The sequence below is a fragment of the Stutzerimonas nosocomialis genome, from assembly GCF_005876855.1.
Taxonomy (GTDB): Bacteria; Pseudomonadota; Gammaproteobacteria; order Pseudomonadales; family Pseudomonadaceae; genus Stutzerimonas; species Stutzerimonas nosocomialis.
The window spans coordinates 1-56,113 of sequence record NZ_QLAE01000011.1 but is presented as its reverse complement, the minus strand read 5'-3'; the positions used below and the strand labels follow the sequence as shown (position 1 = coordinate 56,113).

Genomic DNA, 56,113 nt, shown 5'->3' with positions numbered 1-56,113 from the left:
CTTCGTGTCCTTGAGCTTGTCGAGCATGAACTCGATCGCGGCGATTTCGTCCATCGGATGCAGCAGTTTGCGCAGGATCCAGATGCGCTGCAGCTCTTCCTCGCTGGTCAGCAGCTCTTCGCGACGGGTGCCGGAACGGTTGATGTTGATTGCCGGGAACACGCGCTTTTCCGCGATACGACGGTCCAGTTGCAGTTCCAGGTTGCCGGTGCCCTTGAATTCCTCGTAGATCACCTCGTCCATCTTCGAGCCGGTTTCAACCAGCGCGGTGGCGATGATGGTCAGCGAACCGCCTTCCTCGATGTTGCGCGCGGCGCCGAAGAAGCGCTTGGGCTTTTCCAGGGCATGGGCGTCGACACCACCGGTGAGCACCTTGCCGGAGCTCGGGATCACGGTGTTGTAGGCACGCGCCAGGCGGGTGATGGAATCGAGCAGGATGACCACGTCCTTCTTGTGCTCGACCAGGCGCTTGGCCTTCTCGATCACCATCTCGGCGACCTGCACGTGGCGGGTCGGCGGCTCGTCGAAGGTGGAGGCGACCACTTCGCCGCGCACGGTGCGCTGCATTTCGGTCACTTCTTCCGGGCGCTCGTCGATCAGCAGGACGATCAGATGGCACTCGGGGTTGTTGCGGGTGATGTTGCTGGCGATGTTCTGCAGCATGATGGTCTTGCCCGCTTTCGGCGGGGCGACGATCAGGCCGCGCTGGCCCTTGCCGATCGGCGCGCAGAGGTCGATCACCCGTCCGGTGAGGTCCTCGGTGGAGCCGTTGCCGGCTTCCATGGTCAGGCGCTTGTTGGCGAACAGCGGGGTCAGGTTCTCGAAGAGGATCTTGTTCTTCGCGTTCTCCGGCCGATCGTAGTTGATCGAGTCGACCTTGAGCAGGGCGAAGTAACGCTCGCCTTCCTTCGGCGGGCGGATCTTGCCGACGATGGTGTCGCCGGTGCGCAGGTTGAAGCGGCGGATCTGGCTCGGCGAGACGTAGATGTCGTCCGGGCCGGCCAGGTAGGAAGAGTCCGCCGAGCGCAGGAAACCGAAGCCGTCCTGGAGGATCTCGAGGACGCCGTCACCGGAAATCTCTTCACCGCTCTTCGCGTGCTTTTTCAGCAGCGAGAAAATGACGTCCTGCTTGCGCGAACGGGCCATGTTTTCGATGCCCATCTGTTCGGCCATTTCCAGCAGTTCGGTGATGGGCTTTTGCTTGAGTTCGGTCAGATTCATAGAGAGAGATCAGGAAGGATGAAGAAAGCGTTTAGCTTGAGAAGCCGCGCAGCAGGCAGCGAACAGGTTCGCTGTACTCAGTCGGGCAGGAGTGCGTCGGCGACGGCATGCAGGGGGCGACGAAAGAAGCGCCGCAGTGCCGAATCTATCACCGCACAATCGGAGCGTCTAGCCATGGAATAGAAAAAAGGCCCCGCCTTGCGCAGGGCCTTTGGGATGACGCGTCGAACCCGGGCGGGCTCAGATGTTGCTGTCGAGGAAAGCCGCCAGTTGCGACTTCGACAGCGCGCCGACCTTGGTCGCCTCGACGCTGCCGTTCTTGAACAGCATCAGGGTCGGGATGCCCCGTACGCCGTACTTGGGCGGGGTTTCCTGGTTCTCGTCGATGTTCAGCTTGCACACCTTCAGCTTGCCCTGATAGTCCTTGGCGATCTCGTCCAGAACCGGGGCGATCATCTTGCACGGGCCGCACCATTCGGCCCAATAGTCCACCAGGACGGGGCCTTCAGCCTGGAGAACATCCTGTTCGAAACTGCTGTCGCTGACTTTGGTGATGTATTCGCTCATGGATTTTCTCCGGGGTCGGAAACCAAAAAGTGTCGGCCATCATAGCCCGGCTTCATTCCTACCGGAAGCAGCAAGCCATTGAGCCTTCCAATGAGTCAAGCGCAAAAAATCAATGAACGGGACGGCTCAGCGAGGATCGAAATGCCCGATCACCATGCCGATCTGGCCGGTGGAGGGCTGCGACAAGATGGCCGTTCGCGTTGGCGACAGCCGCCTATCGTGTCAGGATGTCAGCGTTTTGCATCGAGAAATGTCCATGCTCCGACTCCCCGCCGAGACTTCGCCTCTGATCGCCGCGATCGACCTGGGCTCGAACAGCTTTCACATGGTGCTCGCTCGCACCAGCAACGACGAGATGCGGATTCTCGAGCGTCTCGGCGAGAAGGTGCAGCTGGCGGCGGGCATCACCGAAGACCGCCAGCTCACCGAGGAAGCGATGCAGCGTGGCCTGGACTGCCTGCGGCGCTTCGCCCAGCTGGTCAATCACCTACCCGATGGCGCGGTCCGCATCGTCGGCACCAACGCCCTGCGCGAGGCGCGCAACCGGGACGAGTTCATCCGCCGGGCCGAGAAAATCCTGAACCACCAGGTCGAGGTGATTTCCGGACGCGAGGAAGCGCGGCTGATCTATCTGGGCGTTTCCCACACCTTTCCCGGCGCGCCGGGCAAGCGCCTGGTGGTCGACATCGGCGGCGGCAGCACCGAATTCATCATCGGCCAGCATTTCGAGTCGCTGCTGCGCGAGAGCCTGCAGATGGGCTGCGTCAGCTTCACCCAGCGTTATTTCCGCGACGGCAAGATCACCGCGGCGCGCTACGCCCAGGCCTACACCGCCGCGCGCCTGGAACTGATGGGCATCGAGCACGGCCTGCGCCGCCTCGGCTGGCAGGAGGCGGTGGGCGCCTCGGGGACCATCCGTGCCGTGGGCCTGGCGATCAAGGGCGGCGGCCATGGCAGCGGCGAGGTCAACGCCGAAGGCCTGGCCTGGCTCAAACGCCGGCTGATCAAGCTCGGCGAGGTCGAGCGCATCGACCTGGAAGGGGTCAAGCCGGACCGCCGCAGCATTTTCCCGGCGGGTCTGGCGATCCTCGAAGCGGTGTTCGACGCCCTCGAGCTGACCCGCATGACCCACTCCGAAGGCGCGCTGCGCGAAGGCGTGCTCTACGACCTGGTGGGCCGCCACCATCACGAGGATGTCCGCGAGCGCACCCTGGGCTCGCTGATGGAGCGCTATCACGTCGACACCGAGCAGGCGGCGCGCGTCGAAGCCAAGGCGCTGGAGGCCTTCGACCAGGTCGCAGAAGCCTGGGGACTGGATCAGGACTGGCATCGCGAGCTGCTCGCCTGGGCCGCGCGGGTGCATGAAGTCGGCCTGGACATCGCCCACTATCACTACCACAAGCACGGCGCCTACCTGATCGAGCATTCGGATCTGCCCGGCTTCTCGCGTCAGGACCAGCAGATGCTGGCGTTGCTGGTACGCGGCCATCGCCGCAACATCCCCAAGCAGAAGTTCGAGGAACTCACCAGCGACGGCATCCAGCTCACGCGCCTGTGCGTGCTGCTGCGTTTCGCGATCCTCTTCCACCACATCCGCGGCCCGCAGCAGGCGCCGACCTGCCAGCTGAGCGCCGGCGACGACAGCCTGGACATCGCCTTCCCCGAAGGCTGGCTGGCCAACAACCCGCTGACCCAGGCCGATTTCGACCAGGAAGCGGAGTGGCTCAAGCGCATCGACTTCACCCTCAGCGTTCGCTGAGGGCCTGCCTGGCGTCGATCAGCGGGCGCTGACCTGCGGCGTCGTGAGCTTGTCCAGCAAGGTCGCCTGGGCCACCCGCGGGTTGGCATTGCCACTCGGTGTATTGCGCACGTAACTGCCGTCGGGCTGCAGTACCCAGCTCTGGGTGTTGTCGCTCAGATAGGTTTCCAGCTCGCGCTTGACCCGCGTGACCAGCTTCTTGCCTTCGACCGGGAAGCAGGTCTCCACGCGCCGGTCGAGGTTGCGCTCCATCCAGTCGGCGCTGGAGAGATAGAGCTTCTCGTCGCCGTCGTTGAGGAAATAGAACACCCGGCTGTGCTCGAGGAAGCGGCCGATGATCGAACGCACGTAGATGTTGTGCGAGACGCCGGCGATCCCGGGACGCAGGCAGCACATGCCGCGCACCACCAGGTCGACGCGCACCCCGGCCTGGCTGGCCTTGTAGAGGGCGCGGATGATCTTCGGATCGGTCAGCGAGTTGACCTTGGCCATGATGTGCGCGGCCTTGCCTTCGCTGGCGTGCTGGGTCTCGCGGGCGATCATGTCCAGCAACGTCTTCTTCAGGGTGAAGGGCGCGTGCAGCAGCTTCTTCATGCGCATGGTCTTGCCCATGCCGATCAGCTGGCTGAACAGCTTGGAGACGTCCTCGCAGAGCGCCTCGTCGGAGGTCAGCAGGCTGTAGTCGGTGTACAGCCGTGCGTTGCCTGCGTGGTAGTTGCCGGTGCCGAGGTGGGCGTAGCGGCGCAGCTCGCCGTTCTCGCGACGCAGGATGAGCATCATCTTGGCGTGGGTCTTGTAGCCCACCACCCCGTAGATCACCACCGCGCCGGCCGCCTGCAGGCGGCTGGCCAGCTGCAGGTTGGACTCCTCGTCGAACCGCGCGCGCAGCTCGATGACCGCGGTCACCTCCTTGCCGTTGCGCGCCGCCTCGACCAGCGCATCGACGATCTCCGAGTTGGCCCCGGAGCGGTACAGCGTCTGCTTGACGGCCAGCACGCAAGGGTCCTTGGCCGCTTCGCGCAGCAGGTCGACCACCGGGGTGAACGACTCGAAGGGATGCATCAGCAGGATGTCCTGCTTGCCGACCACGCTGAAGATGTTCTGGCTGTTCTGCAGCAGCCTGGGGATCGCCGGGGTGAACGGCGCGTATTGCAGCTCCGGATGGCTGTCCAGCCCGGTGATGCTGAACAGCCGGGTGAGGTTGACCGGGCCGTTGACCTGATACAGCTCGCTCTCGCCGAGGTTGAACTGCCGGAGCAGGAAGTCCGACAGGTGCTTGGGGCAGGTGTCGGCGACTTCCAGGCGCACCGCGTCACCGTAGCGGCGCGAGAACAGCTCGCCACGCAGCGCGCGCGCCAGGTCCTCGACGTCCTCGGTGTCCACCGAAAGGTCGGCGTTGCGGGTCAGGCGGAACTGATAGCAGCCCTTGACCTTCATGCCGTGGAACAGGTCGTCGGCGTGGGCGTGGATCATCGAGGAGAGGAAGATGTAGTTCGCCCCCGGCCCACCGACGTCTTCCGGCACCCGGATCACCCGCGGCAGCGAGCGCGGCGCAGGAATGATCGCCAGGCCCGAGTCGCGCCCGAAAGCGTCGATGCCCTCGAGCTCGACGATGAAGTTCAGGCTCTTGTTGACCAGCAGCGGGAAGGGGTGCGTCGGATCGAGGCCGATGGGCGTGATGATCGGCGCGATTTCGTCGCGGAAGAACCGCCGCACCCAGGCCTTGTGCTTGGTGGTCCAGTGACGACGACGGATGAAGCTGATCTGGTGCTTGGCCAGCGCCGGGAACACCACGTCGTTGAGGATCGCGTACTGCCGGTCGACCTGCTCGTGGACCAGCTCGGAGATCCGCGCCAGCGCCTGGTGCGGCTGCAGGCCGTCGGCGCCGGCCTGCTCGCGGGCGAAGTTGATCTGCTTCTTCAGCCCGGCCACGCGAATCTCGAAGAACTCGTCGAGGTTGCTGGAGAAGATCAGCAGGAACTTGAGCCGCTCGAGCAACGGGTAGGACTCGTCGAGCGCCTGCTCGAGCACGCGGATGTTGAACTGCAGCTGCGACAGCTCGCGGTGGATGTACAGGCTGCTGTCATCCACCCCGGGAACCGGCGCAGGGGCCGGCGGCGGCGCCTCGAGCACCGGCTCGGGCTCGATCGCCGGCACGGCGGCCGGCGTCTCCAGGTCCGGAGGCGTGGTTTCGCGCAGTTCGGCTTCGCTGAGTCCTTCGTTCGTCATCGTCTCGCCTCGGAGGGCTTAGTGGCCCTGTCTCAATTGTTGTGCCGCCTGTTTGGCGAAATAGGTGAGGATGCCATCGGCCCCGCCCCGCTTGAAGGCGGTCAGCGATTCGAGGATCACCGCCTCGCTGAGCCAGCCGTTCTGGATCGCCGCCATGTGCATCGCGTATTCGCCACTGACCTGGTAGACGAATGTCGGCACGCGATAGGCATCCTTGACCCGCCAGAGGATGTCCAGGTACGGCATGCCGGGTTTCACCATGACCATATCAGCGCCTTCTGACAAATCCGCGGCAACCTCGTGCAGGGCCTCGTCGCCGTTGGCCGGGTCCATCTGGTAGGTGTTCTTGTTGCTCTTGCCGAGGTTCGCCGCCGAGCCCACCGCATCGCGGAACGGCCCGTAGTAGGCGCTGGCGTACTTGGCCGAGTAGGCCATGATCCTGACGTTGCTGTGGTCGGCCAGCTCAAGCGCCTCGCGGATCGCCTGGATGCGCCCGTCCATCATGTCCGAGGGCGCGACCACCTGGGCACCGGCCTCGGCGTGGGAAAGCGCCTGCTTGACCAGCGCGTCGACGGTCACGTCGTTCTGCACGTAGCCGTGCTCGTCGAGGATGCCGTCCTGCCCGTGGGTGGTGAAGGGATCGAGGGCCACGTCGGTGATCACGCCGAGCTCCGGGAAGCGCGCCCTCAAGGCCCGGGTGGCGCGCTGGGCGATGCCCTCGGGATTCCACGCCTCGGCCGCGTCGAGGGATTTCTTCTCCAGCGGGGTGACCGGGAACAGCGCCAGGGCCGGAATGCCCAGCGCCACCAGCTCCTCGGCCTCCTCGAGCAGCAGGTCGATCGACAGCCGCTCCACGCCCGGCATGGACGGCACCGGCTCGCGACGGTTCTCGCCGTCGAGGACGAACACCGGCAGGATCAGATCGTCGACGGTCAGCACGTTTTCCCGCACCAGACGACGGGAGAAGTCGTCACGGCGATTGCGACGCAGGCGAGTGGCGGGAAACATCCGGTTGGCGGCAACGATACTCACGACAGACTCCAGGCCCGCGGAACGGGCGAATGTGACAGTTATAGGCCGCGCAGATGACCATTGGATGACAACCCAGGCCAGCGGCGATCGGCAAGCCGGCCCATTGTGGCCAGCCTGGCCTGGCTCTGCCAGTGCTTTGCGCGCCCCCGCCGGGCGACCGAAAAGCGCAGCCGAACGCGGTGACAGGCTGAACACCGGCCCGCCGTGCGACTCCAACGGACAGGACCATCATGGGCTTACCTGAGCGGTCGCCAGGCATTAGCATCGCCGACATGGCCGTAGGCCCCTTTTCGCTGAGGAGTACCCGCATGAATAAAAAAGTCGCCGTGATTCTTTCCGGGTGTGGTGTGTATGACGGTTCGGAAATCTACGAGAGCGTGGCCACCCTGCTGCGCCTGGATCAGCGTGGTGCGCAGGTCCAGTGCTTCGCGCCCAACATCGCGCAGATGCACGTGGTCAACCACCTGACCGGCGAGGAAATGCCCGAGACGCGCAACGTGCTGGTCGAGGCCGCACGCCTGGCGCGCGGCAACATCAAGGACCTGCGCGAGGCCAACGCCGAGGACTTCGACGCGCTGATCGTGCCCGGGGGCTTCGGCGCCGCCAAGAACCTCTCCGACTTCGCCAAGAACGGTGCCGCCTGCAGCGTGCTGCCCGATGTGCTGTCGGTGGCCCAGGCCTTCGCCAAGGCCGGCAAGCCGGTCGGCCTGATCTGCATCGCGCCGACCATGGCGGTGCAGATCTTCGGGCCGGGGGTGGTCTGCACCCTGGGCCACGACGACGATCCGGCCGCCGCGGCGGTGCGCGAGATGGGTGCCGAACACAAGGCCTGCGAGGTCACCGACATCATCGAGGACAGCGAGCGCAAGCTGGTCACCACCCCGGCCTACATGCTCGCCCAGTCGATCAGCGATGCCGCCTCGGGCATCTACAAGCTGGTCGACCGCGTGCTGGAGATGACCGCCGAAGCCTGAGCCAGGCCGTCCGCGCCGGCCGCCCGGGCCGGCGCTTCAGGGCGATCCTGCCAATCGCCGCGCCGCTCCCGCCTCCCGGCTGGTCAAGCGGCGTCGGTTGCGTCAGCGTGCAGGCTCCCGATACGGCCTGCGGACCCTTCACCATGACCAGCGCTCCGTTCATCCTCTCCGACGAGGAACGTCTCGCCGTGCGCAACCTTTTCGAGCGCATCCCGTTCAACCGCAACCTGGGCATCGAACTCGATGAGGTCTCCAGCGAGCGCGTCGTGATGCACCTGCCGATGAAGCCCGAGCTGATCGGCAACTTTGTCCAGGGCATCCTCCACGGCGGCGTGATCGCCTCCCTGCTGGACGTGGTCGGCGGCGCCATGGCGCTGGTCGGCGCGTTCGAGAAGCATCGCCACCTGAGCACCGAGGAACGCCTGGCCAGCCTGTCGCGCCTGGGCACCATCGACCTGCGCGTCGACTACCTGCGCCCCGGGCGGGGCGAGCGTTTCAGCGCCAGCGCGGCGCTGTTGCGCTCGGGCAACAAGGTGGCGGTGGTGCGCTCGGAACTGCACAACGAGAAAGGAGTACTGGTGGCCGTCGGTACGGGCACTTATCTTTGCGGCTGAGCAGCCGATAAGCATCGCAGCCGCAGCCGCGTCCCAGGACGGAGAACGCCGCCGCCATGCTTAGCAGGCAGAACGCCTACGCCCACGAGTGCCGCCCATGGTTCCACTGCAATTTCTATCCGACATGCCGCCCGGACATGTCGCGCTGCTCGACAGCAGCCACTCCCCTTCCCTGGTGGTGCTCGCCTACCTGATCGCCAGCGCCGCCGCCTTCACCGCCCTGGTCATGGCCAACCAGGTCGGCCAGAGCGTCAGCGGCCGTGGCCGCGAAATCTGGCGCTGGGTCGGCGCCCTCGCGCTGGGCGGCGGCATCTGGTCGATGCACTTCGTCGCCATGCTGGCGTTCAAGGCCCCCATCGAGATCGCCTACGACCACCGCATCACCCTGGTCTCGCTGCTGATCGCCGTGGCGGTGTCCTATGTGGTGATGCGGCTGCTCAGCCGCGAGCGGCTGACACCGGCGCAGTACCTGCTGGCCGCCGTCGCCGCGGGCGTCGGCATCGCCGCCATGCACTACAGCGGCATGGCGGCGATACGCTCGATCGCCACCACCTACTACGAACCGCTGACCTTCGCCCTCTCGGTGCTGATCGCCATTGGCGCCTCGCTCGCGGCACTGGTCCTGGCGTTCCACTTCCGCGGCAGGCACGGCCATCAGCTGCAACTGCAGCGGGTGCTGTGCAGCCTGGTGATGGGCCTGGCCATCGTCTCGATGCACTTCACCGGCATGCACGCGATGACGCTGGCGGTGCCGGCCGACCAGGTGCTTCCACCCCTCAGCCACGCTGGCGCCCACTCCCAGGACAGCCTGGGCATGGCCATCGCGGTGGTGGCGCTGCTGATCATCGCCGCCGGGATCGCCGCGAGCTGGGCCGAACGGCGCTACGCGGAGCAGCGCCAGGTGCTCGATCTGGTCGAGAGCCAGCTCAACGCGATCACCCACTACGATCCGCTGACCAACCTGTTCAACGGCCGCGCCTTCACCCAGATGGTGACCCAGGTGCTGGCCGCCCATCAGCAGCCGCACCAGGGTCTGTCGGTGCTGGTCATCGACCTCGACAACTTCAAGCGCATCAACGACAGCCTCGGCCACCGGGCCGGCGACCTGGCGCTGCAGCAGGTCGCCCAGCGCATCCGTGGCGTGCTCGGTCCCAAGGACGTGCTGGCCCGGTTCTCCGGCGATGAGTTCTGCATCCTCGCGCTGCTCGACGGCCCCGCGCAGGCCGAGCAGCTGGCGGAACGAATCCTGGAGCAGCTGCGCCCGCCTTTCGCACTGGCCGGCGCGCAGCTGCAGTTGACCGCCAGCATCGGCATCAGCCATCACCCCCTCGACGGGACGAGCTTCGACGAACTGTTCAAGCACGCCGGGCTCGCGGTCGGGCAATGCAAGGCGAGCGGGCGCAACCGCAGCCTGCGCTTCGATCCGGCCTTGATGCTGCGTGCCCGGGAAGACCTGTCCCTGGAACAGGACCTTCGCCGCTCGCTCAACGAAGGCCTGCTCGAAGTCCACTACCAGCCCATCGTCGATGCCCGCGACGGCCGGGTGCTGGGCCTCGAGGCGCTGGCCCGCTGGAGCCATCCGCAGCATGGCCCGATAAGCCCGGAGCGCTTCGTCTCGCTGGCCGAGCAGCACGGTTTCGTCACCGAACTGGACGCCTGGGTGGGCCGGCGCGCCTGTGCCGACCTGCGTCATCTGCATAAGATCGGCTACGACTGGCTGCGGGTGGCGGTCAACTGCTCGGCGCTCAACCTTTCCAACGCCGCGCTGCCCCGGGGAATCGCGGCGGTGCTCGCCGAGGTCGGGCTGGAGCCTTCGAAGCTCACGCTGGAGGTCACCGAGAACGCCCTGATGAACAATCTGAACTCGGCCGTGGAGATCCTCGATGCGATCCGCACGCAGGGCATCAAGATCTCCATCGACGACTTCGGCAGCGGCTATTCCTCGCTGGCCTATCTGCGCAAGCTGCCGGTGGACACCCTGAAGATCGACCGCTCCTTCATCGTCGAGCTGAACGAGCAGAACAGCGACCGGGCCATCACGGCCGCGATCATCGCGATGGCGCACAAGCTGGAGCTCAAGGTCGTCGCCGAAGGGGTGGAAGACCGGGTGCAGCTGAGCTATCTGCAGGAGAACGGCTGCGACATGATCCAGGGCTACCTGTTCAGCCGGCCATTGCCGCTGCCCATGCTGGTCGACTGGCTGGCGCAGCGCGCACCCGCGCCGCTCAGCGCGCCGGCTGCTGCCGCGCCAGACGTGTGAGCAGCCGGTCCAGCGCGTTGGCGAAGGCCTGGCGGTCACGCTCGCCGTAAGCCGCCTGGCCGCCCCCGACCTGCCCCTGCTCGCGCAGGTCGGTGAAGAGGTTGCGCACCGCCAGGCGCTCGCCCATGTTGCGCTCGTCGAACTCGCGACCCCGCGGATCGAGCGCCGCCACCCCCTTCTTGACCAGCCGATCGGCCAGCGGCACGTCGCTGCAGATCACCAGCTCGCCCGGGACGGCATGCTCGACCAGATAGTCGTCCGCCGCGTCCGGGCCGCTGGGTACCACGATCAGCCTCACGCAGGCGAACGCCGGCTTGACCTGGCTCTGCCCGGCCACCAGCACCACCTCGAAACCGCGCTTCAAGGCGAACTTCACCACCTGATCGCGTGCCGCCCGGGGGCAGGCGTCCGCATCGATCCAGACCCGCATTCATCGAACCTCGTCTTGCCCGGGCCACCAGGCGTGGCAGCCCGCGTTCCTGTACCGCGACCCCGCGTTCGGATGCGAGGGCGCGGATTCCGTTCGGGCGACGGCGCTACGCCACCGCGCGGCGCACCGTGGCCAGCAGCGCCGCCGCGCCCACGAACAGCGAGGCGAAGGTCCGGTTCATCAGGCGCTGCTGACGCGGCGTACGCAGCATCCGCAGCACGCGCGCCGCGAGCCCGGTGTAGCCGGCCATGACGATCAGGTCGACCACCACCATGGTCGCGCCGATGACCAGGTACTGTTCGAGCAAGGGCCGCTGGGGGTCGATGAACTGCGGCAGCACCGCGAGCATGAAGACCACCGCCTTGGGGTTGCTGGCGTTCACCAGGAAGCCGCGCATCACCAGGCTCAGCGGACGACCGATCGGGCGCGGCGCATCGCTGTCCAGCAATTCGGTCGGGACCGCCTGCCACTGCTTGATGGCCAGCCAGACCAGATAGGCCACGCCGAACCATTTGATCAGGCTGAAGGCCAGTGCCGAGGTGGCGAGCACCGCGCCGACGCCGGCGGCCACGATCGCGATCTGCAGCGCCAGGCCGAGCTGCAGGCCGATGGCGTTCCAGTAGCCGCGCCAGAAGCCGTACTGCAGGCCGCTGGACATCGAGGCGATGGCGCCGGCGCCCGGCGACAGGCTGATGATCCAGCAGGCAACGAGAAAACCGAGCCAGGTATGCAGCGCCATGAATCTTCTCCAGATGGCAGCCAGGGCAGTGGGGTGGTCACGCCCGCCGCCGCAGCGGATTAAGAACCGCTCCCGGCGGGAGCGGCATGCCTTGCGTCAGAGGTCGGCTTCTTGCGCACGAGCACCCCGCGCAGGGTCACTTCTCGAAGGGAGGGTGGGCGTTGAACGCCGAGAGTTCGGTACCGCGCCAGCGCCGCACGGCTTTCTGGAAGAACAGGCTGTTGGGTACCTGAACGAGGGCAGTTTCGCCCTGCTCGTTGGTTTCTTCAAGGGTGGTGTAGAGCATGTTGATGTCCGTCACCCGTCCCTTGACGCCCGGTTTGTCGGCGCTGTCGATGATCTCCACCACGTCGCCCAGGCGAAACGGCGCGACCAGCAGGATCAGCACCGCGCAGAACAGGTTCGAGAGCACGCTCCAGATGGCGAAGAAGGCCACCGCCGCCACCGCGACGAAGCCCGAGAAGGCGGTCCACATGACCGTGGCCGACACGCCGAAACGCTCGAGCACCATGATCAGCGCGCCGCCGAGGATGAACCAGCGCGAGCCCACCCGGATGGGCAGCAGGAACTCGGAAGGCAGCCGGTAGCGCTCGCCGAGCCGTCCCAGCGCGCGGGCCACCAGGCGCTGCAGCAGGTAGGCCAGCAGCAGGATCAGCAAGACCTGGCCGCCCAGCAGCAGCGGCTCGCTCCACTCGCGCACCAGCATCAGCCAATAGCTGTCGTTCACGACGCGGCCTCCAGTTGCGCCTGCAGGGACTCGAGCGTCTCGAGCGCCTCCAGCCAGGCCTCTTCCAGCTCACCCTCGCGGGTCTTGAGCGCGGCCTGTTCGGCCAGCCGCTCGCGCAGTTCGTCCTTGCGCGCCTGCTCGTAGAGCCCGGCATCGCCCAGCAGGGTCTCGAGGGCGGCGAGTTTTTCCTGGACCGCGCCGAGTTCCTTTTCCAGCTTCTCGGCCTGGCGCTTGTGCGGTGCCAGCTGCTGGCGCAAGGCCGCGGCGGCCTGGCGCTGCGCGCGCTTGTCGGTCTTGTCGCCCGCCGCCTCGGCCGGCAGCGGCTGCTGGCGCGCCCTGAAGTCCACCAGCCAGCGCGCGTAATCGTCCAGGTCGCCCTCGAATTCGCGGATGCGCCCTTCGGCCACCAGCAGGAATTCGTCGGTCGTGCTCTTGAGCAGGTGACGATCGTGGGACACCACCACCACCGCGCCACCGAAATCCTGCAGCGCCAGGGTCAGGGCCAGGCGCATCTCCAGGTCGAGGTGGTTGGTCGGCTCGTCGAGCAGCAGCAGATTCGGCCGCTCCCAGGCGATCAGGGCCAGCGCCAGGCGGGCCTTTTCGCCACCGGAGAAGTTGACCACCGGCTCGTCGCAGCGCTCGCCGCGGAAATCGAAGCCGCCGAGGAAGTCGCGCAAGGTCTGCTCGCGCTCGCCCGGGGCGATGCGTTGCAGGTGCAGCAGCGGGCTGGCCTTGGCGTCCAGCGAGTCGAGCTGGTGCTGGGCGAAGTAGCCGATGGCGAGGTTCTCGCCGCGCTGCAGCCGGCCGGCGAGCGGCTGCAGTTCGTCGGCAAGGGTCTTGATCAGCGTCGACTTGCCCGCCCCGTTGGGCCCGAGCAGGCCGATGCGCGCGCCCGGGACCAGCTGCAGCTTGACCTTCTCCAGTACCGTCTTGTCACCGTAGCCCAGGCGCGCCTCGGACAGGTCGAGCAAGGGGCTCGAAACCTTCTGGGCTTCGCGAAAGCGGAAGTCGAAAGGCGAGTCGACATGGGCAGGCGCCAGCTCCTCGAGGCGTTCGAGCGCCTTGATCCGGCTCTGCGCCTGGCGCGCCTTGGTCGCCTGCGCCTTGAAGCGGCGGATGAAGCTCTCCATGTGCGCCCGCTGCGCCTGCTGCTTTTCGTAGGCCTGTTGTTGCTGGGCCAGGCGCTCGGCGCGGGCGCGCTCGAAGGCCGAGTAGCCGCCGCGGTAGAGCGTCAGCTTGCACTGCTCCAGGTGGGCGACGTGATCGACCACCGCGTCGAGGAAGTCGCGGTCGTGGGAGATCAGCATCAGCGTGCCGGGATAGCCCTTGAGCCAGTCTTCCAGCCAGAGGATGGCATCCAGGTCCAGGTGGTTGGTCGGCTCGTCGAGCAACATCAGGTCCGAGGGGCACATCAGCGTCTGCGCAAGGTTCAGGCGCATCCGCCAGCCGCCGGAAAACGAGGCCACCGGGCGGTCCATCTGCTCGCTGGCAAAGCCCAGCCCGGCCAGCAGCTTGCGCGCCCGCGCATCGGCGCTGTAGCCGTCGGCGCTGTCGAGTTCACTGTGCAGGCGCGCCAGCGCATCGCCGTCGTGCGCCGCCTCGGCGAGCTGCAGCTGATGCTGCACCTCTCGCAGGCGCACGTCGCCGTCGAGCACGTAGTCCACCGCCAGGCGATCGAGGGTATCGATCTCCTGGCGCATGTGGGCGATGCGCCAGTCGGCCGGCAGATGGCAATCACCGGCGTCGGCCGTCAGCTCACCGCGCAGCAGCGCGAACAATGAGGACTTGCCGGCGCCATTGGCACCGATCAGACCGACCTTCTGGCCGGCGTGCAGGGTCAGTTCGGCGCCTTCCAGCAGTCGCTGGGGCCCGCGCTGTAGAGTGAGGTTTTGAAGTCGGATCATAATGGCCGCAGAGTTTATCAGCTCGCCCTTGCCGCCCACCGGAAGACGACGAAAAAATCATGAACGCACCCGATCTCTGGTCCTTCGCCCTGGACTGCTATGCCCGCCCCGGCGTCGAAACCGCCTGCCTGGCGCTGCAGGACCAGGGCGCCGATGTCTGCCTGGTGCTCACCGGCGCCTGGCTGGAGACGCGCCGGGTGGCTTGCACGCCCGAGCGCCTGGCCACGCTCCAGGCACTGGCCGGGCATTGGCAGGCGCTGGCGATCGAACCCCTGCGCTCGACCCGTCGGCACTGGAAGGAGCCGGGCCTGACCGATCCGTCGCTGGAAGCGCTGCGCCGCGAACTCAAACGGCTGGAACTGGCGGCCGAGCGTGTTCTGCTCGAACGCCTGCAGAACGCCACGGCCGACTGGGCCGCGCAAAGGGACGCCGAGCCGTGGCTGGAGGCCCTGCTCGGCGAAGGATGTGCGGACCAGACGCAACGGCTGCGCCTGGCCGCCGGCCAGGCTCAGCTTTCGGCAGGCTGAGACGCGGCAGCGGGTTTCCTGGCCGCTGGCTTGCGCGCAGCGGGCTTGGCGGGCGAGCGGGTAGCCGCGGCGGCTGGCGTTTTCTGCGCGGGCTTCGCGGCCGGTTTGGGTGCAGTCTTGGCGGCAGCGGGTTTGGCGGCGGCCGGTCTTGCGGCCTTGCTGGTGGCGCTTGCCGGTGTTTTCGCCGGGCTGGCTGCGCGGGTCGCGGGCGCCTTGGCTGCCGGCGCAGGTTTGGTCGGCCTGGCCGGCGCCTGGTTCGTCTCGATGGCTTTCCCCGCGGCCTCGCCGACCTGCCGGATGCCCTGCGCCAGCGTCAGGCTCTGCTCGGCGTCGCGCTTGAGTTCGGCGATATAGGAAAGGGTCTCGCCCTGGCGGGACTGAAGCGTGGCGGCCAGCGCTTCGAGTTCGGCGACCGCGGCCTGCGACTTGCCGAGGGCCTTGCTCTTCTTGCCGGCGCTGGTCGCCTCATCGAGCCGGGCGCGCGCCTTGTACAGCTTTTCCTCGGCCTTGCCGCGCTGCTTCTCGAGCTTGGCCAGGGTCGCCTGAGCGTCGGCCTGGGCCTGCTGACAGGCTTTTTCGAGGTGTTCGATCAGGCTGCTGGAAAGCTGCTGCAACAGGTGCAGCGGGGTGGTGACGGCCTTTTTCTTCACGGGCATCTCGGCGCCTCCTGGCGTATGGACTGGAGCCATACTAGACGTCCCTCGAACAGGGCGCCAACACCACGAACGGATGATCCGACGTGCATGGCCTGAACCCGGCGCGGTTGCCACAGGCACCCGCGCGCAGGGTACGAGAGGACCGGTGAATCAGACGGTGGCGGCGGGTTGCTTGTGCGCCGTGTGCAGCACTTCGATCAGGCAGTCTTCGAGTTCGAAGCGCTCGTGCAGCAGCTGGCCGAGGCGGGTTATCTCCGTGGAGAGGGCGGGGCTGTTGTGGCAGTCGCCGTCTTCACAACGGTCGTTGAACGCCAGCGCGACCTCGGTGATCGCCTCGATCCGCGGGTAGATCTGCTTGGCCAGTTCCAGGCCGCGCTTGTCGCCGAAGGCTTCGGCTTCGTTGAGCAGCTGCTCGTAGATCTCGAAGTGGCCGGCGGAAACATAGTCCACCAGAATTTCGCAGTATCGCTGCAGCGTTTGCCGCGTCGCGGCCTCGGTGCTTGCCAGCAGTTCATCATGCGCCTGGATCAGCTGATGACGCTCCTGCAGCCAGCGATCGATCAGCATGTGTACACCACCCCAGCGCTCCTGGGCGTTCCGACAACTCTCGAGCATGATGACCTCACTTCCCTAATCGTTAATGCCTTGCGCCTTCCCGAGACATTTTTTTGTCATTCGGCGATGGCTTTGGGACAGGATGCGCGCGAATGGCGGTTTTCCGTCGTACCCGGGCAGACTATGCCGACCCGATCGGAGCATCAACCCGGGGCCGACGAAAAATCGCTCCGCAATGTTGCAGGGCCTTGCAACCGCGACCCTTTGCCGCGAGGCCACCTCCGATGGCCCCTTGAACACCTCGATGACTCACGGGCGAGCCGCCGGCACGGCGACCGGCAGATTGCGTTCGACCAGCCCCAGCCCCTGCTGGAACAGCTGGTTGCTGCGCTCCACCTCGCCCAGCCGCGCCAGCAGGCGCCCCAGTTCGGCGCAGGTCTGTGGCCGGAATTCGAAACGCAGGCTCGCCTCCAGATAATCGCGCGCCTTGCCCCAGAGCTCGTTGCGCACGCTCAGGCGCCCGAGGGCGAGCAGCAGCGCCGGATCGTCGGGATGGTCCTTCAGCCAGCCTTCGGCCTGGGCGAGCTGGCGCGCGTCGTCGCGGCCCCTGACCTGTCCGTAGAGCTCCACCAGGCGTGCGTCGAAGCGCTTGCGGATGGCGGCCTGCAGGACCTCCTCGGCCTTTTCCTCGGCCCCCAGCCGGGCGAGGCCGGCGGCATACACCTCGACCAGCGCCGGTTCGCCACGCAGACCGTTGGGCATCGTCTGCCACTGCTGGTTGAGCGCCTGCAGGGCCTCGTCCCGGGCCTGCGCGGGCTGACCGGCCTGTTCGAGCGCAGCCGCCCAGGCCAGACGCTCCAGCTCATCGAGACGCTCGACGGGCAGGACCTTGTACTTGCGCAGTTCGGGCAGCAGGCGGCACAGCTCGGGCCATTCCTCCAGCTGCACGTACAGCTGCTGGAGCAAGGCCAAAACCTGTGGATGGCGCGGCTTCTGCTCGCGCAACAGGGCCAGCGACTCGCGCGCCTGCACGTAATCGCCCCGGGCGATCTGCAGCTGCGCCTGGGTCAGGCCGACGGCCAGGGCGGCGTCGGGCTCGCGCTCCCGGGCCTCGCTCAGCAGCGCGTCGCTCTGCGCGTAGTCGCCAAGTTCGTTGGCGGCGCGGGCGGCGCCCAGGTAATGCACGAGCGGCCTGCGGTCATGCCCGGCGGCGGCGCGCAGGTGTTCCAGCGCGGGGCCCCACTGCCCTTCGGCGAGCTCGCGCAGCCCCTTCTGCGAGGCCCGCTCGACCCGCCGCTGGCGGTGCCGGCGCGACCAGGGATTGACCAGCGTACCCGAGACGTAGAGCAGGCCCAGCAGCCAGTGCACCAGCACCGCCAGCAACCACAGGCAGGCCAGCAGCGCGAGGAATATCCAGAAGGTCGATTCGTAGCGGAAGCGATCGTAGGTGATCAGTACATAGCCGGCGCTCTGGCTGACGGCCCAGCCGAGCGCCCCGAGGCAGACCAGTACCAGCAACAGGACCAGCGCGTAGCGTTTCATAGTCCCTGCCCCTCGCCATCGGCCTGTTCAGCCGGCTGCCGGGCCTGGCCGGCTTCGCCTTCGAGCGAGGGCGCCTCGCGCTTGCGGATATAGCCCTGCAGCGCCTTCAGGGCAGGCGCCAGGTCCGGCAGCTCGACCGCGACCTGACGCTCGCGCAGCGCCTCGATGCGTTCGCGCAGCCCCCGGGCCTGGCCGTTCTCCTCGCTGAAGTGACCCCGCAGCAGCGCGCTCGCCTGCTCGAGGGACTGCCGATAGACCTCGGTGTTGCCGTTGAGCACCGCCCACTGCGCCTGCTCGATGGCCAGCGACAGCGCCAGGCGTACCTGGCCGAGGCTCTGTCCGGCCAGCAGCGGCTTGACGTCGTTTTCGGCATCCAGGTCGATGCGCACGTAGCGGGTCAGCGCGTCGAGCCACTGCCGCCAGCGCGGCGCATCGGTGCCGACCGCCGCCTCGCCGCCCATCTCGAATTCGGGCGCCAGCGCATTCAGTTGCGCGCTCTGGCCACGCAGCGCGCCGAGCTGCAGGAAAAGCCCGGTGCGGTCGAGCTCGGGCAGGCTGCGCAAGGCTTCCAGGCCCTCGAGCAGTTGCTGGCGCGCGGCATAGGCGGCCGGATCGTTCTGCTCGCGCAGGATGATGTCCGACTCTTCCAGCAACGCCTCGGCGCTGTTCACGTCCTGCATCGCCGACAGCCGCAGCATGGCCATCCGCAGCAGGTGTTCGGCCTCGGCCAGACGCCACTCCTCGCGGCTGGCGCCCAGGACCTGCTCGACACGGCCGGACAGACGCTGCTGGTCGCGCTGCAGGTTGCTCAACAGGCGGTGACGCTCTTCCAGCTCGTCGGCCGAAGGCAGGCGCTCGAGCCGTTGCAGACGCGACCCGAGTTCCCGCTCACGCTCGGCCAGACGCTGGGTCTGCTGCGCCGACTGCTGCAGTTCGCCCAGCTGCTGCACCTGCTGTTCCTGCTGCTGGCTGTACTGCTGGAGCTGCCAGAGGCTGTAGCCACCGACCGCGACGCCGGCCAGGCCAGCCAATAGCGCCAGTGACGCGATGGTGTTGGACGATCGCCCGGCGCGCGGGGCTGGTGCAGCCGGTTTTGCCGCAGAGGGCCTGGGCGCCGCAGGGGTGGCCGGCGGAATCGGCTTGTCGGATTCGGGTTTCTGCGGGTCTTTCTGATCTGCTTCGCTCACGTTTCCATCCTTTGCATCAGGGAGCGGCCGGCACGGGGGTGTCCCGCAACGCCGCCAGCAGGGCCGCGGCACTGGCGCCACGGCAATCGACGACGTCTCTGGCGCCCAGCTCGCGCGCCATCGAGGCGACCCGCGGGCTGGGCACGAACAATGGCTGCGTCAGCGGCCAGCGGGCGCCTGCAATCTCGTGCAACGATTGCAGGCCCTGCCCACTGCTGACCACCACGCCGTTCAGGCGTTCCGCCTGCAGCCGCTCGCCGAGAATGCCGGGCGGGTGATCGGGCAGGCGGCGGCGATAGAGTTCCAGGCTGTCGACCTGAACACCGCGCTCGCGCAGCGTCTGGGCGATCAGCCCGCGGCCGTCTTCGCCGCGCAGGATCAGCGCCCGGGGCGCGGGCCGCGACAGTGCCTCGGCAAGCGCGGGCAGCGCCAGCAAGGCTTCGCTGTCGTCGCCCGACACCGGCCAGCTGACCCGCAGCCCGTAGTCCTCCAGCAATGCACCGGTCGCCGCGCCGACGCTGAACCAGTGCTGGTCGAAGGGGGGCTGCGGCCAGTAGCGATCGATCAGCGCAAGGCCCAGCCGTGCGGCCGGCTTGCTGACCACCAGCACCGCGGCGTAACGGTCGAGTTCGAGGATGAGGCTGCGCTGCTCCGGGGTCTCGGGCAGCGGCTCGATCTGCAGCAGCGGCAGGCTGGCGCTGTGAACGCCGTGCTCGGCCAGCGTGGCGGCCAGCGCCGCGCACTCGTCGGCGGGACGGGTCAGCAGCAGCCGCCAGCCGGTCACGCGTCGCCGGCCTCGCCGTAGATGGCGCTCAGGATGTCCTGGGCGCCCTGGGCCAGCAGCGCATCGGCCACCCGCACGCCCAGTGCCTGCGCCTCGGCCACCGGCGCGCGGTCTTCGGCGCGCAGCAGCAGGCTGCCGTCAGGCTGACCGACCAGGCCACGCAGCCAGAGCTGGTCGCCTTCGAGAATCGCATAGCAGGCGATGGGCACCTGGCAGCCGCCGTTGAGGTGACGGTTCAGCGCCCGCTCGGCGAGCACCCTCCACTCGGTGGCGGCGTGGTGCAGCGGGCCGAGCAGGGCATGGATGTCGTGGTCGGCGGTGCGGCACTCGATGCCGACCGCGCCCTGCCCGCCCGCCGGCAGGCTGTCTTCGACGCTCATGCTCGAGCGGATGCGGTCGGCGAAGCCCAGGCGGATCAGGCCGGCGGCGGCCAGGATGATGGCGTCGTATTCGCCGGCATCGAGCTTGGCCAGGCGGGTGTTGACGTTGCCGCGCAGGAACTGGATCTTCAGATCGGGGCGCCGGGCCAGCAGCTGCGCCTGCCGGCGCAGGCTGGACGTGCCCACCACGCTGCCGGCCGGCAATGCGTCGAGGTTCTCGTAGGTGTTGGAAACGAAGGCGTCGCGCGGGTCTTCGCGCTCGCAGATGCAGTACAGGCCCAGGCCCTCGGGGAACTCCATCGGCACGTCCTTCATGGAGTGCACGGCGATGTCGGCTTCGTTCTCCAGCAGCGCGGTTTCCAGCTCCTTGACGAACAGGCCCTTGCCGCCGATTTTCGCCAGGGGTGCGTCCAGCAGCTTGTCGCCGCGACTGACCATCGGCACCAGGCTGACGCTCAGGCCCGGGTGCGCCTGTTCCAGGCGTGCCTTGACGTATTCGGCCTGCCAGAGAGCCAGCGCGCTCTTGCGCGTGGCGATGCGGATTTCGCGAAGCATGTGCAATTCCAGAGAAGATGAACTGCAGCCGATGATAACAGGCCCAAAGCGCGGACTGGGCTGGCCGGGATCAAGGAAGGAAGCTGGAAGCGAATCAGGGTGCGCGTTGGCGCCGAAGCGCCTTCAGGCTCGTTCCGCTTTTACTTCCAGCTTCCAGCTTCAGGCTTCAAGCTGCTTCTCAAAGGTTCTGCATCAGCTTGCGCACCCCGGCGACGTGGCGCCGGCTCACCGTCAGCGCCTCGCCTTCGAGCCCCTTGAGGAACAGCTGGAAGTGCCCCAGAGGAGTACGCTGCAGCCGCTCGATGCGGTCTCGGTAGACCAGCGCGTTGCGGTGGATACGCACGAAGCGGTCACCGAACTCGTCTTCGAGCGCCTTGAGCGGCTCATCGAGCAGCACCTCGCCGCCTTCGTGGCGCAGGGTGACGTACTTGTGGTCGGCGATGAAGTAGATGACCTGCTCCAGCGGGATCAGCTCGATGCCCTTGCGGGTCCGTGCGCTGATGTGGCTGCGGGCACCGGCACCGCTCACCGCGGCCGGGCGGGTCAGGGCCGCGAGCTGGACGCGGTTGGGTCGCTCGGCCTTGCGCAGGGCCTCGGCCAGGTTCTCCTGGCGCACCGGCTTGACCAGGTAGCCGACGGCGCTGACCTGGAAGGCTTCGAGCGCGAATTCATCATGGGCGGTGCAGAAGATCACCGCAGGCGGGGCATCTCGTTCGCAGAGTTTGGCGGCTACCTGCAAACCGTCGAGGCCGGGCATCCGGATGTCGAGCAAGACGACATCGGGCCGCAGGTCATCGATCAGGGTCAGAGCCTCCTCGCCATTGCTCGCGGCAGGCTCCAGTACGCGATAGCCGTCGAGCTCACCTACCAGTCGGCTGAGACGCTCACGCGCTAGAGGTTCGTCATCGACAATCAGGACATTCATATAGCTCTGGGTTCCTGCTTTTGTCTCGCACAAGGATAGCGTAGACAGGTGTAGTGGCGGCCGTTACGCCGCTCCACGCTGAGACTCGCGTGCGGCCCGAAAAGTGCCGCTAAACGTGCATCGATATTGTGCAGGCCTTGATTGGTCCCGCGGGAGGGCTGCGCTTGAGCGGTTTCGTCGTAGGGGTTGCTGACCCGCAGGAAAAACTCCCCGTCGCGGTAATGGGCCTCGACGCAGACCAGGCCGCCTTCGATGCGCGGCTGGATTCCGTAGATCAGGGCGTTCTCCAGCAGCGGTTGCAGGGTCAGTTGCGGGATCGGCAGATCGTCCGGCACCTCGTCGATCTGCCAGTCCATCTGCAGGCGCTCGCCGAGCCGGTACTGCTCGATCGACAGGTAACGCTGCGCCAGCAGCAGCTCATCGCGCCAGGGCACCAGGGTGCCGGGCCTGGCCAGGCTGGCGCGGAACAGGTCGGAGAGGTCCAGCACCGCCTGCTCGGCCTTCTGCGCATCGACCGGCACCAGGCTGGCGATGCTGTTGAGGCTGTTGAACAGGAAGTGCGGGCGGATGCGTGCCTGCAACGATTCGATGCGCGCCCGCAGCTCGGCCTGTTCCTGGCGCCGCCACTGGCTCTGCAGGTAGAAATAGCGCAGCAGCAGCCCGGACATGATCAGGCTGATCAGCGCGTGGCGCAGGTACAGATTGACCTCCCCGGCGCGCTGCAGCGGGCCGCCGAGCTGGTAGATATCGGCCACGGCGGTACAGGCCAGGGTCAGGCCGACCACCAGCAGGCAGCACAGCACGCCGGCCAGCGAGGCGCTCAGCCGGGCCAGCAGCGGCCGCAGCTGGCAGAGCATGCCCGCCGACAGCAGCACGATCCACTGCACGAAGAGCGAGGTCAGGGCCAGGCGCACCCAGTTGAAACCGGGCTGCATCGGCTCGGCCAGCACCAGCACGAGCACCATCAGCTCGGCCAGCAGCACCAGCCCGAGCAAGGCCTCGGACTGGCACAGCTCCGGCACGAAGAAATCGTCGGAAGGAGCGGGCGGTTTCGCCCGTTTGAACCAGGACATTCGCATGCGCAGAGTTTCCGCGTGGCGGCCCTGCAAAAGCAATCGGCCGCGAGGATGAGGCAGGCGCCTGGCGACGCCCGTGCGCGGCGAGTCTAGCGAGGCGCAGGCGGCGCGAACGTGTACGCCGCGGCAAAACCGAGCGAAGCCGCGCATCCGGCAGCGCGCCCGAGCCTGCTATGATCGTGCCCCTCTTCCGGTCCCGAGATTTCAGCGAGCGCATTTCATGAGCAACGACAAGACCAACCAGTCCTGGGGCGGCCGTTTCAGCGAGCCCGTCGACACCTTCGTCGCCCGTTTCACCGCCTCCGTCGAGTTCGACAAGCGCCTCTACCGCCACGACATCATGGGCTCGATCGCCCACGCCACCATGCTGGCGAAAGTCGGCGTGCTGACCGCCGAGGAGCGCGACGCCATCGAGGCGGGGCTCAGCGAAATCCAGCGCGAGATCGAGGCCGGCCAGTTCGACTGGCGCGTCGACCTCGAAGACGTGCACATGAACATCGAGGCGCGCCTGACCGACCGCATCGGTGTGACCGGCAAGAAGCTGCACACCGGCCGTTCGCGCAACGACCAGGTGGCCACCGACATCCGCCTCTGGCTGCGCGACGAGATCGACCTGATCCTCGCCGAACTCACCCGCCTGCAGGAAGGCCTGCTCGGCCTTGCCGAGGCCGAAGCCGATACCATCATGCCGGGCTTCACCCACCTGCAGACCGCCCAGCCGGTGACCTTCGGCCATCACCTGCTGGCCTGGTTCGAGATGCTCTCGCGTGACCACGAGCGCCTGCTGGACTGCCGCAAGCGGGTCAACCGCATGCCGCTCGGATCGGCCGCGCTGGCCGGCACCACCTACCCGATCCAGCGGGAAATCACCTGCGAGCTGCTCGGTTTCGAAGCCGTTTCCGGCAACTCCCTGGACGGCGTTTCCGATCGAGACTTCGCCATCGAATTCTGCGCCGCCGCCTCGCTCGCCATGATGCACCTGTCGCGCTTCTCCGAAGAGCTGGTGCTCTGGACCAGCGCGCAGTTCCAGTTCATCGACCTGCCCGACCGCTTCTGCACCGGCAGCTCGATCATGCCGCAGAAGAAGAACCCGGACGTGCCGGAACTCGTGCGCGGCAAGACCGGCCGCGTGTTCGGCGCCCTCACCGGCCTGCTGACCCTGATGAAGGGCCAGCCGCTGGCGTACAACAAGGACAACCAGGAAGACAAGGAGCCGCTGTTCGACGCCGCCGACACCCTGCGTGATTCGCTGCGCGCCTTCGCCGATATGGTCCCGGCCATCAAGCCCAGGCGCGAGGTCATGCGCGAGGCGGCCCGCCGCGGCTTCTCCACCGCGACGGACCTGGCCGACTACCTGGTACGCAAGGGCCTGCCGTTTCGCGACTGCCACGAGATCGTCGGCCATGCGGTGAAATACGGCGTCGACTCGGGCAAGGACCTGGCCGAGATGAGCCTCGAGGAACTGCGCCGTTTCAGCGACCAGATCGGCGAAGACGTGTTCGCCGTACTGACCCTGGAAGGCTCGGTCAACGCCCGCGACCACATCGGCGGCACCGCCCCGGCCCAGGTTCGCGCCGCCGTCGCCCGCGGCCGGGCACTGCTCGCCTCGCGCTGAGGCCGACCGACCCGCGCATCGAGGACCGGCGCAGGCCGCCGGTCCCGCTCCCGGCGCCAGGTCGCGGCAGATGGGGAACTCGGCCCGCTCGGCGGCACCCAACGGGCATCGCCCTTTGCCTAGCTACCGCCATGACCGACCTGCGCTCGTTGCTGCTGAACCAGGACACCCAGGGAGCCGAACTCTTCGACTCGCCCAAGGAGCGCCTGCTGTTCTACCGCTCGGAGATCCATTTCGAGTCGTCGCTGCTGGCCGACCGGACCAACTCCTACCTCGCCTCCCAGTCCTTTCTGATGATCGCCTTCGCCTCGTCGATGGCCAACAGCAATCCCGAGTGGGGCGAGCTGTTTCGCCTGGTGGTGCCCTCGATCCTGGCGGTGCTGGGGCTGATGACGTCCTTCCATGCGATGCCCGGCATCCGTTCCAATTTCGAGGTGATCGAGCGCTGGCACCAGAAACAGGCCGAGCTGCTGCAGATCGAAGGCCGCGCCGGCCTGCTGCCCAACAACGAATCGGCGCTGTTCGGCGAGGGTAACAGCCCGCCCGGCGGGGAACGCTACAAGCGAACGCTGCTGTTCTCGCTGCGCACCCCCATCATCTTCTCGTTCGTATGGGCGGCGTTCGGCCTGCTCTGCCTGGGCCTGGCGCTGGTCGGCTGAAGGCGCGGCGACTCAGAGCCAGTTCTTGAACTTGAACCAGGCATAGGACGCCGCCGCCGAGGCGACCATCATCGCCAGCGCCAGCGGGTAGCCATAGGCCCAGTGCAGCTCGGGCATGTGGTCGAAGTTCATCCCGTAGACCGTGCCGAGCAGCGTCGGCGGCAGGAACAGCACGGCGGCGATGGAGAACACCTTGATGATGCTGTTCTGCTCGATGTTGATCAGCCCGAGGGTGGCGTCGAGCAGGAAGGTCACTTCGCCGGAAATCTTCGCCTGGTGCTCGCCCAGCGAGCGCACGTCGCGCTCCACCGACTTGAGCGCGATACGCGCCGGTTCGCGCAGCCATTCGCTGGCGCCCAGACGCACGTAGCCGAGCTGGCGGGTGATGCTCAGCAGGCTGCCGCTGAGCTTGCCCAGCAGGCTGTTGTGACGGCCCAGATGCTTGACGATCAGCTGCAGGTCGGCCTTGCCCTGACGCACGTCGGCCGCATCGCTGAAGATGCTTTCCGACAGCGAATTGAGCTGCGACTGGATCATCTCCAGCACGTCGGCGATCCGATCGACGATGCTGTCGAGCAAGGTCGCCAGCAGCAGGTCGGGCGACGCGTGCTGGTTCAGGCCATGCGCATTCTTGGTTTCGAAGACGCTGAAGGCGGCGAGCTCGGCGTAGCGCACCGTCACCAGCCACTGGGCGCTCAGCACGAAGGTCACCTCGGCGGTCGAGGGCCGCTGCGCGCCGATGCCGCTGACCACGGTCGAGGTCATCAGCAGCGCACCGTCCTGCTCGCGCAACCGCGAGGAGTCCTCGATCTCGGCCATTTCCTCGCGGGTGGGAATATCCACGCCCAGCGCCCTTTCGACCCGCTGTTCTTCCTCCTGGCTGGGTTCGAGCAGGTCGACCCAGAGAAAGCTGGCGGGCAGTGGCTCGCCGGGGCCGATCGGCTGGCTTTTCAGTACACCGTTGACGACGTGATAGCAGGTGATCATGGGGGCCTCTTCCCAGGCGTGGACGCGACAGGTTGTCCAAGCCTGAGAGGCAACGCGAACCGCTTCGTTCAGTCCGCGTGGCGCGGCGCCCTCACGAAGCGCCGCCCGCCACGACCCCGAGCCGCTGCTCGCGCCGGTTCAGCCGGTGGCGAATGCGCGCCTGGCGCGCGGCGGTCAGCGGGTAGTTCCAGGCGATGAAGAACGCCAGCATGTAGAGCGCCACCGGCCCGAGGATATAGAGCACCCGCAGCGCCAGCAGATGAGTCGCGTCGTTCTGCGCGGTCGCATCGAAGCCGACCAGCGCCAGCAGCCCCAGCGACAGCCCCAGGCCCAGCGCCATGGCCAGCTTGTGTGCGATGCCCGACATGGCGAAGAACAGCCCGGCACGGTGCTCGCGACTGCGGGCGGTGTCCAGGTCGATGATGTCGGCCAGCATCGACAGCGGCAGGAACTGGAAGGCGGCGAAACAGAACCCCTTGAGGGCGAACATCACCGCGAAGGGCACCAGCTGGCCCGCCTCGAGGAAGAACATGCCGATGATGCTCACGCTGGACACCAGCACCGCGACGCAGAAGGCACGGTGCTTGCCGATGCGACGACCGAGGCTGAGCCAGAACGGGATGCCGAGGATGCCGACCCCGAAGTAGATCAGGTACATCAGGCCGATCTGCGCCTGGATCTGGATCACGTGCTGCATGAAGAACACCGACAGCGCGTTGCGGAAGGCCTCGCCGGTGATCACGATCAGCAGCACCAGCATCATGATCTTGAACGGCCCGTTCTTCTTCAGCACCCGCAGCCCCTGGCGCCAGTCGGTGCGCTTGACGGTACGCGGCGGCGCCTCCCGCACGCGGGTCACCACCAGCAGCACGGTCAGCGGCAGCAGCAGGATCAGCAACCAGGCCATCGACGCCAGGATCGGCCCGTAGCCGATGCCGAACTGGCCGTCGCGCCCCAGCAGCCAGACCATCGCCTGCATCAGCGCGCCGTCGGTATCGCCCGCCTCGAAGCGGCGCCCGAACGCCTGCACGATGGCGGGCGCCAGCGCGGCGAGAAACAGGCCGATCAACACGTAGGCCTCGCGCGAGGCCGTCACCCGGCTGCGCTGGTGGTAAGCGGTGGACAGCTCCGCGCCCCAGGCGCTGTAGGGCAGCGTGACCATGGTCCAGCCCAGGTACATCACCATCGTCCACAGCAACAGGTGCCAGACACCCACCCCGGCCGGCGGCATGAAGATCTGCACGGTACCGACCAGCATCAGCGGCACCCCCATCACCAGCCAGGGCTTGCGCCGCCCGAAGCGGGTCTGCCAGCGGTCGCTCAGGGTGCCGATCAGGGGGTCGGTGATCACATCGGTGATGCGCGCCAGCACCAGTACCAGCGCCATCAGCGCCATGTTCGCGCCCAGCTCCTGGGCATAGAACGGCGGCAGGTAGACGGCCAGGGGATAACCGATGATGGCCAGCGGCATGCCGATGGAGCCGTAGAGAACTATGGTGGAGCGCTTCAACTCGTCGGACTGGGTCATGGTTCCTCCCGCAGAGCGTCGTACGGCCGCAGCCGGACCGTCTGTTGTCGTTATTCTTCGTCTCCGGGCACGGCACGCCTGGGCGCCGCGCCGTCTCGGTTGTGCCACAGCGATGACGAACGCCTGAAGCGAGCCTCTGTAACAACAGATTCCAGCACCCCTCGATGGCCGTCCGAAGGGCTCTGACTCGGGCCTTTCAGCGCAGCCATGGCGATCCATCACGGACATGAATGGCTGCATTCGTGGCAGACTCGCCCCTCACCCCGAGGAGCGAGCCATGAGCGAAGCAGATGACGGCGAAGAGGCCTTCGCCGAAGAGACCCTGATCCAGGCCATCGAGAACCAGCTCGAGGCCGACGACCCACCCGCCGCCAAGGCGACGCTGAACAAGCTCACCCTGGTGGGCTACGAGCGTGACGAGATCCTGCACCTGATGGCGCTGGTGCTGGCCGCCGAGATCGCCGCGATGCTGCGCGAAGACCGTCCCTTCGATCGCGACGGCTACGAAGCGGCGCTGCGCCGCCTGCCCGATCTGCCCGAGGAGCCGTGAGCCGTCCGGGCGCAACCGCCCAGCGCGACTACACTTGCCCCACCGGGCCCGGGCCCATCACGCGAGGAGCAGCCAATGACCTATACCCCCGAACTCGTCGCCGAGCTGGAAATGCTCACGCTGTTCAACCTGGACAACACCCTGGAAGGGCTCAAGGTGCACCACGACGCCGCGCCGGACATGATCGCCGCGACCGGCCGGCTGCATGCCAAGGGCCTGACCAGCCAACCCGACGGCGGCTACCTGACCAGCCTGGGACGTGATGCCGCCGAACATGCGCAGACGCTGCTGACGATCCTTTCCGGACCGCGAACCGCCTGAATCCGACCCGCCCCGAGGGCGGCGCGCTCCCCTCCCCTTGCCGCCCCGGCACTGACCGGCGCGAGACCCGAGCTAAAGGCTCGCCGGTTCGCGCCGATCAGGTAGCTGATACCCATGATGCTGAACTGGCCGAATTATCCGATGAGCCGCCCCCAGGAAATCCGAACCGACCTCGACGAAGGGATCGACCGCAAAGACCTGTCCCTGCTGCGGACACGCTTTTTGAGCGTCAACGACGGCCGTCTGGAGCGCACCCGGCAGGCCATGTCGCCGCGCCAGCAGCAGGTGCTCACGCTGTTGCCGCTGCTGTTCGATACCAATCACCCGATCCTCCCGGGCTACGTCTCCAACGCCACGCCCTGCGGGCTCAGCGGCTTCAAGCCCGACGCCCGGCTGATCGCCGAGGCGCAGCGCCTGAGCCGCTCGTTCAGCCACAAGCCCCACCGGGGCCAGCGCAACGAGGCGATCCACGGCCTGTTCCTGATGGGCAGCCTGGGGACCGTGGCGCAGAACGAGCAAAGCGACCTGGACGTCTGGGTCTGCCACCAGCCCGACCTCGACCCCGCCGCCCTCGGGGAGCTGCGGCGCAAGTGCGATCTGCTCGAAGCCTGGGCCGCGACCCAGGGCACCGAGGCGCATTTCTTCCTGATCGACCCGGCGCGCTTCACCCAGGGCCGCGGCGCCGGCCCGCTGACCTCGGACGACTGCGGCACGACCCAGCACTACCTGCTGCTCGACGAGTTCTACCGCACCGCGATCTGGCTGGGCGGCAGGACGCCGCTGTGGTGGCTGGTGCCGGCCTACGAGGAGCACCGCTACGACCTCTACGTGGAGACGCTGATCCGCAAGCGCTTCATCCGCTCAGACGAGGTGCTGGACCTGGGCCACCTGGGCGACATCCCCGCCGGCGAATTCCTCGGCGCGGGCCTGTGGCAGCTCTACAAGGGCATCGAGTCGCCCTACAAGTCGGTGCTCAAGCTGCTGCTGACCGAGGTCTACGCCAGCGAGCATCCGGACGTGCAATGCATCGCCCTGCGCTACAAGCAGGCGGTCTACGCCAACCGGCTGGACCTCGACGAGCTCGACCCCTACATCGTGGTCTACCGCCGGCTGGAGGAATACCTCAGGGACCGTGGCGATCAGCAGCGCCTCGAACTGATCCGCCGCTGCCTCTACATCAAGGTCAACAAGCCGCTCAGCCGCCCGCCGCGCAACCGCCGCAAGAGCTGGCAGCGCCTGCTGCTCGAGCGCCTCACCGAGGAGTGGGGCTGGGACGCGCGCCAGCTCGCGATGCTCGACAGCCGCAGCCGCTGGAAGGAAGGCCAGGTCAGCCTGGAGCGTCGCGCGCTGGTCAACGAGCTGACCTACGGCTACCGCTTCCTCTCGCAGTTCGCCCGGCAGATGCAGGTGGTCAGCCCGATGGACAGCCACGACCTGGGCATCCTCGGCCGGCGCCTGTACGCCGCCTTCGAGCGCAAGGCCGGCAAGGTGGAGTTCATCAACCCCGGCATCTCCCCGGACATGGCCGAAGAAAGCCTGACCCTGGTGCTCCACACCGACCGCGACGGCGACCGCCAGTGGATTTTGCTGCGCGGCAACCTCAACGCCCTGGAATGGCGCAACTACGCGCCGCTCAAGCGCTCGCGCGACCTGGTCCCGCTGCTCGCCTGGTGCCACCGCAACGGCGTGATCGACGGCGGCACGCGCATCTCCCTGCATCCCGGCGACAGCGACCTGCGCGAAGCCGAGCTCTCGGGCCTGCTCGGCAGCCTCCAGCAGGTGCTGCCCGTCCCGCTGGGCACCGTGCCCGAGCAGGCGCTGCTGGCCAGCAGCGTGCCGAAGAAGGTGCTGCTGCTGATCAACGTCGGCGTCGATCCGCTGCCCCAGCACAGCCTGCTCAACGTGCACATCGCGACCGGCCGCACCGACTCGCTCGGCTATGCCGGCGCCCGCGAGAACCTGGTGGTGTCGATCGACCAGCTCACCCTCAACAGCTGGAACGAGCTGATGGTCAGCCGCTACGACGGCACCGACGCGCTGCTCGACTGCCTGCGCGACTACCTCGATGCGCTGCCGGCCGAGGGCGCCCTGCCCGAGCTCCACGTGCGCTGCCTGTGCCGCAACCGCGCGCCGCTGATCGCCCGGCGGGTCGAGGAACTGTTCGCCGACGCCCAGGCGAGCCTCGCCAGCTCACCCAACAGCCGCTACCTGCTGCAGGTCCGCCAGCACTATCACCTGATAGACCTGGTCCCCGGCCAGGTCCGCCACGCCAGCCTGCCGGACCTGCCGGCGCTGCTCGACCACCTGGGCGAGGGCCGCGCCGCCTACAGCCCGATCCACCTGGATCGCCACGCCAACGAGGTCAACGACCTGGGCGTGATCCTGCCGGCCGGCCAGCCGAACTGCCTGCAGGTGTTCTATCGCATCCGCGGGGAACAGGCCGAGCTCAGCGTGCTCGACGAACTGAACGCGCTATGGCGCCAGCACCTGCCGTTCAAGGACGAACTGACGTTGCTCACGCCGCTGCAGCGCTTCCTGCAGTCGATCCTGTACCGGCGCAACGCCATGCAGCCGCTCACCGACAACGGTCGCGGACCCACCATGGAAATCCTCTATCACCAGATCCTCCCGGCCCAGGGCGACCTGCCGCTGCGCCTGGAACGGCGCAGCGCACCACCGGCGCGGGTCAGCGACCCGTTCTACGACGTGCAGGCGATCATCGAGCCCGGTGACCGCGGCCGCACGCAGGTCAGCCTCTACTGCAATCACCGGGAATTCTCGGAACTCGAATACGGGCCGGACCTGTTCGCCACCGTGGCCCGCCACATCCTTGCCCAGCGACGCACCCGGGAACGCTATCCCTGCTACATCACCGACCTGGACCTGTCGGGCATGCTCGGCGACGGCCCGGCGCAGACGGTGCAGTACCTGCGCTACAAGACGCGCCTGGAAGCGGCGCTGAACCAGGCGCTGGAGCAGCAGGCACTCGACCCGTACTGAGCCGGCTCAGTGCCGCGAGGCGTTCGCCTCGGGCTGGTACTCGACGTCGAGCAGGGTGAGCGCGAGGACCTTGCCGCTGGGCGTCGCCCAGTCGATGTGCTGGCCGACGGACAAGCCGAGCAAGGCGGTGCCCACCGGCGCGAGCACCGAGACCGTACCCTCCTTGCCGGCATCCTGGGGATAGACCAGGGTCAGGTGGTAGTCCTTGTGGCTGCTCTCCTCGCGGCAGTGGACGCGCGAGTTCATCGTCACCACGCCGGGCGGCAGCTGGCTGCCGTCCAAGATCTGCGCGCGCGCCAGCTCCTTCTCCAGCGCTTCGGCAGCGGGGCCGTAGTCATCGAGGCTGTCCAGCAGGCGCTCCAGGCGCTGCAGGTCGGTGTGGGTCAGGGTGATGGGCGGTGCGCTGCTCATGGGCGGGTTGTCTCTCCACGGTGTGCGGGCAGAAAAAATAAAAAACCCCGCCCGAAGGCGGGGTTTCTTGAAGACCTGACTGGACCCTAACACAGCCCGGCAGATTATCAAGCCACCCTCGGCCGAGCGCCGAGGGAATCAGCGCAGCGCTTCGAAATCCAGCTCCGCTCCGCTCTGCTCCCGGGTCACGCGTTCGAGCAGTTCGCCCAGCGGCTCCTCGCTGGTGTCGCAGATCCAGAGCCCGGCGGCTTCGTCGTAGTCGAAGTGGAAACCGCCGGAACGGGCGGCCACCCACAGCTGCAGCAGGGCCGGCTGGCGGCTGAGGATCAGCTGGGTGCCGTTATCGAAGCGGACGGTCAGCACGCCGGCGGAATTTTCCAGATCGACATCCAGGTCGCTGTCGTCGAAGACGTCCTCGACCTCCTGTTGGGCGGCATCGATCAGGTCATGGTAGCGGGCTTCGTTCAAGCTCATGGTCGTGTTCCTGCAGGATGAAGGCAGCAACGGCCGCTCTGGCCGCCGACAAAGGCGCCGAGCTTAGCACCGCATCCTCCGGCCGACAGCAGGCGATCGCCCCGGCGGCGGCAATCGGCGGCTCACATAGGCAATCCGCCGGGTGCTGGGTATACTCCGGGCAATCGATTTTCCAAGGATTCAAACCCCATGAAGCGTCTACTGCTTCCCCTGCTCTCCCTGGTCGTGCTGGCTGCCGCGCTCGGCGGCTGCGGCCAGAAAGGCCCGCTGTACCTACCCGACAGCGACACCGCCAACGAGCGTTCCAAAGACCGTTTCGAACTCTAAGAGGAGGCATTCATGGAGGCCTTCTCGTACCGCGACGGTCAACTCTTCGCGGAGGGCGTGGCGCTGCCCGCTCTCGCGCAACGCTTCGGCACCCCCACCTACGTCTATTCGCGCGCCCACATCGAGGCCCAGTACCGGGCCTATGCCGACGCCCTCGAAGGCGTGCCGCACCTGGTCTGCTTCGCGGTCAAGGCGAACTCCAACCTGGGCGTGCTGAACGTGCTGGCCCGGCTCGATGCCGGCTTCGACATCGTCTCGCGCGGCGAACTCGAGCGCGTCCTGGCCGCCGGCGGCAAGCCCGAGCGCATCGTCTTCTCCGGCGTCGGCAAGACCCGTGACGACATGCGCCGCGCCCTGGAAGTCGGCGTGCACTGCTTCAACGTCGAATCGACCGACGAGCTCGAGCGCCTGCAGGAAGTGGCCGCCGAACTCGGCGTCGTCGCGCCCGTCTCGCTGCGGGTCAATCCCGACGTCGATGCGGGCACCCACCCGTACATCTCGACCGGGCTCAAGGAAAACAAATTCGGCATCGCCATCGTCGACGCCGAGGCGGTCTACGCCCGCGCCCATGCGCTGCCGAACCTGCAGGTCATCGGCGTCGATTGCCACATCGGCTCGCAGCTGACCAGCCTGCCGCCGTTCCTCGACGCCCTCGACCGGCTCCTGGCGCTGATCGATCGCCTCGCCGCCAGTGGCATCCGGATCCGCCACCTGGACCTGGGCGGTGGCCTGGGCGTGCGCTACCGCGACGAACAGCCCCCGCTGGCCGGCGATTACATCCAGGCGGTGCGCAAGCGCATCGAAGGCCGCGACCTGGCGCTGGTGTTCGAGCCGGGCCGCTCGATCGTCGCCAATGCCGGCGTGCTGCTGACCCGCGTGGAATACCTCAAGCACACCGAGCACAAGGATTTCGCCATCGTCGATGCGGCGATGAACGACCTGATCCGTCCGGCGCTGTACCAGGCCTGGATGGACGTGGTGCCGGTGACGCCCCGCGAAGGCGAGACACGCACCTACGACCTGGTCGGGCCGATCTGCGAGACCGGCGACTTCCTGGCCAAGGAGCGCGAACTGGCGCTCGCCGAGGGCGATCTGCTGGCGGTGCGCTCGGCCGGTGCCTACGGCTTCGTCATGAGCTCGAACTACAACACCCGCGGCCGCGCCGCCGAGGTGTTGGTGGACGGCACGAACGTCCACGAAGTGCGCCGGCGCGAAAGCGTGCAGGAGCTGTACGCGGGCGAAAGCCTGCTCCCTGCCTGAGGCCACGACGATGCTTTTGCGCTTTACCAAGATGCACGGACTGGGTAACGACTTCATGGTCATCGACCTGGTCAGCCAGCACGCGCACATCCAGCCCAAGCACGCCCGCCAGTGGGGCGACCGCCATACCGGCATCGGTTTCGACCAGTTGCTGCTGGTCGAGCCGCCCCAGGACCCGGACGTGGATTTCCGCTATCGCATCTTCAATTCCGACGGGTCGGAAGTGGAGCAGTGCGGCAACGGCGCCCGCTGTTTCGCCCGCTTCGTGCTCGACAAGCGCCTGACCATGAAGCGTCGGATTCGCGTCGAGACCAAGGGCGGCATCATCGAACTCGACCTTCGCCCCGACGGCCAGGTGTGCGTCGACATGGGCCCGCCGCGCACGCTTCCCGAACAGATTCCCTTTCTCGCCGACCAGGAAGCCCCGAGCTATACGCTGGACGTCGATGGCCAGACGGTCGAACTCTCGGCCGTGTCCATGGGCAACCCCCACGCGGTGCTGCGTGTCGAGGACCTGGACAACGCGCCGGTCCACGGCCTGGGCGCGAAGATCGAGCACCACCCGCGCTTTCCGCAGCGGGTCAACGTCGGTTTCCTGCAGGTGATCGACCGCCAGCGCGCACGCCTGCGGGTGTGGGAACGCGGCGCCGGGGAAACCCAGGCCTGCGGTACCGGCGCCTGCGCCGCCGCCGTGGTGGCGATCAGCCGAGGCTGGATGACGTCCCCGGTACAGCTCGAGCTGCCCGGCGGCCGCCTGTCCATCGAGTGGGCAGGTCCGGGACAGCCGGTTATGATGACCGGCCCCGCCGTTCGCGTGTATGAAGGACAGGTTCGCCTATGACCGACCAGCGTCAGGACCCGCCAGAGCAACTCGACCCGGAACAGGTCGCCGCTTTTCTCAGGGCACACCCGGAATTCTTCGTCGACTACGACGAGCTGATCGCCGAGCTGCGCATTCCCCACGCCCGGGGCGATGCCGTCTCGCTGGTGGAGCGCCAGGTCAAGCTGTTGCGCGAGCGCAACATCGAGATGCGCCACCGGCTGTCGCAACTGATGGACGTCGCCCGCGACAACGACCGGCTGTTCGACAAGACCCGTCGGCTGGTGCTGGATCTGCTGGACGCCAGCAGCCTGGAAGAGATCGTCGGTGCGGTGGACGACAGCCTGCGGCACGAATTCCAGGTGCCCTTCGTCAGCCTGATCCTGTTCAGCGAGACGCCGATACCGGTCGGCCGCAGCGTCACGGCGGCCGAAGCCCACCAGGCCATCGGCGGCCTGCTCGGCGACGGCAAGACCACCTGCGGCGTGTTGCGCCCCCACGAGCTGGCCTACCTGTTCGGCGAACAGGAAAGCGCCGGCATCGGCTCGGCGGCCGTGGTGTCGCTCACCCAGCAGGGCGTGCAGCAGGGCATCCTGGCCATCGGCAGCCCGGACCCTCAACACTACAAGAGTTCGCTCGGCACGCTGTTCCTCGGCTACGTCGCCGAGGTCCTGATCCGCGTACTGCCCCGCTTCTCCACGCCCCTGCGCTCGGTACGCTGAAGGTCGCCAAAGCGCCAGGCGGCACGGGCACGCAGCCGGGCGGGCGGCTTTGACTTGGAGCTTGACGCTTGACGCTTGCAGCTGACCTTGACGCCTACCTCGAACACCTGCGCAGCGAGCGCCAGGTGTCCCCGCACACCCTGGACGGCTACCGGCGCGACCTGCACAAGGTGCTCGGGCATTGCGAGCGCGCCCAGCTGAAGGACTGGTCGTCGCTCAAGCCCAACCACCTGCGCCAGCTGATCGCCGAACAGCATCGCAAGGGCCAGTCGAGCCGCAGCCTCGCGCGCATCCTGTCGTCGGTGCGCGGCTTGTATCGCTACCTCAACCAGGAAGGTCGCTGCAGCCATGATCCGGCCGCCGGGCTGAGCCCGCCCAAGGGCGAGCGGCGCCTGCCGCGCGTGCTCGACACCGACCGCGCGATGCAGCTGCTCGACGGCGGTATCGAAGACGACTTCATCGCCCGCCGCGACCAGGCGCTGCTCGAGCTGTTCTATTCCTCGGGGCTGCGCCTGTCCGAACTGGTCGGGCTGGATCTCGATCAGCTCGATCTGCCGGCCGGGCTGGTTCGCGTGCTGGGCAAGGGCAGTAAGGCGCGCGTGCTGCCGGTCGGACGCAAGGCCCGCGAGGCGCTCGAGGCCTGGCTGCCGCTGCGCGCCCTGGCATCGCCGGCCGACGGCGCGGTGTTTATCGGCAAGCAGGGACGGCGCCTGGGCGCCCGGGCGGTGCAGCTGCGCGTTCGCGAGGCCGGCGTGCGCGAACTCGGCCAGCACCTGCATCCGCACATGCTGCGCCACAGCTTCGCCAGCCACCTGCTGGAGTCCTCCCAGGACCTTCGCTCGGTCCAGGAGCTGCTCGGCCACGCCGACATCGGCACCACGCAGATCTACACCCACCTGGATTTCCAGCACCTGGCCAAGGTCTATGACCAGGCGCACCCCCGCGCCAAGCGCAGGCCGCGCGGCGAGGAATCCTGAGCCCGCCCTGCCCTCGCAGCGCTTTTCCGGAGCCGAGATGAGTATTCGCCTGATCACCTTCGACCTCGACGACACGCTTTGGGACGTCGCCCCCGTGATGCGCAGCGCGGAGACCACGCTGCGCAACTGGCTGACCGAACAGGCGCCGCGCCTGGGGACCTTTTCCCCCGAGCACCTGTGGGCGATCCGCAGCCGCCTGACCGACGCCGACCCCGGCCTGAAGCACCGCCTGAGCGAATTGCGCCGACGCATCCTGTTCCACGCGCTGGCCGAGGCCGGCTATCCCGACGATGAGGCGCAGGCGCTGGCCGAGCGCGGCTTCCAGGTATTTCTCGAAGCCCGGCATGCGGTGGAGCTGTTCCCCGACGTTCACGAAACCCTCGAGCGGCTGGCGGGACGCTACATGCTGGGCGTGCTCACCAACGGCAACGCCGACGTCCGCCGCCTGGGTCTGGCCGACTACTTTCGCTTCGCCCTCTGCGCCGAAGAGCTCGGCGTCGGCAAGCCCGACCCCAGGCCTTTTCGCGAGGCGCTTGCCCGCGCCGGCGTGGAGGCAGGCCAGGCGGTGCATGTCGGCGACCACCCGAGTGACGACATCGGCGGCGCACAACAGGCCGGCATGCGCGCGATCTGGTTCAACCCCACGGCGCTGCCCTGGGACCAGGCGCGCCAGCCGGACGCCGAGATCCGCAGCCTCGCGCAACTGCCCGCCGTGCTGCAGCGCTGGAGCCAGGCCTGAGCGCACAGATGAAAAAGCCCGCCAGACGGCGGGCTTTTTCATGGGTATCCACTAGATAGGGCGGCTACCGTACTTGCTGTCCGGCTTCTTGGGCGGATCGGCCACGACGTTCGGCTCGACTTCCTGCACCTTGCCGCCGCGCGCCAGGAACTCCTGCATGGCGCGTTCCAGCGCTTCACGTTCCTTCTGCTTGGCCTCGAGGCTGGGCAGCTCGTCCGGCTCGGCGGCCTTGGCCTTCTTCTTCGTCGGCGTCGCACGCTCGCTGTCGGTGCCTTCGTCATCGGCCCCGTCGTCGGCGTCGGTGTCGGCAGCGCTCAGCTCTTCGCTGTCCTCGTCCTCTTCGAGTTCAACGTCGTCCTGTTCGAGTTCTTCATCGCTCATGTTCAACCTCATGGCTTGCCAAAGCAGGTAAGTTATAGCCCAGCGATCGCGGAAGTCCGCTCCGCCCAAAAAGTTTCAACGCTCCATGCCCTGCAGGGTGGCCACTATCTGTCGCGAACCGCCATGGTCACGGTGTTCGCCCAGATACAGGCCCTGCCAGGTCCCGAGGGCCAGGCGCCCGTCGGCCACCGGCACACTCAGCTGACAACCCAGCAGGCTGGACTTGAAGTGCGCCGGCAGGTCGTCCGGACCCTCGTAATCGTGTTCGTAGCCGCTTTGTCCCTGGGGCACCAAGCGATTGAAGAACCGTTCGAAATCGCGTCTCACCGCGGCGTCGGCATTCTCGTTCACCGTCAGAGACGCCGAGGTGTGCCGCAGCCACAGGTGTAACAGACCGACCCGACATCGTTGCAGTTCCGGCAGTGCAACAAGCAGTTCGTCGGTGATCAGATGGAAGCCTCGCGGCCGTGCCCGCAGGCTGATCGTCGTCTGGTGCCACATGCCGGTCATCCACCCCGAGAGCTACTGGGCGCGCATTCTAGCGCGGCGCCGGAAAAAACAAAGGGCGCCCGTAGGCGCCCTCGTTATGACCGCGACGATCACTTTTTGTTGGTGAACTCCGGATAGGCTTCCAGGCCACACTCGGCGATGTCGACGCCTTCGTACTCTTCCTCTTCGCTGACCCGCAGTCCCATGACCATCTTGATGATGGACCAGACGATCAGGCTGGCGATGAACACCCAGGCGAAGATCGAGGCGGCGCCTAGCAGCTGCGCGCCAAAGGAGGCCTCGGCGTTGGTGAGCGGCACCACCAGCACGCCCCACAGTCCGACCACGCCGTGCACCGAAATCGCGCCGACCGGGTCATCCAGCTTGAGCTTGTCCAGCGCCAGGATGCTGAACACCACCAGCACGCCACCCACGCCACCGATCAGCGTGGCCTGCAGGGCGCTCGGGGTCAGCGGCTCGGCGGTGATGGCCACCAGGCCAGCCAGCGCACCGTTGAGGATCATGGTCAGGTCGGACTTGCCGAACAGCAGGCGGGCGGTGATCAGCGCCGCGATCAGGCCACCGGCGGCGGCCATGTTGGTGTTGACGAAGACCTGGGCGACGGCGTTGGCATCCTCGAGGGTGCTGACGCGCAGCTGCGAGCCGCCGTTGAAGCCGAACCAGCCCAGCCATAGGATGAAGGTACCGAGCGCGGCCAGCGGCATGTTGGCGCCGGGGATGGCGTTGACCTGACCGTTCGGGCCGTAGCGACCCTTGCGCGGGCCGAGCAGCAGCACGCCGGCCAGGGCAGCCGTGGCACCGGCCATGTGCACGATGCCGGAACCTGCGAAGTCCATGAAACCGGCCGCGTCGAGGAAGCCGCCGCCCCATTTCCAGAAGCCCTGGATCGGGTAGATGAAGCCGGTCATGACCACCGCGAAGGCGATGAACGCCCACAGCTTCATCCGCTCGGCCACCGCACCGGAGACCACCGACATGGCGGTCGCGGCGAAGACGATCTGGAAGAAGAAGTCCGCGCGGGCCGAGTAGTAGGGCGCGTCCTCGCCACCGGCGGCGACCACGTCGACCGCGTTCTCGTCGCCGATCAGGAAGCCCAGGCTCGGCAGGATGCCGCCCTCGGGGCTCGAGTACATGATGTAGTAGCCGATCAGCAGATACATGATCGAGGCCACCGCGTAGAGCACGATGTTCTTGGTCAGGATCTCGGCGGTGTTCTTGGCCCGGACCAGACCCGATTCGAGCATGGCGAAGCCGGCCGCCATCCACATCACCAGCGCGCCACAGAGGACGAAGTAAAGGGTATCGAGTCCGTACTGGACGGGTATCAAAGCTGTGCTATCCATGTTTCACCTCTTGCTGTGGCGCCAAGGCGCTATTCGATCAACAGGCCACCGGGAACGCGCCGCCTGTGAAGGTCTGTCATCGCGCCCGGGTTGGCTCCGGGCGCTCTCCCTAAGCCTTAAAGGTTGTATCCACGCTCGTTGTGCTGGGCGAGATCGAGACCGACCGTCTCTTCCTCTTCGCTGACGCGAAGTCCCATCACGCTGTCGATCACCTTGAGGATCACGAAGGTGACGATGGCGGTGTACACGACCGTGAACAGCACGCCCTTGAACTGGATCCAGAGTTGCAGCGCAACGCTCTCCACCTCGCCGAAGCCACCGAAGGCCGGCGCCGCGAAGATGCCGGTCAGCAGCGCGCCGACGATGCCGCCGACGCCATGCACGCCGAAGGCGTCCAGGGAGTCGTCGTAGCCGAGCTTGCGTTTGAGGCTGGTCGCGCAGAAGAAGCAGATCACGCCGGACGCCAGGCCGATCGCCAGGGCACCCATCGGGCCGACGGTTCCGGCAGCCGGAGTGATGGCGACCAGGCCGGCGACCACGCCCGAGGCGATGCCCAGGGCGCTGGGCTTGCCGTGGGACATCCACTCGGCAAACATCCAGCCCAGGGCGGCGGCCGCGGTGGCGATCTGGGTGACCAGCATGGCCATGCCCGCGGTACCGTTGGCGGCCACGGCGGAGCCGGCGTTGAAGCCGAACCAGCCGACCCAGAGCATGGCGGCGCCGACCAGGGTCAGGCCCAGGTTGTGCGGGGCCATCGGCGTGGTCGGGTAGCCCTTGCGCTTGCCCAGCACCAGGCAGGCCACCAGGCCCGCGATACCGGCATTGATGTGCACCACGGTGCCGCCGGCGAAGTCCAGCACGCCCCAGTCCCACATCAGGCCGCCGTCGCCGCCCCAGACCATATGGGCGATCGGCGCGTAGACCAGGGTGAACCAGACGGCCATGAACACCAGCATCGCCGAGAACTTCATGCGCTCGGCGAAGGCACCGACGATCAGCGCCGGCGTGATGATGGCGAAGGTCATCTGGAAGGTGATGAAGACGCTTTCAGGAAAGGCTTCGGTGAGGCTGTCGGTGGTCAGGCCGCTGAGAAACGCACGGTCCAGACCGCCGACGAAGGAATTGAAGTTGGTGACCCCCGCTTCCATGCCCGTGGTGTCGAACGCCAGGCTGTAGCCGTAGACCACCCAGAGGATGCTCATCAGGCCGGTGACGGCAAAGCACTGCATCATCACCGAGAGAATGTTCTTGGAGCGGACCATGCCGCCGTAGAACAGGGCCAGGCCTGGAATGGTCATGAACAGCACCAGCGCGGTGGCGGTCATCATCCAGGCCGTGTCACCCGAATCGAGCGTTGCCTCCTGGGCCATGGCCAAGCCGGGGCTAAGCAGAGACAACAGGGCTCCTAGCCCTGCGAATCTTCGCAGAGTCATGTCTTACTCCTGGGGCGTGGGGGTTCGCAGGGTTTGCTTAAATCGCGTCGGTATCGGTTTCGCCGGTACGGATACGGATGGCTTGCTCGAGATTCACGACGAAGATCTTGCCGTCGCCGATCTTGCCGGTGTTGGCGGCCTTGGTGATGGCTTCGATGACACGGTCGAGCTGATCATCGGCGATCGCCACGTCGATCTTCACCTTCGGCAGGAAGTCGACGACGTATTCGGCTCCACGGTACAGCTCGGTGTGGCCCTTCTGACGACCGAAGCCCTTGACCTCGGTGACGGTGATGCCCTGGACGCCGATTTCGGACAGCGACTCACGCACGTCGTCCAGCTTGAACGGCTTGATGATGGCAGTGACTAGTTTCATGAAACTTCTCCCGTTTAGGTGGACTTGCCCCAGAAGTACGAACCCGGATCAAGTCTAAGCTGAGTGTCCGACTGTTGTAACGCGCCGACGTGAGCCAGGCGCGCATCCGACACCACCAACCGCTCCAAATAACCTTTCGCCCTGCACCGCGACTGCATGGTGCATGCGTCACAACCGCTAAAGCAGAAACAGTGCCAGATTGTTTCAACCGCCGCCCTGGCAGGCCTGGCGCGCCTTTTGGCCTCACCACGAGAGGCCGGACGAGCGGTATACGCACCAATATCGACCACCCAGCCAAGCGGGCACGCCCCAAAACAGGGCTTAGGCGGAGGCGCCAGCCCGCCGAAAAACGCGTGTTACACTGCGGATCGGCTCACTCAGGAATCACCACATGCTGCCTCCAAAAGCTTTTCTCGACGCTCTGGGTTCGCAGGCCTCGCGCCTGTTCAATGGTGAAAATCCGCTGCCGCGCGGTGAGTTCGAGGCGCAGTTCAAGGCCGTGGTGCAGAACGCCCTGAGCAAGCTCGACGTCGTCAGCCGCGAAGAATTCGACAGCCAGATGGTGGTGCTCGCCCGCACCCGCGCACGCCTGGAGGCACTGGAAGCCAAGGTGGCGGAACTGGAAGAACGCATGACGCCGCCAACGTCCGAATAGACGAGGCGGCATGACGATCAAGGAGTGATCGGATGTCCCTGGCAATTGTTCACAGCCGCGCCCAGATCGGCGTCGAGGCGCCCACCGTCACGGTGGAAGCGCACCTGGCCAACGGCCTGCCCTCCCTGGCGCTGGTCGGCCTGCCCGAAACCGCGGTCAAGGAAAGCAAGGACCGCGTACGCAGCGCCATCCTCACCTCGGGGTTCGATTTCCCCGCCCGACGCATCACCCTCAACCTCGCACCCGCCGACCTGCCCAAGGACGGCGGCCGCTTCGACCTGGCCATCGCGCTGGGCATCCTCGCCGCCAGCGCGCAGATACCGGCGGCCGGGCTCGAGGCCGTCGAATGCCTGGGCGAACTCGCGCTTTCCGGCGCCCTTCGACCGGTTCAGGGCGTGTTGCCCGCCGCCCTTGCCGCGCGCCAGGCCGGACGCGCGCTGCTGGTGCCACGGGCGAATGCCGAGGAAGCCAGCCTGGCTTCGGGCCTGACGGTGTTCGCCGCCGATCACCTGCTGGAAGTCGCCGCTCACTTCAGCGGCCAGACGCCCATCGCGCCCTATGAAGCCCAGGGGTTGCTGCGCCAGGTGCTGCCCTATCCGGATCTCGCCGACGTGCAAGGTCAGCTGGCCGCCAAGCGCGGCTTGCTGGTAGCCGCCGCCGGCGCGCACAACCTGCTGTTCTCCGGCCCGCCGGGCACCGGCAAGACGCTGCTGGCCAGCCGCCTTCCCGGCCTGCTGCCACCGCTCGACGAGCAGGAAGCGCTGGAGGTGGCGGCCATCCAGTCGGTGGCCAGCCAGTCGCCGCTGGCCCACTGGCCGCAACGCCCGTTCCGCCAGCCCCATCATAGTGCGTCGGGTCCCGCGCTGGTCGGAGGCGGCAGCCGCCCGCGCCCCGGCGAGATCACCCTGGCGCACCAAGGCGTGCTCTTTCTCGACGAGCTCCCCGAATTCGATCGCAAGGTCCTGGAAGTGCTGCGAGAGCCGCTCGAAAGCGGCCATATCGTGATCGCCCGCGCCCGCGACAAGGTGCGCTTCCCGGCGCGTTTCCAGCTCGTGGCGGCGATGAACCCCTGCCCGTGCGGCTACCTGGGCGACCCCAGCGGCCGTTGCCGCTGCTCGGCCGACCAGATCCAGCGCTACCGCGGCAAACTTTCCGGCCCGCTGCTCGACCGCATCGACCTGCACCTGACCGTGGCGCGCGAAGCGACCTCGCTGCATGCCCCTCCGGTCAGCGCCGAACGCAGCGAGACGGTGGCCAGGCAGGTCGCCGCGGCGCGGCATCTGCAACTGGCCCGGCAGGGGTGCGCCAACGCCTTTCTCGATCTGGCCGGCCTGCGCGAGCACTGCGCCCTGACGGCCGAGGACCAGCAGTGGCTCGAACGCGCCAGTGAACGGCTCGGGCTGTCGCTCCGGGCCGCCCACCGGATCCTCAAGGTCGCCCGCACCCTGGCCGACCTCGAGGCCGTCCCGGCGATCGGCCGAAGTCATCTCGCCGAAGCCCTGCAATACCGCCCCGGCAGCAGCTGAACTCAGCGGAAGCGGTCGACCTCGTTCCACAGCTCCTTGGCCAGGCCTTCGAGCTGGCGCGCGGTCTGCGCCAGGTCAGCGACCACCTGACGCTGCTCGCCGTTGGCCTGGGCGATGCTCTGCAGGTTGCGGCTGAGCACCGTGGCGGTGCTGCTCTGCTCTTCGGCCGCGGTGGTGATCACGGCGAACTGCTCGCCGGCCTGGCGCGTCTGGGCGGCGATCTCGGCCAGCGCGGCCACCACCTTGGCGTTGCGCTCCAGGCCATCGCGCATCAGCAGGTTGCCCTTGTCGATGGCCTGGATGGCGCTGCTGGTCTCGCCCTGGATGCTGCCGATCATGGCGGAGATTTCGGTGGTGGCCTGGCGGGTGCGCGAGGCGAGGCTGCGCACCTCGTCGGCCACCACGGCGAACCCGCGTCCCTGCTCGCCGGCGCGCGCCGCCTCGATGGCCGCGTTGAGCGCCAGCAGGTTGGTCTGGTCGGCGATCGCGGTGATGACCGCGACGATGCCGCCGATTTCCTGGGACCGCTGGCCCAGCGTGTTGACCACGGCCGCCGTTCCGGTCAGCGAGCCGGCCACCTGTTCGATCGCGGCGGACGCCTCGGCCATCGCCGCCTCGCCGATGCGCGTCTGCTGGGCGCTGCCATTGGCCATCCGCTCGGTTTCGCGCATGTTGTCGGCGATGTTGGACGAGGTGGCACTGAACTCCTCGACGGCGCCGGCCATGCTGGTGATCTCCCCGGATTGCTGCTCGACGCCTTCGTAGGCGCCCGAGGAAAGGCCGGACAGGTTCTGCGCCCCGCTGCTGACCTGCTGCGCCGCCTGGCGAATACGCGACACCATGGTCGACAGCGCCTCGCCCATCTGGTTGAAGCTCGCAGCCAGCTCGCCGATCTCATCGTCGCTGTCCACCGCCATGCGGGCCTGCAGGTCGCCGGCGCCCAACGCCCGCGCCTGGGTCACCAGTGCCGCCAGCGGCCGCAGGCGCCGACGCAGCAGCCAGACCACGAGCAGCACGGCGACCGACAGCGCCACCAGACTGCCGACCACCAGCCGGACGCCGACCTGCCAGGTCACCTCGCTGATCTCGGCTTTCGGCAGGGAGGCCAGCACCAGCCAGGGCCCCCCGGCGAAGGGGACCGCCACGCTGAAGTATTCCTGCTCGGCGTCGCGCCAGAAGGCGCCGCGCCCCGGGTTCGCGCTCAGCGCTGCGACATCCGCCTCGCCCCGCAGGCCCGACGGCGCGACCAGCCAGGCAGAACGTTCGTCGAGCACCGCCAGCGAACCGGTCTTGCCGATGCGGAATTGTTCCAGATTGGCAAACTGCGCCTTCTGCGCATCGGTGTAGTCGAAGCCGACGAACAGCACGGCGATCACCCGGCCACTGCCGTCTTTGACCGGCGTGTACTGGGTCATGTAGTTGCGCTCGAACAGCAGCGCGCGGCCCACATAGTTGTTGCCCGCCACGAGCCGCGCGTAGGCCGGATGGGCATGGTCGAGCACCGTGCCGATGGCGCGGCTGCCATCCTGCTTGAGCACCGAGGTGGTGATGCGGACGAACTCGTCGCCATCGCGCACGAACACCGTCGCCACGCCGCCGGTCATGGTGCGGAATTCGTCGACCTGGCTGAAGTTGTTGTTCAGCCGTTCGCCTTCCAGGTACAGCGCAGGCGCCTGCAGCGAGCCGGCGGCGATCCGTTCTCCGGCATTGACCGACAAGCCGCGACCGAAGCGTTGCTCGAACAGGCCGGCCAGGCGCTGGGTGCTGTCGCGCAGGCTGCCATGGAAGGTCTCCAGCTGGTCGGCCAGCAGGCGCGCTTCGCTCTGCAGATGCTGCTCGCGGGTCTGCAGGTTGGCGCTGTCCAGCGAATGCAGGGCGAACAGCGTGCTGGCACTGATGACCAGCATGAGAATGACCGCCAGCGCCACGGCTAATTGCCAGGCGATGCGGGAACGGGGGGAATGCATGGAGCGCCTCCAGCTTGAACGGCACGCAAGGGGGCAGGACTGGAGCACCGTTCTTATGAAGGCGGGTGGCGCGTCTCAGTGACCTGGTTCACATCATGGCCATCGGCCTGGCGCGCCATCGCTGAAGCCGGACACAGCGTGAAACATTTGCCCAATGAGACATTCATCACAAAACGAGCAGTCCGACGCCGTCGTCAGCCCGATTGCCCCACCCGCCGTCCCTTGCCGAGGAACCCCTGCAACTCGTTGAAGGGCAGCGGCTTGCTGACCAGGTAGCCCTGGACCTGACTGGCGCCGAAGCTGCGCAGGGCGCCCATCTGCGCGCCGGTTTCAACACCTTCGGCGACGATTTCCAGTTCCAGTTCGTGGGCCAGGTTGATCATCGCCTGCACCAGCTTGCGGTTGTGGGTGCGCCCCTCCATGCCGCCGACGAAGCTCTTGTCGATCTTCAGCAGGCTGATCGGCAGGTTGTTCAGGTGCACGAACGACGAGAAGCCGGTGCCGAAGTCGTCCAGCGAGAAGCGCACGCCCAGGTTGCGCAGGGCCTGCATGGTCTGGCGCACCTGTTCGCTGCGGCGCATCACCGCGGTTTCGGTCAGCTCGAACTCGAGCCAGCCGGGGTCCACGCCGCGCTCGTCGATCAGGCGGCTGAGGGTCGGCAGCAGCTGGCTGTCCTGGAACTGGCGAAAGGACAGATTGACCGCCATGTGCAGCGCATCGTGACCACCGCCTTGCAGATGCTGCATGTCGCGCAGTGCGCGGGACATCACCCAATAGCCGAGGGGCACGATCAGGCCGCTCTCCTCGGCCATCGGGATGAATTCGTTGGGCAGCAGCAGGCCGCGCTCGGGATGCTGCCAGCGCACCAGCGCCTCGAGCCCGACGATACGGTTGTCTTCGATGGACAGGCGCGGCTGGTAATGCAGCTCCAGTTCGTCGCGGCGCAGCGCCCTGCGCAGTTCGCTTTCCAGATCCGCGAGGCTGCGCGCGCCCCGGTTGATCAACGGGTCGTAGCGATACCAGGTGCATCCCTGGCGGATCTTGGCCTGCTGCATGGCGATGTGCGCCTGGACCATCAGCGAATCGGTATCGTCGGCACCATCGGCGTCGGCGATACCCAGGCTGCAGCCGAGCATGATGCTCTCGCCATCGAGCCAGTACGGCTCGGCCAGCGCCTCGACGATACGGTCGGCGACGTCCTCGTCGCGTTCGGACTGGCGCCGGGTGTCGAGCAACAGGGCGAATTCGTCACCGCCAAGGCGGGCGACGACATCCCCCTCGGCCAGCTGCGAGCGCAGGCGCGCCACCACCTGGAGGATCAGCCGATCGCCGGCCTGGTGACCGAGGGAGTCATTGACGTGACGAAAATTGTCAATGTCCAGATGCCCCAGGGCCAGCCCCTCGCCCCCGTCGCTGGCCAGGTGGGCGCTGAGCAGAGCCTGGAAACCCTGGCGGTTGGCGATGCCGGTAAGGGGGTCGTGCTCGGCCAGGCGCTGCACCGTCGCCTGCAGGCGAATCCGTTCGAGGGCGTAGCGCAGGCAGCGACTGAGCACGTCGGGGCTCAGCTGGCTGCGGACCAGCCAGTCCGCCGCGCCTTCGGGCGGTGTCGACGGTTCCTGGTCGAGCAGCAGCACCAGAGGCCAGCCCCCCGTGGCGGCCGGCCGGCACGCGGGCGTGGCGAACAACAGGTAGTGTCCGGCCGGATCCAGGCGCAGGCTGGCGGTCTCCCAGTCGGGGGCGACGATCAGCGGCAGCGTGTTCCCGGCGGCATGCAGGCAGTTGCGCAGGCGCGCAATCCACTCGGGCTGTTCAGCCAGGATCACCAGACGCAGGGAGGGGGCGGGCGCGGACACGCAATCTCCTTTTTCCAAGAATCATGGAGGCGTTCACTCGCCTTTTGCGCCGTGCGGCGCATCCATTGCACATCCCCTATGCAAAAAACGATGCCAATCTTGATCAGTGTTTACCGCGGGGGCTAAGCGTAATCCATTTCCGTGATAATCCAAGTCGCCAAACCGATGACCGGCAACCTGAGCGTGCACGAGCGGGCCCTGCCCCGGCGACCCGCTCCTGTTAAACTCGCGCCCCCGCTGCAACTGACGCTTTTTCCACGCCATGTCGCGACTCAATCCCCGGCAACAAGAGGCCGTCCACTACGTCGGCGGCCCGATGCTGGTACTGGCCGGCGCCGGCTCCGGCAAAACCAGCGTGATCACCCGCAAGATCGCCTACCTGATCCAGCAGTGCGGCATCCGCGCGCAATACATCGTCGCCGTGACCTTCACCAACAAGGCCGCGCGGGAAATGAAGGAACGCGTGAGCAGCCTGCTGCGCGGTGGCGAAGGCCGCGGCCTGACGGTGTCGACCTTCCACAACCTGGGGCTGAACATCATCCGCAAGGAGTTCGCCCGGCTCGGCTACAAGCCCGGCTTCTCGATCTTCGACGAGGGCGACATCAAGGCGCTGCTCACCGACATCATGCAGAAGGAGTATGCCGGCGACGATGGCGTCGACGAGATCAAGAACCTGATCGGCGCCTGGAAGAACGACCTGATCCTCCCGGAAGAGGCGCTGGCCAATGCGCGCGGCCCCAAGGAACAGACCGCGGCAATCGTCTACACCCACTACCAGCGCACCCTGCGCGCCTACAACGCGGTGGATTTCGACGACCTCATCCTGCAGCCGGTGAAGCTGTTCCAGAACCACCCGGACATCCTGGAGAAATGGCGCAACCGCGTGCGCTACATGCTGGTCGACGAATACCAGGACACCAACGCCAGCCAGTACCTGCTGGTGAAGATGCTGGTGCAGGAGCGCGCGCAGTTCACCGTGGTGGGCGACGACGACCAGTCCATCTATGCCTGGCGCGGTGCGCGGCCTGAAAACCTCATGCAGCTCAAGGAGGATTTCCCGTCGCTCAAGGTGGTCATGCTCGAGCAGAACTACCGCTCCACCAGCCGCATCCTGCGCTGCGCCAACGTGCTGATCGCCAACAACCCCCACGTGTTCGAAAAGCAGCTGTGGAGCGAGATGGGCCACGGCGACCCGATCCGGGTGATCCGCTGCCGCAACGAGGACGCCGAAGCCGAGCGGGTGGCGGTGGAGATCCTCACCCTGCACCTGAAGACCCAGCGGCCCTACAGCGACTTCGCCATCCTCTATCGCGGCAACTACCAGGCCAAGCTGATCGAGCTGAAGCTGCAGCACCACCAGATCCCTTATCGCCTGTCCGGCGGCACCAGCTTCTTCGGGCGCCAGGAGGTCAAGGACCTGATGTCCTACTTCCGGCTGCTGGTGAACCCGGACGACGACAACGCCTTCCTGCGGGTCATCAACGTGCCGCGCCGGGAGATCGGCTCCACCACCCTGGAGAAGCTCGGCAACTACGCCACCGAGCGCAAGATCTCGATGTTCGCCGCCTGCGACGAGATCGGCCTTGGCGAACACCTGGACTCGCGCTTCACCGAGCGCCTGCAGCGCTTCAAGCGCTACATGGACAACCTGCGCCAGCAGTGCGCGCAGAGCGACCCCATCGCGGCGCTGCGCAGCATGGTCATGGACATCGACTACGAGACCTGGGTGCGCTCGCAGACCTCCAGCGACAAGGCCGCCGACTTTCGCATGAGCAACGTCTGGTTCCTCATCGATGCGCTGAAGAACACCCTCGAGCGCGACGAGGAAGGCGGCATGACCATCGAGGAAGCCATCGCCAAGCTGGTGCTGCGCGACATGCTCGAACGCCAGCAGGAAGAGGAAGAAGGCGCCGAAGGCGTGCAGATGATGACCCTGCACGCCTCCAAGGGGCTGGAATTCCCCTACGTGTTCATCCTCGGCATGGAGGAGGAAATCCTCCCGCACCGCTCCAGCATCGAGGCCGACACCATCGAGGAAGAACGCCGCCTGGCCTACGTGGGCATCACCCGGGCGCGGCAGAACCTGGCGATGACCTTCGCCGCCAAGCGCAAGCAGTACGGCGAGATCGTCGAATGCATGCCCAGCCGCTTCCTCGACGAGCTGCCGCCCGACGACCTGGAGTGGGAAGGCCAGGAAGACGCGCCGGCCGAGGTCAAGGCCGCCCGAGGCAACGACGCCCTGGCCGCGATGCGGGCGATGCTCAAGAAATAGGGCGCCTCAACGGCCGCCGAGGATTGCCTCGATGCGCGTGGCCAGCACGTCCATGGAGAACGGTTTGGTCAGCACGTGCATGCCCGGCTCCAGCCCGCCATAGCCGAGCACCGAGTGTTCGGCATAGCCGGTGATGAACAGCACCGGCAGGTCCGGACGCTGGGCACGCGCGGCGTCCGCCAACTGCCGGCCGTTCATGCCGCCGGGCAGGCCGACATCGGAAATCAGCATGTCGATGCGCGCCGACGAGCGCAGCAGTTCCAGGCCCGCGGCACCGTTGGCCGCCTCCAGCGCGGTGTAGCCGAGCTCACCCAGCACCTCGGCGATCAGCTCGCGAATCGTCGATTCGTCGTCCACCACCAGCACCGTCTCGCCCCGCAGGGCGCCGGAGGGCGTCGACTGCGTGCCCTGCTCGCCCGCAGGCTCCAGGGCATCGCCGCTGCGCGGCAGGTACAGGCTCACCACCGTGCCTTCGCCGGGCGTCGAATCGAGCCGGACCTGGCCGCCGGACTGGCGAGCGAATCCGTAGATCATCGAGAGACCGAGGCCGGTGCCCAGGCCCATTGGCTTGGTGGTGAAGAAGGGGTCGAAGGCGCGGCCGGCAACCTCGGCCGTCATGCCGACGCCGGTGTCGCTGACCCGTATCCGCGCGTAATCGCCCGGCGTGAGTTCGAGGGAAGCCGCCAGGGCGTCGGCGATCGAGACGTTGCCGGTCTCGATCGTCAGCTGCCCGCCCTCGGGCATCGCGTCGCGGGCGTTGAGGCACAGGTTGAGCAGCGCGTTTTCCAGCTGGTTGGCGTCGCAAAGGGTGATCCACAGGCCATCGTCCAGCTGCGTGCGCAACTCGATGCCGGGGCCGACGCTGCGCGAGATCAGTTCCACCATGTCGACGATCAGCAGGTTCACCTGCAACGGACGCGGGTCGAGGGTCTGCCGACGGGAAAAGGCCAGCAGCCGGTGCGTGAGCGCCGCGGCACGCTGGGTGGCCCCCTGCGCCAGCAGCAGGTAGCGCTCCATCTCGTCGTAGCGCCCCTGCTGCAACCGCGCCTGCATCAGGTCGAGGCTGCCGGACACGCCGGTCAGCAGGTTGTTGAAGTCATGCGCCAGGCCACCGGTCAGCTGCCCCACCGCCTCCATCTTCTGGCTTTGCCGCAACAGCGTCTCGGCCTCTTCCAGCGCCCGGGCCTGGGCCTTGAGCGCGCTGATGTCCCGGACGTTGGCGTACACCAGCCCGTCGCGCGCCACCGAACTCCAGGACAGCCAGCGGTAGCTGCCATCGCGATGACGCAGGCGGTTCTCGAAATCGAACAGGACCTCGCCTTCGGCCAGCGCGCCCATCGCCCGCTGGGTGCGCTCCAGGTCGTCCGGATGCACCAGCGTCGAATAGTGCCGCCCGGCCAGCTGTTCGCGGTCCCAGCCCAGCACGCCGCTCCAGGCCGGATTGAGGCTGGCGAAACGGCCGTCGAGCCTGACGGTGCAGAGCATGTCCGGTGCCGCCTGCCAGACCTGGTCGCGCTCGCGGGTGCGCAACTCCGCCCGCCGCTCGAGCGTCGCGGCGAACTGCCGCAGCCTGGTGTAGCTGTGGTGCAGCGCGGCGCAGACGGTGACGATGCTGGCGTTGACGACGAGGTAGAGCGCATTGGCCACCCACTCCTGGCCGCTGAGCCGGAAGGAATTCGGCTCACCGACGAACAGGTAGGCGGCCAGGAGCGCGCTGAGCACCGTCGAAACCAGCCCCGGGCCCAGCCCCAGGACGAAGCTGATGACCATCAGCACCGGAATGAAGAACAGGTACGGCAGGCCCATGACCGGCAGGGCCTGCCGCGCATAGGCGCTGACCAGCACCGCCAGGATCGCGATCAGGTACCGCGAGGGCAGCGAGAGCCGCCGGCTCGGCAGTGCGCCGAGCAGACGGTAGACGAAGGGGGGCGTGTCTCGGCGCAAGGGCTGGACCTGAAAGGCTGCCGCCGGATGGCAGCGGTTCGGCAGTATAGGGAAGACCCGGCGCGGCACACAGGGCAATCTGCCGCGCCGGCCCCGTCAGACCTGGCTCGGCCGGGTGCCTTGCCCTTGCCAGGCCAGCGCCACGTCGAGCATGCGATGGGCGAACGCCCACTCGTTGTCGTACCAGGCCAGGACCTTGACCAGATCGCCCTGGACACGGGTCTGGTTGAGGTCCGCGATGCAGGACACCGGGTAGCCGACGAAGTCGCTGGACACCAGCGGCACCGCGTTGCACTCCATCACCCCGTCCGGCATGCGCCGCGCGCCTTCGCGCAGCACCTGGTTGATCGCATCGGCGTTGCCCGGGCCACGCTCGGCGGTGAAGGTCAGGTCGAGCAGCGACACCGTGGGCGTCGGCACCCGCACGGCGAGCCCGTCCAGCCGGCCGGCGAGTTCCGGCAGGACCAGACCGATGGCCTTGGCCGCCCCGGTGGTGCTGGGGATCATCGAGAGCGCGGCGGCCCGGGCGCGATAAAGGTCCTTGTGGGTCTTGTCCAGCAGGTTCTGGTCGTTGGTGTAGGAATGCACGGTGTTCATCAGCCCGCGCCGGATGCCGACCGCCTCGTGCAGCACCTTGGCCAGCGGCGCCAGGCAGTTGGTGGTGCAGGAGGCATTCGAGATGACCTGCTGGTCGCCCAGCTGTTCATGGTTGACGCCATAGACGACGGTCAGGTCGGCGCCGTCGAGCGGATGCGAGGCGAACACCCGCCGGGCGCCGGCCTGCAGGTGCTGGTCGATGTCGGGGCGCTTCTTGAAGCGGCCGGTGCATTCCATCACCAGGTCCACGTCCAGCGCCTTCCAGGGCAGGTTGCCCAGTTCGCGTTCGCTCAGCAGGCGGATCGACTGGCCACCGACGTGCATCTGGTCGCCCTCGACGGTGATCTTTTCGCCGAAACGGCCGAAGGTGGAATCGAAACGGGTCAGGTGGGCCAGCGTCTCGTTTTCGCTGAGGTCGTTGATCGCCAGGATCTGGATCTGGTCGCCCAGTCCGCGTTCGAACAAGGCCCGAAGGACGGCCCGACCGATACGGCCATAGCCATTGAGTGCGATACGGAGCATGACGCTCTCCTCTTGGTGAATGCCCTCACAGCTTAGGTCACTGAGCCGGCGGCAAGGCTCCGCCCGGCGGAACTGCGACCGCAGGCCGCGGCGAACCCACACCGGTAGCGCCAGTCCTACCTGCAACGACCCGCCGGAGAAACCGCCATGCCCCTGCCCGCTTCGTCGCCCGCCGCGCATTTCTGCGCCCGCCCATGAACCGTCCACTGGACGCCAGCCATTGGCGCGCCTGGCGTGGCGAGGTTTTCCCCGACGACAGCTGGCGCATTGCCGCAGGCGAACTGCAGGCGATCGACACCGCACCGAGGGTCGATCTGGTGTCGCACGAGCGCTTCGCCGATTTCATCTTCGGTTACGAATTCTGCCTGCCGGCGGAGGGCAACTCCGGGGTGCTCTACCGTGCCAGCGAAGCGGCCGAGCTGTCCTGGCAGAGCGGCCCGGAGGTCCAGCTGCTCGACGATGCGCGGCATCCGGACGGCCAGCAGGCCACCACCCGCAACGGTGCGCTCTATGCCCTGCGCGCGCCGACCCTGGCGACACCGATCGAGCCCGGGCGCTTCGTCAGCGCGCGCCTGGTGGTTCGCGCAGCGCAGGTCGAGCACTGGTTCGACGGCAGGCAGGTGCTCGCCTATCGACTCGACGACCCGGCGCTGCGGGAGGCCATCGGGCACAGCAAGTTCGCGCCGTATCCGGGCTTCGGCGCCGAGCGATCGGGGCATCTGGTCCTGCAGCACCACGGCGATGCGGTGCGCTTTCGCAACCTGTGGATCGACACCTTCGACTGAGCGCCGCCGGCCTGGCAGCGCTTTGAATTGCCCGGGCGTTGAGCGAGAATGCGCGGCTTTCCAGGCGACGGTAGGCGACGCCTGTGCGTAGATCCGCTTGAGAGGCGCGTTCGTGGAACAGCTGAAAGAGAAAATCCGCAGTGAAGGCATCGTGCTGTCCGACAAGGTGCTGAAGGTCGACGCGTTCCTCAATCACCAGATCGACCCGCACCTGATGCAGCAGATCGGCCAGGAATTCGCGCGCCGCTACCAGGGCCAGGGCATCACCAAGATCGTCACCATCGAGGCGTCCGGCATCGCGCCGGCGGTGATGGCCGGACTGGAACTGGGCGTTCCGGTGATCTTCGCCCGCAAGCACCAGTCGCTGACCCTCACCGATCACCTGCTGACCGCCTCGGTGTATTCGTTCACCAAGCAGGTGGAAAGCACCATCGCGATCTCCACCCATCACCTGAGCCCGAACGACCGGGTGCTGATCATCGATGACTTCCTGGCCAACGGCAAAGCCGCCAAGGGCCTGATCACCATCATCGAGCAGGCCGGCGCGAGCATCGTCGGCCTGGGCATCGTCATCGAGAAATCCTTCCAGGCCGGTCGCCAGGAACTCGAAGCCCTCGGCCTGCGCGTCGAGTCCCTGGCACGCGTGCAATCGCTGCAGGACGGCAAGGTCTACTTCGTCGACTGACCGGGGTCAGGTCAGGCCTGGCGCCACAGGGCGACCAGCGCGCCCTGGGTGCCGGCCACCGGATCGCTGATCGGCACGTCGACCCGGGCGATGCGGGCCACCGCGTCATCATGGGTGGCCGCGTCCGGGCGCATCACGTCGTAAGGCTGGTTCACCGGATAGCCGCCCACCACCAGAAAGTCCTCGCTGGCCGAGAGCTGGCAATGCCCGGTGCCGGCCGGCAGCACCAGCGCGTCGCCCCGGCGCACCTCCACTTCCTGCCCCTGCTCGCCCCCGAGCATCAACCGCGCATGGCCGCTGGCGACGCCGAGCACCTCATGGGCGGTGGAGTGATAGTGATGGTAGTCGTAGACATCCGCGCGCCATTGCGCAGGCCACAGGTGGGTGGCGAACAGCGCCTCGAAGGCGGACGCGTAATCGCCGTCCGCCAGCGGCAGGTCGCGGTAGATCAGCACGGGATGCGGACTGTTGGGCGTGCGCCCATCGCTGTGCAGCAGCAATTGCTCGGGAGTCTGGGCGGAGCTGGGCATGGGGACCTCGCGAATCGGATGATCCGGACCCGGCGACGGGCCGGTTACAGGGATTGGACCCGGTCCCGCCTGTTTTGCTCAGCTGAAACGACGAAGCCGCCCGTAGGCGGCTTCGTCTGGCACGATGCGATCAGAGACCGGACATGTGCTCGATCGCTTCGCGCAGCTCGTCATCCGAGCAGCTGGCGCAGGTGCCCTTGGGCGGCATGGCGTTGATACCGCTGATCGCCTTGGCCAGCAGGCCATCCATTCCGCCTTCCTTTTCGGAGCGGGCTTGCCAGGCGGCGGTGTCGCCAACCTTCGGGGCGTCCAGCAGGCCGGTACCGTGGCAGGCGTTGCAGAACTTGGCGACCACCGCTTCACCGGTCATCGCGGCGCCGCCGGCCGCGGCGGCAGCGCCCGGACCCGCAGCGGCGCACTCTTCGCCCTGGATGCAGACCGAGCCGACCGGCTTGAGGCGGTTGGCAATGTTTTCGTCACTCGCAGCCTGAGCGCCCATTGCCCACAAGGCCAACACGGCAGCCTGTGCTGCCAGGATCTTCTTAATCAGCTTCACCTTACATCCTCATGTGGCTAGATACGCCCGCGGCCACGGTGACGGGCCCGACGACCATCGGTCGCAGTCGTTCGAAAAAGGGGCCTGTTACGCGAGCGGGCGCCAGTATAACGGTTAGGTTTGCCCTCCGAAACAACCCAGGTTGTCGCGGGGGCTTTCGGATTCCGCGTTGCCGCCGAGCGGCAGGTGCGCTACAGCGTACGCCAGTCCTGCCGCGCCGTCAGAAATTGGCCGGCGTGGTGGCGCTGATCAGCCGAGCCGGCTCGCCGAACGGGTTGCGAAAACGATGGGGCTTGCTGCTTTCGAAGTAGTAGCTGTCGCCGCTCTGCAACACATAGACCTGGTTGTTGACGGTCAGCTCCAGCTGCCCCTGCACCAGCATTCCGGCTTCTTCACCCTCGTGGGTCAGCATCTCTTCGCCGGTGTCCGCTCCGGGCGGGTAGGTCTCGTCGAGGAAGGCGATCGCGCGGCTCGGATGCGCCTTGCCGATCAGCTTCATGCTGACGTTGCCGTCGGAGATGTCGATGAGTTCTCCGGCCCGGTAGACCACCTGGGTATCGCTGTCCTGTTCGAAATCCTGCGAAAAGAACTCCACCAGCGACATGGGAATCCCGCTCAGCACCTTTTTCAGCGAGCTGATCGAGGGGCTGACGCTGTTCTTTTCGATCATCGAGATGGTGCTGTTGGTGACGCCGGCACGCTTGGCCAGTTCACGCTGGGAGAGTCCCTTGAGCTTGCGGATGGTTTGCAGTCGAACACCGACGTCCAATGCCTGAGCCTCTTGTAATGCACGGCGAAGAGGCGGCTATCATGGCGACGGCGTTCAGTATTTACAACACGGAGTTCGGATATTTGCTCGCCCGTCGGGCGGCGTCACTCGGGCAGCGCCGCCACCACCGAGAGCTCGACCAGGATTTCAGGCTCGCACAGCTTCGCCTCGACGGTGGCCCGCGCCGGCGCGACGCCTTCGGGCAGCCACTGGTCCCACACCGCGTTCATGCCGGCGAAATGGGCGTCGATGTCCTTCAGGTAGATGGTCACCGACAGGATGTGCCGCTTGTCGCTGCCGGCTTCGGCGAGCAGCGCCTCGATGGCGGCCAGGGTCTCGCGGGTCTGCTGTTCGATGCCGGCGCTCAGGTCGTCCG

At 67.1% G+C, this 56,113-nt stretch carries 54 protein-coding genes (1 of these 54 cut by a window edge); 21 read left to right on the top strand and 33 right to left on the bottom strand.

Annotated features, from left to right (window positions below; translation table 11 throughout):
- Together rho and trxA are read right to left on the bottom strand one after the other, a co-directional pair.
- Positions 1–1,221 carry the 5' portion of a transcription termination factor Rho gene (gene rho / locus DN824_RS09180; RefSeq protein ID WP_138408055.1) on the bottom strand. It extends 39 nt beyond the left edge of the window, so 1,221 of the gene's 1,260 nt are visible here — the first part of the coding sequence; it begins with the start codon at positions 1,219–1,221; its stop codon lies beyond the left edge, outside the window.
- A 240-nt stretch (positions 1,222–1,461) separates the two neighbouring features.
- On the bottom strand, positions 1,462–1,788 hold the full coding sequence (trxA, locus tag DN824_RS09175; RefSeq protein WP_138408054.1) for a thioredoxin TrxA: 327 nt from the start codon (positions 1,786–1,788) through the stop codon (positions 1,462–1,464).
- Positions 1,789–2,044: 256 nt separating this feature from the next.
- On the opposite strand from trxA, the gene ppx reads away from it, so the two are divergent.
- A complete protein-coding gene (ppx, locus tag DN824_RS09170) occupies positions 2,045–3,547 on the top strand; it encodes an exopolyphosphatase (protein WP_138408053.1) in 1,503 nt (500 codons plus the stop codon).
- Between the two features lie 18 nt (positions 3,548–3,565).
- On the opposite strand, the gene ppk1 is transcribed toward ppx, so the two are convergent.
- Positions 3,566–5,776 carry a polyphosphate kinase 1 gene (gene ppk1, locus DN824_RS09165; RefSeq protein ID WP_138408052.1) on the bottom strand — a complete coding sequence of 737 codons (2,211 nt, stop codon included), beginning with the start codon at positions 5,774–5,776 and terminating at the stop codon, positions 3,566–3,568.
- Positions 5,777–5,794: 18 nt separating this feature from the next.
- A complete protein-coding gene (gene hemB, locus DN824_RS09160) occupies positions 5,795–6,808 on the bottom strand; it encodes a porphobilinogen synthase (protein ID WP_138408051.1) in 1,014 nt (337 codons plus the stop codon).
- Between the two features lie 308 nt (positions 6,809–7,116).
- Between hemB and elbB the strand changes: the two genes are divergently transcribed.
- The 3 genes from elbB to DN824_RS09145 all read left to right on the top strand — a co-directional run bounded on the left by elbB (position 7,117) and on the right by DN824_RS09145 (position 10,656).
- Positions 7,117–7,782 (top strand): isoprenoid biosynthesis glyoxalase ElbB, encoded by a 666-nt coding sequence (gene elbB / locus DN824_RS09155; RefSeq protein WP_138408050.1) that lies wholly within the window; start codon positions 7,117–7,119, stop codon positions 7,780–7,782.
- Positions 7,783–7,925: 143 nt separating this feature from the next.
- On the top strand, positions 7,926–8,396 hold the full coding sequence (locus tag DN824_RS09150; RefSeq protein ID WP_138408049.1) for a thioesterase family protein: 471 nt from the start codon (positions 7,926–7,928) through the stop codon (positions 8,394–8,396).
- A gap of 97 nt (positions 8,397–8,493) precedes the next feature.
- Positions 8,494–10,656: a putative bifunctional diguanylate cyclase/phosphodiesterase gene (locus tag DN824_RS09145; protein ID WP_138408048.1), complete on the top strand. Its 2,163-nt coding sequence runs from the start codon at positions 8,494–8,496 to the stop codon at positions 10,654–10,656.
- Here the strand turns inward: DN824_RS09145 and DN824_RS09140 are convergent.
- The 4 genes from DN824_RS09140 to abc-f all read right to left on the bottom strand — a co-directional run bounded on the left by DN824_RS09140 (position 10,622) and on the right by abc-f (position 14,456).
- Positions 10,622–11,086, bottom strand: a complete 465-nt coding sequence (locus DN824_RS09140) for a YaiI/YqxD family protein (RefSeq protein WP_138408047.1) — start codon at positions 11,084–11,086, stop codon at positions 10,622–10,624. The two genes, DN824_RS09145 and DN824_RS09140, sit on opposite strands and share 35 nt — an antisense overlap.
- Positions 11,087–11,192: 106 nt before the next feature.
- Positions 11,193–11,825, bottom strand: coding sequence for a homoserine/homoserine lactone efflux protein (rhtB, locus tag DN824_RS09135; protein WP_138408046.1), 633 nt, complete (start codon positions 11,823–11,825; stop codon positions 11,193–11,195).
- Positions 11,826–11,961: 136 nt separating this feature from the next.
- Complete coding sequence (locus DN824_RS09130) at positions 11,962–12,531, bottom strand: mechanosensitive ion channel domain-containing protein (RefSeq protein ID WP_138408137.1); 570 nt, start codon at positions 12,529–12,531, stop codon at positions 11,962–11,964.
- A 17-nt stretch (positions 12,532–12,548) separates the two neighbouring features.
- Complete coding sequence (abc-f, locus tag DN824_RS09125) at positions 12,549–14,456, bottom strand: ribosomal protection-like ABC-F family protein (protein WP_138408045.1); 1,908 nt, start codon at positions 14,454–14,456, stop codon at positions 12,549–12,551.
- Between the two features lie 59 nt (positions 14,457–14,515).
- On the opposite strand from abc-f, the gene DN824_RS09120 reads away from it, so the two are divergent.
- On the top strand, positions 14,516–14,983 hold the full coding sequence (locus DN824_RS09120; RefSeq protein WP_138408044.1) for a TIGR02444 family protein: 468 nt from the start codon (positions 14,516–14,518) through the stop codon (positions 14,981–14,983).
- Here DN824_RS09120 and DN824_RS22465 read toward each other — a convergent pair.
- From DN824_RS22465 to DN824_RS09075, 8 genes are all read right to left on the bottom strand, one after another.
- Positions 14,965–15,639, bottom strand: coding sequence for an AlgP family protein (locus tag DN824_RS22465; RefSeq protein ID WP_158295374.1), 675 nt, complete (start codon positions 15,637–15,639; stop codon positions 14,965–14,967). The genes DN824_RS09120 and DN824_RS22465 overlap by 19 nt on opposite strands.
- 150 nt (positions 15,640–15,789) lie before the next feature.
- On the bottom strand, positions 15,790–16,254 hold the full coding sequence (gene rsd, locus DN824_RS09105) for a sigma D regulator (protein WP_138408043.1): 465 nt from the start codon (positions 16,252–16,254) through the stop codon (positions 15,790–15,792).
- Between the two features lie 249 nt (positions 16,255–16,503).
- Positions 16,504–17,736, bottom strand: a complete 1,233-nt coding sequence (locus DN824_RS09100) for a heme biosynthesis HemY N-terminal domain-containing protein (protein ID WP_138408042.1) — start codon at positions 17,734–17,736, stop codon at positions 16,504–16,506.
- Positions 17,733–18,923 carry a uroporphyrinogen-III C-methyltransferase gene (locus DN824_RS09095; protein ID WP_138408041.1) on the bottom strand — a complete coding sequence of 397 codons (1,191 nt, stop codon included), beginning with the start codon at positions 18,921–18,923 and terminating at the stop codon, positions 17,733–17,735. The genes DN824_RS09100 and DN824_RS09095 overlap by 4 nt, the downstream gene beginning before the upstream one ends.
- Positions 18,924–18,939: 16 nt before the next feature.
- Entirely contained in the window at positions 18,940–19,707 is a 768-nt protein-coding gene (locus tag DN824_RS09090; protein ID WP_138408040.1) for a uroporphyrinogen-III synthase, read from the bottom strand.
- The gene (gene hemC, locus DN824_RS09085; RefSeq protein ID WP_138408039.1) at positions 19,704–20,642 is read right to left on the bottom strand and encodes a hydroxymethylbilane synthase; all 939 of its coding nucleotides are present in this window, start codon (positions 20,640–20,642) and stop codon (positions 19,704–19,706) included. Before hemC ends, DN824_RS09090 begins: the two co-directional genes overlap by 4 nt.
- A gap of 178 nt (positions 20,643–20,820) precedes the next feature.
- Positions 20,821–21,567, bottom strand: a complete 747-nt coding sequence (locus DN824_RS09080; protein WP_138408038.1) for a LytR/AlgR family response regulator transcription factor — start codon at positions 21,565–21,567, stop codon at positions 20,821–20,823.
- Positions 21,564–22,646, bottom strand: coding sequence for a sensor histidine kinase (locus tag DN824_RS09075; RefSeq protein ID WP_282096981.1), 1,083 nt, complete (start codon positions 22,644–22,646; stop codon positions 21,564–21,566). The genes DN824_RS09080 and DN824_RS09075 overlap by 4 nt, the downstream gene beginning before the upstream one ends.
- A gap of 217 nt (positions 22,647–22,863) precedes the next feature.
- On the opposite strand from DN824_RS09075, the gene argH reads away from it, so the two are divergent.
- Together argH and DN824_RS09065 are read left to right on the top strand one after the other, a co-directional pair.
- Positions 22,864–24,258 carry an argininosuccinate lyase gene (argH, locus tag DN824_RS09070; RefSeq protein ID WP_138408037.1) on the top strand — a complete coding sequence of 465 codons (1,395 nt, stop codon included), beginning with the start codon at positions 22,864–22,866 and terminating at the stop codon, positions 24,256–24,258.
- Positions 24,259–24,389: 131 nt separating this feature from the next.
- Positions 24,390–24,917 carry a hypothetical protein gene (locus DN824_RS09065; protein WP_138408036.1) on the top strand — a complete coding sequence of 176 codons (528 nt, stop codon included), beginning with the start codon at positions 24,390–24,392 and terminating at the stop codon, positions 24,915–24,917.
- Between the two features lie 12 nt (positions 24,918–24,929).
- Here DN824_RS09065 and DN824_RS09060 read toward each other — a convergent pair whose 3' ends face one another.
- A complete protein-coding gene (locus DN824_RS09060) occupies positions 24,930–25,904 on the bottom strand; it encodes a magnesium transporter CorA family protein (RefSeq protein ID WP_138408035.1) in 975 nt (324 codons plus the stop codon).
- 91 nt (positions 25,905–25,995) lie between these two features.
- Positions 25,996–27,432, bottom strand: coding sequence for an MFS transporter (locus DN824_RS09055; RefSeq protein WP_158295317.1), 1,437 nt, complete (start codon positions 27,430–27,432; stop codon positions 25,996–25,998).
- Between the two features lie 277 nt (positions 27,433–27,709).
- On the opposite strand from DN824_RS09055, the gene DN824_RS09050 reads away from it, so the two are divergent.
- From DN824_RS09050 to DN824_RS09040, 3 genes are all read left to right on the top strand, one after another.
- The gene (locus tag DN824_RS09050; RefSeq protein WP_138408033.1) at positions 27,710–27,982 is read left to right on the top strand and encodes a hypothetical protein; all 273 of its coding nucleotides are present in this window, start codon (positions 27,710–27,712) and stop codon (positions 27,980–27,982) included.
- 75 nt (positions 27,983–28,057) lie between these two features.
- Positions 28,058–28,303, top strand: coding sequence for a TIGR02647 family protein (locus tag DN824_RS09045; protein ID WP_138408032.1), 246 nt, complete (start codon positions 28,058–28,060; stop codon positions 28,301–28,303).
- A gap of 141 nt (positions 28,304–28,444) precedes the next feature.
- Positions 28,445–31,303, top strand: a complete 2,859-nt coding sequence (locus tag DN824_RS09040; RefSeq protein ID WP_138408134.1) for a class I adenylate cyclase — start codon at positions 28,445–28,447, stop codon at positions 31,301–31,303.
- Positions 31,304–31,309: 6 nt separating this feature from the next.
- Here the strand turns inward: DN824_RS09040 and rnk are convergent, their stop codons facing one another.
- Both rnk and cyaY read right to left on the bottom strand, forming a co-directional pair.
- A complete protein-coding gene (gene rnk, locus DN824_RS09035; protein ID WP_138408031.1) occupies positions 31,310–31,714 on the bottom strand; it encodes a nucleoside diphosphate kinase regulator in 405 nt (134 codons plus the stop codon).
- A gap of 138 nt (positions 31,715–31,852) precedes the next feature.
- Positions 31,853–32,188: an iron donor protein CyaY gene (gene cyaY / locus DN824_RS09030; RefSeq protein WP_138408030.1), complete on the bottom strand. Its 336-nt coding sequence runs from the start codon at positions 32,186–32,188 to the stop codon at positions 31,853–31,855.
- A gap of 189 nt (positions 32,189–32,377) precedes the next feature.
- Here cyaY and lptM point away from each other — a divergent pair, with 189 nt between their 5' ends.
- The 6 genes from lptM to DN824_RS09000 all read left to right on the top strand — a co-directional run bounded on the left by lptM (position 32,378) and on the right by DN824_RS09000 (position 37,033).
- A complete protein-coding gene (lptM, locus tag DN824_RS09025; protein ID WP_138408029.1) occupies positions 32,378–32,515 on the top strand; it encodes an LPS translocon maturation chaperone LptM in 138 nt (45 codons plus the stop codon).
- 12 nt (positions 32,516–32,527) lie between these two features.
- Positions 32,528–33,775, top strand: a complete 1,248-nt coding sequence (gene lysA, locus DN824_RS09020) for a diaminopimelate decarboxylase (RefSeq protein WP_138408028.1) — start codon at positions 32,528–32,530, stop codon at positions 33,773–33,775.
- 10 nt (positions 33,776–33,785) lie between these two features.
- Complete coding sequence (gene dapF, locus DN824_RS09015; RefSeq protein WP_138408027.1) at positions 33,786–34,616, top strand: diaminopimelate epimerase; 831 nt, start codon at positions 33,786–33,788, stop codon at positions 34,614–34,616.
- Positions 34,613–35,317 carry a DUF484 family protein gene (locus DN824_RS09010; protein ID WP_138408026.1) on the top strand — a complete coding sequence of 235 codons (705 nt, stop codon included), beginning with the start codon at positions 34,613–34,615 and terminating at the stop codon, positions 35,315–35,317. Before dapF ends, DN824_RS09010 begins: the two co-directional genes overlap by 4 nt.
- 68 nt (positions 35,318–35,385) lie before the next feature.
- Positions 35,386–36,294: a tyrosine recombinase XerC gene (gene xerC / locus DN824_RS09005; protein ID WP_138408025.1), complete on the top strand. Its 909-nt coding sequence runs from the start codon at positions 35,386–35,388 to the stop codon at positions 36,292–36,294.
- Positions 36,295–36,331: 37 nt separating this feature from the next.
- A complete protein-coding gene (locus tag DN824_RS09000) occupies positions 36,332–37,033 on the top strand; it encodes an HAD family hydrolase (RefSeq protein WP_138408024.1) in 702 nt (233 codons plus the stop codon).
- A gap of 51 nt (positions 37,034–37,084) precedes the next feature.
- On the opposite strand, the gene sutA is transcribed toward DN824_RS09000, so the two are convergent.
- The 5 genes from sutA to glnK form a co-directional block, all read right to left on the bottom strand.
- The gene (gene sutA / locus DN824_RS08995) at positions 37,085–37,414 is read right to left on the bottom strand and encodes a transcriptional regulator SutA (protein ID WP_138408023.1); all 330 of its coding nucleotides are present in this window, start codon (positions 37,412–37,414) and stop codon (positions 37,085–37,087) included.
- 75 nt (positions 37,415–37,489) lie between these two features.
- The gene (locus DN824_RS08990) at positions 37,490–37,915 is read right to left on the bottom strand and encodes a secondary thiamine-phosphate synthase enzyme YjbQ (protein ID WP_138408022.1); all 426 of its coding nucleotides are present in this window, start codon (positions 37,913–37,915) and stop codon (positions 37,490–37,492) included.
- A 98-nt stretch (positions 37,916–38,013) separates the two neighbouring features.
- On the bottom strand, positions 38,014–39,267 hold the full coding sequence (locus DN824_RS08985; protein WP_138408021.1) for an ammonium transporter: 1,254 nt from the start codon (positions 39,265–39,267) through the stop codon (positions 38,014–38,016).
- Between the two features lie 116 nt (positions 39,268–39,383).
- Positions 39,384–40,700 (bottom strand): ammonium transporter, encoded by a 1,317-nt coding sequence (locus tag DN824_RS08980; RefSeq protein WP_138408020.1) that lies wholly within the window; start codon positions 40,698–40,700, stop codon positions 39,384–39,386.
- Between the two features lie 37 nt (positions 40,701–40,737).
- Positions 40,738–41,076, bottom strand: a complete 339-nt coding sequence (gene glnK / locus DN824_RS08975; RefSeq protein WP_003096476.1) for a P-II family nitrogen regulator — start codon at positions 41,074–41,076, stop codon at positions 40,738–40,740.
- A 391-nt stretch (positions 41,077–41,467) separates the two neighbouring features.
- Here glnK and DN824_RS08970 point away from each other — a divergent pair, with 391 nt between their 5' ends.
- Entirely contained in the window at positions 41,468–41,731 is a 264-nt protein-coding gene (locus DN824_RS08970; RefSeq protein WP_138408019.1) for an accessory factor UbiK family protein, read from the top strand.
- A 32-nt stretch (positions 41,732–41,763) separates the two neighbouring features.
- Positions 41,764–43,257, top strand: coding sequence for a YifB family Mg chelatase-like AAA ATPase (locus DN824_RS08965; protein ID WP_138408018.1), 1,494 nt, complete (start codon positions 41,764–41,766; stop codon positions 43,255–43,257).
- Positions 43,258–43,259: 2 nt separating this feature from the next.
- On the opposite strand, the gene DN824_RS08960 is transcribed toward DN824_RS08965, so the two are convergent.
- Both DN824_RS08960 and DN824_RS08955 read right to left on the bottom strand, forming a co-directional pair.
- Positions 43,260–45,224 (bottom strand): methyl-accepting chemotaxis protein, encoded by a 1,965-nt coding sequence (locus tag DN824_RS08960; protein ID WP_138408017.1) that lies wholly within the window; start codon positions 45,222–45,224, stop codon positions 43,260–43,262.
- Positions 45,225–45,418: 194 nt separating this feature from the next.
- Positions 45,419–47,077, bottom strand: coding sequence for a putative bifunctional diguanylate cyclase/phosphodiesterase (locus DN824_RS08955; RefSeq protein WP_138408016.1), 1,659 nt, complete (start codon positions 47,075–47,077; stop codon positions 45,419–45,421).
- A 262-nt stretch (positions 47,078–47,339) separates the two neighbouring features.
- On the opposite strand from DN824_RS08955, the gene rep reads away from it, so the two are divergent.
- Entirely contained in the window at positions 47,340–49,349 is a 2,010-nt protein-coding gene (gene rep, locus DN824_RS08950; protein ID WP_138408015.1) for a DNA helicase Rep, read from the top strand.
- Between the two features lie 6 nt (positions 49,350–49,355).
- Here rep and DN824_RS08945 read toward each other — a convergent pair whose 3' ends face one another.
- A complete protein-coding gene (locus DN824_RS08945) occupies positions 49,356–51,293 on the bottom strand; it encodes an ATP-binding protein (RefSeq protein WP_158295318.1) in 1,938 nt (645 codons plus the stop codon).
- A 96-nt stretch (positions 51,294–51,389) separates the two neighbouring features.
- Entirely contained in the window at positions 51,390–52,412 is a 1,023-nt protein-coding gene (gap, locus tag DN824_RS08940) for a type I glyceraldehyde-3-phosphate dehydrogenase (RefSeq protein ID WP_138408013.1), read from the bottom strand.
- Positions 52,413–52,606: 194 nt separating this feature from the next.
- Between gap and DN824_RS08935 the strand changes: the two genes are divergently transcribed.
- Both DN824_RS08935 and DN824_RS08930 read left to right on the top strand, forming a co-directional pair.
- Positions 52,607–53,197 carry a 3-keto-disaccharide hydrolase gene (locus tag DN824_RS08935; RefSeq protein ID WP_138408012.1) on the top strand — a complete coding sequence of 197 codons (591 nt, stop codon included), beginning with the start codon at positions 52,607–52,609 and terminating at the stop codon, positions 53,195–53,197.
- A 112-nt stretch (positions 53,198–53,309) separates the two neighbouring features.
- Positions 53,310–53,882 carry a xanthine phosphoribosyltransferase gene (locus DN824_RS08930; RefSeq protein WP_138408011.1) on the top strand — a complete coding sequence of 191 codons (573 nt, stop codon included), beginning with the start codon at positions 53,310–53,312 and terminating at the stop codon, positions 53,880–53,882.
- Positions 53,883–53,893: 11 nt separating this feature from the next.
- Here DN824_RS08930 and DN824_RS08925 read toward each other — a convergent pair whose 3' ends face one another.
- From DN824_RS08925 to DN824_RS08910, 4 genes are all read right to left on the bottom strand, one after another.
- Entirely contained in the window at positions 53,894–54,412 is a 519-nt protein-coding gene (locus DN824_RS08925) for a cupin domain-containing protein (protein WP_138408010.1), read from the bottom strand.
- Positions 54,413–54,542: 130 nt separating this feature from the next.
- Positions 54,543–54,968 (bottom strand): c-type cytochrome, encoded by a 426-nt coding sequence (locus DN824_RS08920; RefSeq protein WP_138408009.1) that lies wholly within the window; start codon positions 54,966–54,968, stop codon positions 54,543–54,545.
- A gap of 220 nt (positions 54,969–55,188) precedes the next feature.
- On the bottom strand, positions 55,189–55,737 hold the full coding sequence (locus tag DN824_RS08915; RefSeq protein WP_138408008.1) for a cupin domain-containing protein: 549 nt from the start codon (positions 55,735–55,737) through the stop codon (positions 55,189–55,191).
- 104 nt (positions 55,738–55,841) lie between these two features.
- On the bottom strand, positions 55,842–56,113 hold a 272-nt coding region (locus tag DN824_RS08910), incomplete at its 5' end, for a RidA family protein (protein WP_138408007.1).

Bases quoted from the DNA above. Each gene is read 5' to 3' on its own strand.
- hemC (WP_138408039.1), bottom strand. From the start codon at position 20,642: ATGCTTCGCGAAATCCGCATCGCCACGCGCAAGAGCGCGCTGGCTCTC.
- DN824_RS08985 (WP_138408021.1), bottom strand. From the start codon at position 39,267: ATGGATAGCACAGCTTTGATACCCGTCCAGTACGGACTCGATACCCTT.
- DN824_RS09000 (WP_138408024.1), top strand. From the start codon at position 36,332: ATGAGTATTCGCCTGATCACCTTCGACCTCGACGACACGCTTTGGGAC.
- rnk (WP_138408031.1), bottom strand. From the start codon at position 31,714: ATGAGCAGCGCACCGCCCATCACCCTGACCCACACCGACCTGCAGCGC.
- DN824_RS08960 (WP_138408017.1), bottom strand. From the start codon at position 45,224: ATGCATTCCCCCCGTTCCCGCATCGCCTGGCAATTAGCCGTGGCGCTG.
- sutA (WP_138408023.1), bottom strand. From the start codon at position 37,414: ATGAGCGATGAAGAACTCGAACAGGACGACGTTGAACTCGAAGAGGAC.
- elbB (WP_138408050.1), top strand. From the start codon at position 7,117: ATGAATAAAAAAGTCGCCGTGATTCTTTCCGGGTGTGGTGTGTATGAC.
- rhtB (WP_138408046.1), bottom strand. From the start codon at position 11,825: ATGGCGCTGCATACCTGGCTCGGTTTTCTCGTTGCCTGCTGGATCATC.
- lysA (WP_138408028.1), top strand. From the start codon at position 32,528: ATGGAGGCCTTCTCGTACCGCGACGGTCAACTCTTCGCGGAGGGCGTG.
- DN824_RS22465 (WP_158295374.1), bottom strand. From the start codon at position 15,639: ATGCCCGTGAAGAAAAAGGCCGTCACCACCCCGCTGCACCTGTTGCAG.
- DN824_RS09080 (WP_138408038.1), bottom strand. From the start codon at position 21,567: ATGAATGTCCTGATTGTCGATGACGAACCTCTAGCGCGTGAGCGTCTC.
- DN824_RS08925 (WP_138408010.1), bottom strand. From the start codon at position 54,412: ATGCCCAGCTCCGCCCAGACTCCCGAGCAATTGCTGCTGCACAGCGAT.
- rsd (WP_138408043.1), bottom strand. From the start codon at position 16,254: ATGCTCGAGAGTTGTCGGAACGCCCAGGAGCGCTGGGGTGGTGTACAC.
- DN824_RS09140 (WP_138408047.1), bottom strand. From the start codon at position 11,086: ATGCGGGTCTGGATCGATGCGGACGCCTGCCCCCGGGCGGCACGCGAT.
- DN824_RS09150 (WP_138408049.1), top strand. From the start codon at position 7,926: ATGACCAGCGCTCCGTTCATCCTCTCCGACGAGGAACGTCTCGCCGTG.
- ppk1 (WP_138408052.1), bottom strand. From the start codon at position 5,776: ATGACGAACGAAGGACTCAGCGAAGCCGAACTGCGCGAAACCACGCCT.
- DN824_RS09100 (WP_138408042.1), bottom strand. From the start codon at position 17,736: ATGAAACGCTACGCGCTGGTCCTGTTGCTGGTACTGGTCTGCCTCGGG.
- cyaY (WP_138408030.1), bottom strand. From the start codon at position 32,188: ATGAGCTTGAACGAAGCCCGCTACCATGACCTGATCGATGCCGCCCAA.
- DN824_RS09050 (WP_138408033.1), top strand. From the start codon at position 27,710: ATGAGCGAAGCAGATGACGGCGAAGAGGCCTTCGCCGAAGAGACCCTG.
- dapF (WP_138408027.1), top strand. From the start codon at position 33,786: ATGCTTTTGCGCTTTACCAAGATGCACGGACTGGGTAACGACTTCATG.
- DN824_RS09040 (WP_138408134.1), top strand. From the start codon at position 28,445: ATGAGCCGCCCCCAGGAAATCCGAACCGACCTCGACGAAGGGATCGAC.
- DN824_RS09055 (WP_158295317.1), bottom strand. From the start codon at position 27,432: ATGACCCAGTCCGACGAGTTGAAGCGCTCCACCATAGTTCTCTACGGC.
- DN824_RS08980 (WP_138408020.1), bottom strand. From the start codon at position 40,700: ATGACTCTGCGAAGATTCGCAGGGCTAGGAGCCCTGTTGTCTCTGCTT.
- DN824_RS09045 (WP_138408032.1), top strand. From the start codon at position 28,058: ATGACCTATACCCCCGAACTCGTCGCCGAGCTGGAAATGCTCACGCTG.
- gap (WP_138408013.1), bottom strand. From the start codon at position 52,412: ATGCTCCGTATCGCACTCAATGGCTATGGCCGTATCGGTCGGGCCGTC.
- ppx (WP_138408053.1), top strand. From the start codon at position 2,045: ATGCTCCGACTCCCCGCCGAGACTTCGCCTCTGATCGCCGCGATCGAC.
- rep (WP_138408015.1), top strand. From the start codon at position 47,340: ATGTCGCGACTCAATCCCCGGCAACAAGAGGCCGTCCACTACGTCGGC.
- DN824_RS08965 (WP_138408018.1), top strand. From the start codon at position 41,764: ATGTCCCTGGCAATTGTTCACAGCCGCGCCCAGATCGGCGTCGAGGCG.
- DN824_RS09130 (WP_138408137.1), bottom strand. From the start codon at position 12,531: ATGCTGGTGCGCGAGTGGAGCGAGCCGCTGCTGCTGGGCGGCCAGGTC.
- DN824_RS08935 (WP_138408012.1), top strand. From the start codon at position 52,607: ATGAACCGTCCACTGGACGCCAGCCATTGGCGCGCCTGGCGTGGCGAG.
- DN824_RS08990 (WP_138408022.1), bottom strand. From the start codon at position 37,915: ATGTGGCACCAGACGACGATCAGCCTGCGGGCACGGCCGCGAGGCTTC.
- DN824_RS09060 (WP_138408035.1), bottom strand. From the start codon at position 25,904: ATGATCACCTGCTATCACGTCGTCAACGGTGTACTGAAAAGCCAGCCG.
- glnK (WP_003096476.1), bottom strand. From the start codon at position 41,076: ATGAAACTAGTCACTGCCATCATCAAGCCGTTCAAGCTGGACGACGTG.
- DN824_RS09065 (WP_138408036.1), top strand. From the start codon at position 24,390: ATGACCGACCTGCGCTCGTTGCTGCTGAACCAGGACACCCAGGGAGCC.
- argH (WP_138408037.1), top strand. From the start codon at position 22,864: ATGAGCAACGACAAGACCAACCAGTCCTGGGGCGGCCGTTTCAGCGAG.
- DN824_RS08970 (WP_138408019.1), top strand. From the start codon at position 41,468: ATGCTGCCTCCAAAAGCTTTTCTCGACGCTCTGGGTTCGCAGGCCTCG.
- DN824_RS09145 (WP_138408048.1), top strand. From the start codon at position 8,494: ATGGTTCCACTGCAATTTCTATCCGACATGCCGCCCGGACATGTCGCG.
- DN824_RS09010 (WP_138408026.1), top strand. From the start codon at position 34,613: ATGACCGACCAGCGTCAGGACCCGCCAGAGCAACTCGACCCGGAACAG.
- trxA (WP_138408054.1), bottom strand. From the start codon at position 1,788: ATGAGCGAATACATCACCAAAGTCAGCGACAGCAGTTTCGAACAGGAT.
- abc-f (WP_138408045.1), bottom strand. From the start codon at position 14,456: ATGATCCGACTTCAAAACCTCACTCTACAGCGCGGGCCCCAGCGACTG.
- DN824_RS09120 (WP_138408044.1), top strand. From the start codon at position 14,516: ATGAACGCACCCGATCTCTGGTCCTTCGCCCTGGACTGCTATGCCCGC.
- DN824_RS09075 (WP_282096981.1), bottom strand. From the start codon at position 22,646: ATGCGAATGTCCTGGTTCAAACGGGCGAAACCGCCCGCTCCTTCCGAC.
- lptM (WP_138408029.1), top strand. From the start codon at position 32,378: ATGAAGCGTCTACTGCTTCCCCTGCTCTCCCTGGTCGTGCTGGCTGCC.